This is a genomic window from Betaproteobacteria bacterium (genome assembly GCA_016709965.1).
Taxonomy (GTDB): Bacteria; Pseudomonadota; Gammaproteobacteria; order Burkholderiales; family Rhodocyclaceae; genus Azonexus; species Azonexus amarohabitans.
The window spans coordinates 115,344-173,014 of the sequence record JADJLT010000006.1 but is presented as its reverse complement, the minus strand read 5'-3'; the positions used below and the strand labels follow the sequence as shown (position 1 = coordinate 173,014).

Sequence of the window (57,671 nt, the reverse complement as noted above, 5' to 3'; positions counted from 1 at the left end):
TCTTCGCGTGTCCAGTTTCCGCCGGATCGGATCCAAATCTCTCCCTTCCAGCCTGCAGCGACCACGAGCTGCGGTTCGATCTCGCAGATGCCGGTGAAACCCGTGATGCCCTCCGTCTTCACGAGCCCACGCGGAGCGCTGACATTGACCCAGCGGCCGGTGCTTTCGCGTCGCCAGGCGACGCGCGCCATGCCGCAGGCCCAGATGCCGTCTGACAGGGCCGCCAGTCGCGTGACACCGCAATACCCGTTGGCCACGCGGCACAGTGTCTCCACCTTGGTCGTCGGGGTCATCTCCCAGGTGCGGCCATCGGCGGCGGCTGCGATGACGACGGCGTCCTGGATTTCGGCATCCTGGATGCCGGCCATGCCGCTGATCGCCCAGTGCGGCTGCTGCTGGAACCCGTACCAGTCGTTGCCCAGCAACACGTGAAAAGAAGTGTCACCCGATGCTTCGGCTTCCTGCACCGCGCAGTGGAGGATGTCCCGGCCCTTGCGCCGAACCACGCATCCCGCGTAGATAGTTTCGATCTTCATGTGATATCCGTGAGTGGCGCGTATCAGTAGTCGGGCGACGGCGTCGACGAACGTAGATTGGTCTGTTCCTTCTTGGTCAGGCAGCCATAACTTTCGCCGCCGGTCCGACTGGCATTGTGGTCGGCATTCTTCCCCATGTCGTCTTCGGTGAACTGCTTTTCTAACTGCTCCTGGATGCATGCGGCGGAGCACTCCGTCTGCTCCTCCGAAACCGCCGCGGCCACCTGGACGTGGTTGCCCAAGGGGCCTGAGTAGATGGTGTCGTCTGCGGCGTTGGTGCCGGCGGTGAATCCGGCGTCCGCTCCGCTTGACATCTCGCCGGCCATCAGGTTGATGCCGTGGTGATGCTTGCCGTGCGAGCCCATCGAGTGGTTGGTGCCCTCCATGCAGATGCACAGCGCCCTGCCTTGCGACACCTCGTTGTCCAGGTCGACCGTCTTGGTCGTGCTCCAGGGAGGGATGTGGTGCCCGGTCTGCCCGTCGCAGCATGAGTTCACGTCCTTCTTTGCGTCTTTGTCGTACCTCTTGTAAGGACGCAGGAAGCATTTAACCGCCTGGGCGCACGGGCTCTTCTCGGCAGCCGCGGTGGCCCGCTTTGCATAGTCCTCGTCTGACCCTTTGGGGCCAGACAAGGGCCCGGGACACGGATTCCCCTTCTTGTCCTTGCATTCGCGCTGTACCGCGGCCTGCTCGTCCTTGCAGTTGCTGAAGCCGCCCAGGCCGGCGATGGCTTCGTCGATGTACGCCATCGGCGGCGTGTTTGACGGGCAGGAACCATGGTTGTGGGTCGTCATGTCAAGCATGCGGACGACGTTCTCGCCCTCGACCTTGACGTCCATCGACCATGCAATGAAGTGACCTTTCCGGTATTCTTGTGCGTCACTACACCTTCATCGGTGCCGCCCCGGCCTCGTCGCCGGTGCTCTTCTTGAAGCAGCTCTTGTCCTTGAGCATGACTTCCTGACCGGAGACCTTCACGCTCGTTGAGCCATCCGAAGTGTCAGACGCCATGCCCGTGTTCAGGATACGGAATCGGCACTCCAGGTGGAGTTGCCGGAGTTTGTGGAGGCGTCATGCACACATCCGGAAACGCGCAGATCGACTTGCCCGCCGCCTGCTTGCAGCCAACTTCCATGTTATTCGCATAAACCTGGTTGCTCATGTTGCTACCCGGTATTGCAGCGACAGCACGGCGCGCTGGCCGGTGTCGTTGGCCATGTGGGCCAGGATGTTGGGGCCAAGGCTGAAGGCCTTGCGGCAGGCAGCGTGGGCCAGGGCGATCACCGCGGCGCCTGCGGCGGCGCCGGTCTCGCCAATGCACTCGGCCGGGTGCCAGATGTCGAAGGTCTCCTTGCGCTGGCGCAGCGTGCGGCTCAGGGCCAAGGCCGCTTCCTTGAAGTAATACTGTTCGCCTGAGACGTCGGTGATTCGGTAGTCCATGTCGTGCATCTGGCAACCGGCATCGGCCAGCGCGGACTTGATCGCTTGCACCAGGCCGTCGGCGCGCATTGGTACACCGCTGTCCAAGTGCGCTGACTCGCGGCCGAAGCCGATGCCCGAGCACACCAGTTCGCCGGCCTTGCCGGCCGCCGCTTCGACGAGCAGCGCACCGGCCGCCTCGCCGGGCATGAAGCCGTTGGAGTTGCGCGCGATCAGCAGCCGGTCCTCACGCTCATAATGGCTGAGCGTGGGCCAGCTCAACAGGCTGTCGGTGGCGGCGATCAGCACGCGCGGCACCTTGCCATCGTTGATGAGTTTGCGTGCCTGCCCGAGGGCAACCGCCACCCCCACCCGGCCATGGGCCACGATCGCCGATTGCTCGGCGAAACCGGCGTCGAGCGAGTCCTGGATGTCGAGGAACAACTGGTCGTCGAGGCCGTCAAGCCGGCCCGGACGCTCGCGCTCGGCCACGCACAGCAGCAAGGGAATGCCTGACCAATGCTTGCGCTCAATGCCATCGAGGCATTCTTCGATCACCATCGCGGCCATTTTCGCGAGCTTGGTACGCCCGCGCCACGGCTGCTCCAGCTGCACCTGGTGGGCCATGATCCACTCACCGCCCGAATCGATAAAGCGCGTCTCGCTGGGGTTGCCGATCTTGGCGCGAAATGCCGCGCATGACGCGGGCGCAGTCAGACCGACGCTGGTGACCAGACCGGTATTCGCGATGGCAATGGGCTGGGCAGGCATCGCGTTGCCTATTGAGCCGTCGCCGTTTCGGGGCGATCCATCGGCGCGGCGACCACAGGGATGGGGAAGGCCACCTCCTCGCGTTGCTGCCACCACTCCTTGCCCTTCTTGCCGACCAGCACCTGGGCGATCTCAAACATGTTCTTTTTCAATGGCCGCGCCACGCGCCAGGTCATGGTCAGCCGCTCCTCTTCTGGTTCGATGACGACGGTATCGAGATGCGCCGTCAGATCTTCGCGCTCGCCCTTCTTCGGGAAGACGTGGATAGGCGCTTCGAAGTGCGGCATGGCGAACGAACGGTGCCCATCGGCAGTTAGATTGACCAGCGTCACCTCCTGCTCGCCAAGCGGGATGGCCAGTTGCTGGTCGGCAGACGCGGCCTGGTAATAACGCTCGTCAAAATCTGCTGGCAGGAAAGGAAAGACTTCGTCCAGCCAATGCTGGTCGTAGGTACCGGCAAACTTGTAGCGCGGTTCCCAGTTGCGGCCGACGGAACCGAACGACATGGGCAGGTAATCGCCCTGCGGATCGGTCACCGGGCGATTCAACTCTTCGGTATTGGGTAGCGGGGCGCCATCCACCCACTCGCTCTTCAGGTGGTGATGGAAACCGCACCCGACGGGATTTCGCATATAGGCGGCGTGCTTTGCCGGATCCTCATGCCTGCTATCGACACCGCCGAAAGCATGGCCGTAGGAGATAGGCATGACCATGAAGGGCTGAGGGGGCGTGGCTCGCGCGCCGCTTGCTCCCGATTTCCACACCCGATCACCTACGACGGCAAAACCCTTGGACCATGCGCCGATGCGCACGCCCACCGCGACACGATCGGCCGGCCTACCGCCCGGCGTATAGGCCGAGGCATTCAGGATCACGTCGCAACGTTGCTTGCGCGGGGCGAAATCGACCTCATACTTGGGTGCGGAGAATCCGGGTTCGCCATGGAATACATCCGCCATCACTAGCGGAAGCTGTTCCTCATGTAGCCGCAAAGGGGCGCCGGCCTCCGCCGGAATGCGGAAAGTCCCCTTGATGACGACAACCAGCAATTCCCGTCCGCTGGGCTCGATGCCCATCGTGTATCCGGTGACCATGCGGGTGGCGTTGATAAGTTCCATTGACCAGTCAGTCGAAAAGTTGACCGAAAAATACACGCTTGACCCAGATGCGCCAGACCTGGCCAGAACCTGGCGCAGCCCGCGTCGCACCGGACCAATAAAGTTCGATCAAGGCCTCGCTGCGGTCAGGGCTTAAGTTCAAAACCTCTCCGGATGCTCCCCTGGGAGCAGAGACTGCCGCAGCGGCGCCTTGACTATCGTCAAAGCGAATCCCGATGTGATTGCGCGGTAACTGCGGGAGCGAGACCTTGACCTTCTGTCCGACCATCATAGTAAGACCTCCGAGGCAGTTAGTTGAGTTGCACCGAACCGCCCTTGACGCGGTTCACGCCTGACGAACGGCTTAACACATAGGTGCCGCGGATCAGAACCTTGCCGGCCTTGGTGAGGGTAATGCTGGCCGCGCCGCAGCGCAGAACGATCTCGTCTTTCGCGCTGACGACCAGCCGCTCTCCGTCTGTATCCACCTCGACCTGGGCCGGTTTGTCGTCTAGCGGCCAAGCGCTTTCAGCTTGCAGGCAACCCATGATGATGGGGCAAACGGGATCGGCGTTGTCGAACATCAGCACCACTTGACGGCCAATATGCACGCCACGCAGGTCGGGAACGCTTCGGGCCGGAATTGCCGCGGTACCCGGCTGACCGGGATAGATCACCAATGGCCGAGTACCGTTGTCGGTAATACCGACCAACTCACCGACGCGGACGCCTTCGATGCGAGGGAGCAAAGCCGACTGGGGTGTGGCCTCTACTTTGGGTTCCAAAAAGTCCCGTCCGCTCATTTTTCGCCTCCAGTTGCCATTTGAATCATAAATCCATGGGTCAAAACCCACTCTAGTAATGCCCTGCTCTAGTTCTGCAAAATCTTTGAACCCTTCATGACAATGTCGCTGCTCGCCTTGACATTGATTTTGCCCGATCCATCGATCGTGATGTCCTTGCCCTTGATGGTGATTGTGCCGTCTTTCTTCATGGTGATGCTGGCGCTGCCGGTCTTTAATCGTCACCGAGTCACCTGCATCGATAACGAGATTCTTGGCAACCGTGAGCGCATCGTCCTTGCCGACGGAGACGGTACGTCCGCCGCCGACGGTGACGCCTTCGTCCTTACTCACGTTCTCGGTTCGCCCACCGCTGATGGTGATGCTTTCGTCCTTGCTCACGCTCTCGGTTCGGCCGCCGCTGATGGTGATGCTCTCGTGGTGATGCTTTCGTCTTTGGCGACGTTCTCTGTCCGGCCACCGCCGATGGTGATGCTCTCGTCCTTGGAAACGTTTTCGGTCCGCCCGCCGCCGATGGTGATGCTCTCTTCCTTGTCCACCTTTTCGGTTCGCCCGCCGTGGATGGTGATGTTCTCTTCCTTATCGACCGTCTCCGTCCGGTTCATGTGGATGGTGATGGTCTCGTCCTTGTCCACCGTTTCGGTACGCATGCCGTGGATGGTGATGGTTTCATTGTTATCCACCGTTTCCGTGCGGTCGTGCTTGACGTGGGTGGTTTCATCGTTGTCGATGGTCTTGGTGCGATCATGGCCGACCCAGTGGGTTTCGTCGTTCTCGACCTCGATGTCCTGGTTTTTCTCGGCGTGAATCCAGAGTTGCTCGCTGCCCTTCTTGTCCTCGAAGCGGATCGCGTTGGCGTTGGCACCAGAACCGCCCTTGCTCGATCGCGTCAATACACCGGTCTGGGTCTTGTTCGCCGGCAGTTCCCACGGCGGCATCTGCTCGGCGTTATAGACCCGCCCCGTTATGATGGGCTGGTCCGGGTCGCCTTCAAGGAAATCGACAATCACTTCCTGGCCGATGCGTGGAATCGCCACCATGCCCCAGTTCTTGCCGGCCCAGGGATGGGCAACCCGCATCCAGCACGAACTGTTCTCATCGGACTTACCGTAACGGTCCCAATGAAACTGGACTTTCACCCGTCCGTACTTGTCGGTGTAGATTTCATCGCCAGCCGGACCAACGACGACGGCCGTCTGGGGGCCCTGCACATATGGACACGGCGTAAGGCGCCGGGGGCGGAATTGCTGTTTGCTGTCTAGCGAAGCGAAGCCACAGGCGTAGTGCGCACCTCGGCTCTCCATTGCTTCGTATTCGGTGTATTCGAGCTCGTAATCGGCAGACAGCACCAGATATTCACGGTTCTGGTCGTTGCGCGGCTGGCCGGTGAGCTTGAACAGGGAACCGACGCAGACCCCGCGGGCGTTGCTCTTGGCATTGGCAAGCTCGAACTGGTATTGCCGTTCGTCGAGGCGGATACGCACGTAGTGCTCACCGTCGCCATTTTTCAGGTATTCGCCCGGCGAGTCGAAGATTTCGTAATCGCACAACTCGTACTTGCGTTTGTTCGTCGTCTTGACCTTCAGGTCGGAACTGGGTTTTTCAAAATCGAAGTCGTCCAGGCAGTAGCGTCCCGGCTGAACCTCGCGGGCAAAATCCCAGTCCTTGACGCATTCCTGATCGATCCGCGTTGTGCGCTCCATCGGGATATAAGGGATTTGCTCGTAGCCGGCAAACGGGGCGTGAGCGGTGTAGGAATCGGCCAGCACCATGGTGTGGCGCCCTTCCTTGTGCCGGAAGAAGTAATAGATGCCCTCCTCTTCCATCAGCCGGCTAATGAAGTTGAAGTCGGTCTCGCGGTACTGCACGCAATAGACGCGCTTGGCGTAGGTCGCCGTCAGTTCTGCTTTGAAGTCAGCGATGGAATATTCCTCGAAGACTTTCTTGATGATCTCCGGTACCGTCAAATCCTGAAAAATGCGGCAGTTGGCGCTGCGGGTAAGAAACCACGGCCAGGCGCTGACCCGCGCCGAATAGAGATGGTAGCGACCGTGCATGCCGGTCTGGGCAAAACGGGTGACGAAGCCGTTGAAGTAGCGCGTATTGCGATCTGGCAGTTCGAGCTTGACGGTGACGTTCTTCGACAGAATGTCGTCCAGGTTAACGTCCGCTTTCTTGCTGAGCAGGGTCACATCAAATTCACTCAGGCGCCCGAGTTCTTCCCGCCCGTGCATGCTATGGAAGAGCAGTACGTCGTCCCCCAACGGCGTGACGATCTCCATGACCCGGCGCTGCGCCATCGTCATCTCCCCTTGCGAGCAGTGACCAGCAAGCCGGCCACCGGTTTGCCGCCTTCATTACGCAGGGCAGCACAATCAATCAACACGGTACCAAAGCCAGCACCCGCCAACGCAGAGCGCAGATAGTCTTCGCTGTGGCTGTACCGACCATGCGGATTGATCAGGTAGCCTGCAGCGTCACCATCAGGATTGGTCTTCTCCACCGTGAAAATCATGACTCCCTCCGGGCGCAGAGCGTGAAAGGCAGCACTTAACACTTCTTCCAGCGCCCCGAAATAGACCAGCGTGTCAGCCGATACGATTGTGTCATAGGCTGAACGATAGTCAAGTAGCCAGTGGGTCAATTCGTGCTGCACCAATTCGTCATAGCTGCCACGGTTTCGCGCCGCCGACAGCATGCCCGAGGAGAGATCAATCCCGGTCAGGTGCCGCATCCACGGACGGATCAACGGGCCGCACAAACCTGTGCCACAGCCAGCGTCAAGTCCATCGAGATTTTGTGCCGCTGGGCCGCAAGCCGCTGCCAAGGCGTCGGCGACCAGTTGGGGCGCGCGGTAAGAGAGACGTTCCAATTTGGCATCGAAGCTTTCGGCAAAGGCGTCGAAGGTCGCTGCAACGTAGGCATCGGATGCACGTGACGGCACGTTTTCGCCAGAGCATGCGGCAAGCATGTGCATGGCCACTGGGTTGTCTGGGTCGTCAGCGAGCCATTCCCGATAGACCGCGGCAGCTTGGTCAATCTTGCCAAGCGTGTAATAAGCCAAGCCAAGCAGCTTGTGGGATTGGGCATGCTTTGGTGAGACCGTGAGCGCCTTGCAGTAACAAGCAACCGCCTCGCTCACCCGGCCCTGAATAGACAGCAAGTTGCCGTAGTTGTTATAAGCGTCGGGATGCTCGGGATTGAGTTCGATAGCCTTCTCGTAGGCTAGCGCCGACTCAGTGAAGTTCTGTTGCGTGCGCAACACGGCACCGAGATTGTTCCAGGCGTTGGCATGAGCTTGCGTTTCGGCAGGTGCTCGGGCAATGGCCTCCCGATAAGCTGCGGCAGCTTCATCCAGTTTCCCCAATTCCGCCAACACAGTGCCCAGGTTGCTGTAGCGGTCGGGCATTGACGGGTCAATCTCGATCGAGCGCCGAATGAGTCCAAGCGCTGCATCAGTGTCGCCTCGCTGGTGGATGAGGACGCCGAGGAAATGCAGCGCATTCGATTCATCGGGCGCCACTTCCAGGATACGTAGGTAGACCGTTTGTGCCTGATCGAGATCGCCTGAACGGTGGAGGCGAATAGCAAGCGCCAGGGCATCGGCAAGGCTCAGTTCAGCCGCTGCCTCTTCGGTTTCAGTCTGGCAGATGGCTGTATGCACTGGCAATTAACCAAGGTGTCCCTATCATTCTAAAGTATCATAAGTCAATTTTCCCATTCAAAATCATCCCCGAAAATGAGCCTGCGCCATTGCTCCGTGTTGTTGGCTCGGTGTGAGCATCATGCAAAATTGTTTGCGTAATGCGTCCCCTTTTATTTTTGCTTCTCCGTGACGCCTGGCCGCCTGAAGGTGTATCTGCTGGAAAAAGGATTCAGCGCGTTCTGCTTGTGCGTGGTATCTGATCAGTGCTCCGCGACTCCTGTTATTTCAGACTTCCATGCTTTCCATCCATTGAAACAATCCCGATAAATTTGTTCGTTGATTGAGTCAGTTCAAAGAGTTAGAAAGAGCAGGGCCACCAAAATAATATATGAACTCAAAATTGTCATCTTGGACTTACATTAGGGCCACCTTCCTTTCCGATACAAGAGTTCGAAATTGTTTGGACCATCACGGCCCATGATCCACTTCTCTGCAAGAAGACTTTCCTAAGATACAAATATGTTTTTGGATGGGTTAGTTAATACTAGCGGGCGGCGTTTTCATTTTTCAATTGCGTTTTTAGAGCAGAAAATATCAGACAGCAATCTAAATCCTTAGGCTTATCGTTCCAATATCCACGTTCCGAACAATTGTTAAATAGATCATTTACTCTAATTGTTCGACCAGAATCAACATCCTTTCTTGGTATTTCCTGGAAAATCTTTAGACTTCAAATAACCGTCATTTTGTACCTGACCATCGAAATGACAATGTTTCTCGAGAAATCGGATGCATAATTGGGGTCTGTCCCCGATTAAGTTCGCACTTGGATATTTTAGGCAACGCAATATTTGCTCGATCCAACCAACTCACTCAAATCCATACCCAAACTCCCCGCCTTCCACACTCACATGCACGCGCTCGACTGGCTTGCCTTCCATCATCCGCTTCAGGAATTCCTCGCTGATCTTCGGCAACACGGTATTGGTGAGAATCGCATCGATCATCCGTCCCCCGCTTTCCAATTCGGTACAGCGGCTGGCAATGAGTTTTACCACCTCGTCGTCGTAGGTGAAGGGCACCTTGTGGTTGTCGCGGATACGCTTTTCGATGCGGCCGAGCTGTAGCCGGGCGATGGCGCCGATCATCGCGTCGTTAAGCGGGTAGTAGGGGATCACAACCAGCCGGCCCAGGAGCGCTGGCGGGAACACCTTCAATAGCGGCTCGCGCAGCGCCTTGGCGATGCCTTCGGCATCCGGCATCAGTTCAGGATCCTTGCACAGGCTGGTAATGAGATCGGTGCCGGCGTTGGTAGTGAGCAGGATCAGGGTGTTCTTGAAGTCGATTACCCTGCCCTCCCCGTCTTCCATCCAGCCCTTGTCGAAGACCTGGAAGAAGATCTCATGCACGTCCGGATGGGCTTTTTCCACCTCGTCCAGCAGCACCACGGAATAGGGCCGGCGCCGTACCGCTTCGGTCAACACACCGCCTTCGCCGTATCCGACATAACCCGGCGGCGCGCCCTTCAGCGTGGAAACGGTGTGCGCCTCCTGATACTCGCTCATGTTGATGGTAATGACATTCTGCTCGCCGCCGTAGAGCACTTCCGCCAGAGCAAGTGCAGTCTCGGTCTTGCCGACACCAGATGTACCGGCCAGCATGAACACGCCAATCGGTTTGCCGGGGTTGTCGAGCTTAGCCCGCGAGGTCTGGATTCGCCTGGCGATCATATCCAGTGCATGACGCTGGCCGATGATGCGCTGTTCCAGGGTATCGGCGAGCTTGAGGATGGCCTCGACCTCGTTTTTCACCATGCGCCCAACGGGGATTCCTGTCCAGCCCTCGACCACAGCGGCAACTGCCTGCTGATCCACGGAAGGCAGGATCAAGGGACGCTCTCCCTGCAACGCGTGGAGTTCGGCCTGTAGACCTTTGAGCTCCCCAAGCAGGTCTTCGCGCTCGGTATCGCCCGTGCGGGATACCGCTGTAGGAGGTGCGCCCGGCTCCTCGCTCGTCACGACGGCTTCCGGCGTAGCTTCTTCCGCTGCCACTTCCAGCGCGCTGGTGGCGCCTTCCACCTTGCCGGTACTGGCACGTAGCTTGCCGCGGATGTCCAGAATTTTGTCGACTAGCCATTTTTCCTTCTCCCAGCGCACTTCCAGCTCGGCGAGGCGAGCCTTTTCGGCGACGAGTTTCTCGTTGGCCGCCGATTCGCGCTCACCGGTGTCAATTCCGATGACATTCTCACGACCGATGATCTCAAGCTCAGTTTCCAATGCCTGGATACGCTTGCGGCTATCATCGACCTCGGGCGGCACGGCGTGGTGGCTAATGGCCACCCGGGCGCAAGCAGTGTCGAGTAGGCTCACCGACTTGTCGGGAAGCTGTCGCGCCGGAATGTAGCGGTGAGAGAGCCTGACTGCCGCCTCCAGCGCTTCGTCCAGCACCTGGACGCGATGATGCTTTTCCATAGTAGAAGCGACACCGCGCATCATGAGAATGGCTTTCTCTTCTGATGGCTCGGAAACCTGCACCACTTGGAAGCGGCGGGTCAGCGCGGGATCCTTCTCGATATGCTTCTTGTATTCCGCCCAAGTGGTGGCGGCGACAGTGCGCAGCGTGCCACGGGCGAGCGCCGGCTTGAGCAGGTTTGCGGCATCGCCTGTACCGGCAGCGCCGCCCGCGCCAACCAGGGTATGGGCTTCGTCGATGAACAGGATGATTGGTTTCGCCGAGGCTTGCACCTCCTCGATCACGGAACGCAGGCGCTGCTCGAATTCACCCTTCATGCTGGCTCCCGCCTGCAGCAGGCCTACATCCAGGGTGCGTAGGGTGACATCCTTGAGCGGAGGTGGTACGTCGCCACAAGCGATCTTCTGCGCGAAGCCTTCCACCACGGCGGTCTTGCCTACACCCGCTTCGCCGGTGAGAATTGGGTTGTTCTGCCGCCGCCGCATCAGGATATCGATAACCTGGCGAATTTCTTCGTCTCGGCCGACGATGGGGTCAAGCTTGCCGTTACGGGCCTGCTCGGTTAGATCCACCGTGAAGCGTTTCAGCGCCTCCTCCTTGCCCATCTGGGCTGGAGCAATTGCGCCGGTCGCTTCTCCCGGTGCTGCACCCAGACCCGAGCCATCGTTGGCACGCAGGGCATCCTCTGGCGAGCCGTCGACGATCTTGGCAAAGGCTTCGGCGAGATCATCAACCTTGATCCGCTCGAACTGGCGAGAGATATTGAAAAACGGATTGCGCAAGCTGCCAGTCTTGAGCAATGCGATGACGAGATGACCAGTGCGAACCTGCGTATCACCGAACATCAGGGTGGCATAGAGCCAGCCCCATTGCACGGAATTTGCGACATGCTCGGAGATGTCGGAAATGGAGGTCGCACCCCGCGGCAGCCGATCCAGCGCAGCGGTAATGTCCTTCGCCAATGTAGCGCTGTCGATTCCGAAATGCCGAACTATGCGGTGGAGATCGGAGTCCTGAGTCTGGATTATCTGCGACACCCAATGCTCCAACTCCACATAGGGGTTGCCCCGCAATTTGCAGAACACAGTGGCCCCCTCGACCGCCTTGTAGCCGAGGCTGTTCAACTTTCCGAAAAGCGCTACGCGACTGATTTCAGCCATATCTTCTCCTGCTGTCCTGTGGTTCCCATGTTTTGACGCCGTCCGTCCACTGCTCTGGCTCCAGTGTCAGGTCAGCCGCATCCTGCTTACGCATATAGTTTCCCATCCACGAGTTCCAGCCCAGTCTTCCGTCTCCAGATAGGCGCAAACGTGGGACCTCGGCCTGAGCCAAGACCAGGCGGACATCCCATTCCAGTTCCATGCTGAGATACTGCCGAACCAAGGCGACCAGCCTAGGCAAGGTCCGGCCGCAAGGAAGAAAATCCTCGTATTGCGCCAGCGTGACTGGGCCAAGGTGGATACGAAATTTGTGCTGGCGATCCCACACACTTTTTCCTACCACGAAACCGACGCCCAAGCTGCCGGCAGAACCTTCCGCGCCAAGACGAGAGCGCTCGGCTTTGGGAAGACGTAGCCAGTGGCCGACAAATTCCTCAACGCGCACTGGCAGGCGAAAATAGCCCGCCAGCAGCGACTCCAAACCGTCACGGTTGCGAATCTGGCGCGAAAACCACCCTGCATAGAAATACTTGACGTGATCGCCGACGGCGTCTCGGTGCTGCAGCCGTGGGCTACCCAGGCCCGCAAGTGCGCCTACATATATGGAAAATCTGTCATCCTGTGGTCTGTCCAGGCTCACGGTCGGCTGAGCCTGTGCCCACGCGCGGTAGAACATCAGCAAGAAGCGATGGTGAAAAAGGTCCAGGAAGCGCGCAAAAGTCCGATCACCGGCATGCAGCAACCGATCTCTGGCGTACTCTGTCAGGTAGAGCGGGAATGGGCCATTTGGGCCAAGTAGCCCAAAAAAACGCTGAAGCAGCCTGGGCGGATGACCATCGGCGGACTGCGCGAATGTCGATAGCGCTGCGGGCGCGAAGTCGAGGGCTGGCTCTTGCCCCAAACGCAGCGGCTCGTCCACGGGACGCTGCGCCATACCCAAGCGCGGCTTCAGTTGATGCAGGCACTCGACTCGACGCAATGTCTGGAAAAAGTCGTGCGACCACGGCTCAGTCTCCAAAGCGTGGTACAGCGCGCTAATTTCGTCCTCGGTTACCGTTGTTTGGCTTGGACTTTCATTGAGCGATGAATTCATGGGCGCCTCAAATTATTGCCTTGGCCCCGAGCCGGGGAGCCCAGCGCATAATTTCGCCGCGCGAACCTGAGCGCAACACCGTTTCGGTAAAGGAGTTCAGCGAAACATGCCGCGCCAGGAAGCGCTCCATAACTGCGCCAAAGAGAAACGCGCTACCTCCCTGAAAGGCAAGCTCATCTACCTCCAGGGTGATCTCAAGGCCGCGCCCAAACGCTATCGGCCCTGGCACCGGAAAACGGCGCACTGTCGGACGCACTCTGATGGAACGCACACCATCAATCTGCTTGTGCATACCCGCCTCGACCCCAGGGTCGTACAGCCCCAGCATCTCTCGTAGTGCCGCTGCACCATGGTCGAGGCCAGTGACTACCGAACGGTCCTCTAACGAGAGGTAATTCAGCGACAGGTGACTGACGGCAAGCCATGCCCGACCACCCTCCCGCTCCGGGGAAGCCGGCTTGGACGGCCCCTTCAGGCAGCGAATAGCCAGAACCGGTGCAGCAGACTCCAACGTAAAGTCAGTCTTGCCCCCACCCAAGGGCATCAACAACGGTAGGTCGCGATTCGTGCAGGTGGCACTGACGGCAACTTGGCGCAGGTCGCTGCGAAAAGGGGCCTCTTGCGGATCAACCAACGACAGGAATGCCTCAGAACCCACGTAGCTGGAGCGAAACCCCGTTCTCTTCTGCTGCGCTGAAAGCATTCTCGGCTGCCGCTGAATCATGTAATAGGCCGAATAGTCGGACTCCTCGGTATGGCTCGCTGCGTAGAAAGGCAGGAACGTCTGCTCACTTTCAGCGCCAACCCCATAACCACGAACCTCCGTCACTTCGTGGATTTCGAAGTCCATTGGGCGCGTCCGGTCAGCTACCACATGGTATTCATGTGCGCCGGGCGACAGGTGAATACGGTCTGCACGCCGAGGGAAAAGGTTAACTGCAGGTGCGCAATGCAGGGCAAAGTTGCTGGCATCTACCACGCCCTCCAGACGTGGTTCGCCCCGCCCAAAGAGAAGTACTATTTCCAATTCGTTACCGCTATGGCGCTGCAAGATGGGCTGCAGTCCACACAGGTCTATAAATAAGAAGCGCTGGGGAAAGGCAAAATATTCCTGAAGCAAACGATAGCCCTGAAACCCTCGAAGACTCACGGGCAAAAGTGCCTCTTCGTCCGAAAAACCGGCTGCCGTTACGTTTCGAGCGGGGAGAAACTCATGCCATGGCGATGGACGTTGCGGCGGACTAACAAGAACCCCCTGGAGCGAACCGAGGCACAATTCATAGAGTTTGTGGGCGGTCTCGTCGGATCCGCCCAAATAAAGCCGCAGCCGATCTAGCGAGATCTGGTTGAAGTTGAGTCCAGCCGTCGCTTTCAGCCGTAGACGTACGCCCCCCTTTACTTTGCTGCCCACCGTCAATGAGGCGAGAGGCAGGTCGGGAGCAGAGCTGAAATACTCTGCTGAAGCAATTTGCACCGGCCATAAAACTGTGTCATGGGCAATACGGAACTCGCAGGCGGTTTGCTCCCCCTTGCCAAGAAGACTTCGAATGGCAGCACCACGAGGCACGGTGACACCACGGGCGAGGTTAGCGTCGTTCAAGTCTGGATGGAACTGCGCAATAAGCATCGACGGCGTCGGTGCCAGAAAGTTCGGATAGACGATCTCCAGCAGTCGCTGGGTGAAGCGCGGAAATTCTGCGTCCAGTTTGAGTTGCACCCGCGCAGCCAGAAAGCCAACTCCTTCCAGGAGCCGTTCGACATAGGGATCGGTGACCTCTATGCCTTCCATGCCTAGGCGAGCGGCAATTTTTGGAAATTGCTGCGCGAATTCCGCACCCATTTCCCGTAAGTGCTGGAGTTCCTGGTTGTAGTAGCGAAGCAGGCGCGGGTCCATATCGCCCCTATCCGAAATCGCGAAGGGAGACTTCGCCGGTCTCCAGATCTACGTCTGTCTGTACCAGAAATTCAAGTGGCACTGGTTGGGCCCAAAGTTCGCCTTGGATGCGTACGCTGATTACGTTATGAGTACCAAGAGGATTGTCCGCAAGGAGCGCCTCCACATGGAGGGTGGTTGGCAGTATCCGCGGTTCAAAGTCGAGAATAGCTTGGCGCAAGGCGCCTTCGAGATCCAGGACATCCACTGTGGATGCGGTCAACCCGGAAAACGCAGGCAATCCGAAATTCAGGATCGAGTGTTGCGCCTCGGGGCAGCCATCCCAGTCGATACCAACCGGGGCGGTCGCGTTGAAAAGCCACGCCAAGTCCCGTAGCACTGCTCGTCGCAGCCGCGTTTTGGTGATGACACGCATTTCTCGCGACTCTTGTTTGTTTTGGGGCTCGTCGTCGGTGAGCCTGTCCAACAGTGCAGGCTGAAGTCTTTCCTGCGGAGCAAGTGTGGCCATGATCAGCTCGCCGGCTCTTGTTCCGCCACATCAAAAACAAGGTCACGCACATCCATCAGCGCAAATTCACCGGTGTCCGTACTCAGCATTCTTTGGCCCAAACCACAACACAAACCAGCAGTTGTTTCCAGCCATGTCGTCTTTCGTGCAAGCGCAATCAGGCCATCTTCGGAAGACTCCGATCCAGGGTAGCGTGTCGGAATGAGTGCCACTGCATCACCACCGTTGTCAAACTCGAGATGCGCTGGAATCCAAACCGCATCTCTGAGATCAACTGGCTTTTCAATCACCACGTGCACCAAACGGGAGAAAGGTACCCAGTAGTAGCGGCCATTGATCACTGACTCAAGTACCGGACCAAGACGCATATCGGAGTCGGCGATCCAATTAAAGCATTGCCCATCGACACTTCCTGCAGTTTCCGGCGCCTGATCGAAGGCCTCCTTTCGCAGATCCTCTGCGGCGCCGAACTCCCCCTGCCCCTCCCTGAGGCGGGACTCGATCAATAGCGCGAGCCAAGCGTCCGGCTGCCCGAGCACCATTGGCGACTTGCGTCCGTCAAAGACTTGGGTGCGAAGTAGCTCGCACCGGATTGCCTCGCGGTAAGTCTGGGTCATGGCTAATGCAGCAGGATCCAGGGTGGATGCCACCTCCAACTGACTGAGTGCCCTTTCCCATTGCCCTAGCACACAAAGCAATTGAAAGAGAAAGATGCGCAGTTTCGCGTCGTCCGGTCTGGCACGCACCTGCTTCTGCAGAATAGTCAGAGCCTCGCGTGGATCGCCGTCACGCAGATACTCCTCTGGAGTCAATGGATTTGACATAATCTGTCAGAGGTAAGCATTGTGGTCTCGGAATCTGGCACCAATCGACGGACCTCCCGATGAGGCTTAAGCCAAAGGCAAAATCGCAGAATCATGCTCATACGATCTCCGTTTCAAAGCTAGTGGATCCGCGGGGGTGTCCGTCTGTGCCTTGTGGCACATACTCGACGCTAATGCGCTGGAAGGCTAGGCTCATGTTTTCGATGAGTTCAGCTTCGTCCCCGAATGCACCCGACTCGACGTCAAACGCGGTAATGCGCGCGCTTTGTAGCGTGATCTTGAGGTATTCCAATGGGTTTTCGCCTGCCTTTCGCACCGTTAGCACCACCTTCTTGATCAGATCGTTGCTACGCATGGCTGACATGAGAGCGGTTGAGGCACAGTCTACGCGCTTGACAATGCTCAACTCGTGCACGGAAGTCTTGCCAGTAGGACCGGCTCCGCCCAACGCAGTCTGCGCGCGCATGCCCCAAGACCAGCGGATGATCTGAATCTCGTCCTTGTGGTCAGCATCCCGCGCCTCACCCTTGATGGCGCCCTGTCTAGCGCTCTCCACCTTCAAGAACATATCGCCGAGCGCCATGACGCACCCTTTCGGTATTGAGGCAATCAGCTTCGAATAACTAACACCATTGAAAACCGTGCATAGACGCAAACCAACTCACAATGGTGCTTGCAGTTATACGTCCTGGCAGTGACTAGACTTTGACATTTTTGGCGATGTTGTAACCGATCTCAACCACAGCATCTCCCGTACCATCTGGCTTTTGTGGGGTGTATTCAACCTTGAACTCAGCAAAATTGAGATTGATGTTCTCGGAAAGGCGGTCTTCGCCCCCACTACCGCCAGTGGAATAAGAAGTAATGAGCACATCCTTCATAGTGATCTTGAGATATTCCAACGGTTTTTCACCGGCTTTTCGTACGGTAAGCTTTGCCTCTGGATAGTGCTTGCCATTACAGCAAGCCAACATCAAGGGAGGCGTAGCCTTGTCGCAATGCTTCGTGACTGAAATATCGTGGACACTCACTTTACCGGCACCACCACCCGTACCGGTGTGTGTCGTACCGGACTGACTCATGCCCCAACTCCATGCGAGAACGTCAATTTCCCCCGCATGCTTGTCGTCTGCAGACTCGCCCTTGATATCACCTATCTTCAAAAACATATCCACTGCCATGATTTTCTCCTCTTACTGTTCACCTGCTGAAGTAACGAAGCGAAGCGATTGCAGGCACCGCGCCTCTCTAGATGCCACTCGATATCTATTCCTTCGCTGCACGTCACGCAGCCTTCGCGGAAGGCAACTTGGAAACCAACCGCAAGGAAACGGTCAGTCCTTCCAATTGATAGTGCGGTCGCAAGAAGAATTTTGAGGTGTAGTAGCCAGGGTTGCCCTCGACTTCTTCCACCACTACCTCGGCCGCGGCCAGCGGTTTACGCGCCTTGGTTTCTTCGGAAGAATGAGCCGGGTCACCATCCACATAATTCATGATCCAGTTCTGGAGCCAAACCTGCATATCATCCCGTTCCTTGAAGGATCCTAGCTTGTCGCGCACAATACATTTTAGATAGTGGGCAAAGCGACAACAGGCAAACAGATAAGGCAAGCGTGCTGACAAGTTGGCATTTGCGGTCGCGTCCGGATCATCGTATTCGAAAGGCTTCTGCAGTGACTGGGCACCAATGAAGGCGGCGAAGTCGGAATTTTTACGATGGATGAGCGGCATGAAACCGTTTTTCGCCAGTTCCGCCTCGCGCCGATCGCTGATTGCTATCTCTGTTGGGCACTTCATATCGACACCCCCATCGTCCGTTGGGAATGTATGGGCCGGCAAGCCCTCAACAGAGCCACCAGACTCAACGCCGCGAATACGCGAGCACCAACCGTATAGTTTGAAAGATCGGTTGATATTTACGGCCATAGCGTAGGCCGAATTTGCCCAAGTATACTTGCTATGATCGGCAGCACCGGTGTCCTCTTCGAAGTCGAAGTCCTCGACAGGACTGGTCTTGGCGCCATAAGGCAAACGAGACAGGAAGCGCGGCATGGCGAGACCGATATAGCGCGCATCGTCAGATTCGCGCAAGCTGCGCCACGCGGCGTATTCTGGTGTGGTGAATATTTTGGTCAGATCGCGAGGATTCGCCAGTTCCTGCCATGAACCCATCTGCATCACCGTTGGCGACGCGGCAGCGATGAAAGGTGTGTGCGCAGCCGCCGAGACCTTAGCCATTTCACCGAGCAACTCCACGTCCGGCGCGCTTTGGTCAAAAAAATAGTCGCCCACCAGACAGCCAAAAGGCTCACCGCCGAACTGACCATATTCCTCTTCATATACGCGCTTGAACAGCGGACTCTGGTCCCAGGCCGTACCTTTGTACTTCTTCAGCGTCTTGCCCACCTCCTTCTTGGTGATGTTCATGACACGAATCTTGAGCATCTCGTCCGTCTCGGTGTTGTTCACCAGATAGTGCAGGCCGCGCCACGCCCCTTCCAGTTGTTGAAAGTCCGGGTGGTGTAGAACAAGGTTAATTTGCTCAGTAAGTTTCTGGTCAATCTCAGCGATGATTGCCGAAATCGACTTGACTACATCATCGCTAACAAGCTGAGTCTGAGACAGCGCCTGTGCTGCCAGCGTGCGCACAGCCTGCTCGACGGCGCTCTTCGCTTCCTCAGTCTTGGGCTTAAACTCTTTTTGCAGCAGAGCTGCAAACTCAACACCCTCAGTCGCTAAACCCTCTGCTGGAACACTTTGTTGCTCAATTTCTGCCATTGTCTATCTCCTCAGCATCGAATCACGATGTGGTTTAACCCGCCGCGCCATCTTCAACAGCGGGCTTCGGCGCGGTGGACAGGGATTGCAACAGGGCAGGGTCCTTGAGCACCTTGGCAATCAAGTCTTCTGCGCCGCTCTTGCCGTCCATATAGGTAATCAGGTTGGAAAGTTGCTGGCGCGCTTCGAGCAGTTTATTCAGCGCATCTACCTTGCGTGCTACTGCGCCCGGAGAAAAATCGTCGATGCTTTCGAATGTAATTTCAAGGTTGAGGCTCCCCTCTCCGGTTAACGTATTAGGAACCTGGAATGCTACTCGCGGCTTCATCGACTTCATTCGGCTATCGAAATTATCCACATCGATATCGAGGAATTTCCGATCCGCCACTGGCGCAAGTGACTCTGCCGGTTTGCCGGAAAGGTCAGATAGCACTCCCATAACAAAGGGTAACTGAATCTTCTTCTCTGCTCCGTACAGCTCTACGTCATACTCGATCTGCACCCGGGGCGCACGGTTACGTGCGATGAACTTCTGACTGCTGTCTTTGGCCACTTCGAATCTCCTCGCTACTGACTCATCAGACCGAACCTCAATGGACCTTGCTCACAGGAACTTCGTCAAATAGTAGTCCAACGTCATTCTCTGTACAAGAGTAATTTCTTTCGATTTTCAAATTCTATTAACATGGATATTTCTATTGCTCTCCCTCTATCCCAGCAATTCGCGCGAATTGTGAAACACTATCGGGCGCAACATCGCGCAGAATGTCTACGAAACCTTTACTCATCAGGCGGAGAGCCCGTCTAATGAATAGCGGCGCAGGATTTGCGGGCTCGGTACGCTCCAAAAACTCGCAAACCCGTTCAAGGCTTTTGATCGCATCTTGCCGATTGCGAACCTCTATCGATATGGGGCTATTACTAGACGCCGTTGCTGTCTCGACTCCGACTATAGGATTGTCGGAAGGCGAATCAATGATTGACTGCGGAGAGGATGCCCCCAACCCAACTCGCTTGCATATATCGTCCAACGCCCCAATTACGGCCCTCAATGGCCCAAGATCAGGGGCGCGCGCCGCCCCAACGCGATCCGCCAAGAGCCCCGAAAGTGCTTGCACGGCATCGGCGGCATCGTTCACTCGCGCCACCAACCCCGCATCTTCGGCGGCGCAGGAAGTCAGTATCGCCTCCACGTGGAGCTCGCCTGGAACCGCGCTGTCGGCACGAACCGGCAATCGGCCTAACGCAATTTCCACGTCTCGAACCGTTAGGCGGCCCAACGCCCTGGAAGCAACAAAAGTGCAATTACGCAAGTCACGAAGCAAGGCGTCATTATTGGCTAGAGCGTGGAGGGTGTTAAGGCGAATGGTTGCGTCACCATCATCTTCATCAAGCCGTGGATGCACCACATCCCAATATCTTTCTAGCATCGCAACAATAAGACGCAACCCTGGCCCCAAACCACTAAACTGCTCAGTGTTCACCAGCGCACGTGTTAGCAGCACCGCGACCCGCAAGTCCTTGGTCCGCGAGAAGAGTGCTAATGCCCGGGTACGCACCTCGTTCCAGTCAGGCTCCTCGGCTCGGATCAGCGTTTCTCCGAATTGCTGCTCCGGCTTACCCCGCGCTGCAAGTTCCAACTCCTGAAACCCGGCCTCATAAGCCAAATCGGGCCCACAGGGTAAGTCGGGTGCAATTTCAGTCAGAAGAACTTCGAGATCGATCATATTTGTCCGGTCGCAGACGTACGGATTCGAAAGGGACAACTCGAACAAATCAACGCTCCGAGGTTGCGAGCCATTGACAATGGTGCTTTACCACGTTGCCATAGTAATTTCCGAGCGTCAACGATTATTCAATACGTTCGTTTGAACCGGAAAGTTTAGCGATAACAGTACGGGTCCGTCTGCACCATGTTGCGCAAGTTCAACTCATTCGATGCCCCCCCCAAGAGGTCAATCAGCATTGTCGAGGCACACCGTCAAAGTCTCAATCCAATGTTGGCAGCGCTCAATAAGTGATCGAATTTCCATTTTTCATAACGTTCAAATGACAATTTGCAAAGCAATAATTGGAGAGATACTATGCAAACGGAGAGTGGCTCTGGCATTTCAACTCTATGCCGCGCCCGGCTAGGACAGCCTGGCAACAGGCAAGGTTTATTGGTTGCAATATGTGTAATCAATAGATACGAATGGTTTGTTCGGCGTCAATTGGCTCCAATGGTTGGGGGATGAGCCGTGGCGTTTCAAAGGCGTGGGTGGGAATTGGGCAGAAGTAGGCGATTGCAATCATCGCTGGCATTAATCGGAAGCACTCTTTCTGGCATAGCCAATTCTGCAGGGTACCAAACCGGGAGTGACTGTTTCTTTGAACATTGACAAATTGAGTCCGTGACCACCGAGAAACGAAACATTCAGAGATGCTCCAGCTGAGTCAATCGATGCCACTTTCCTCCATAGGCTTCAATAACCAGGCGGGTGGTGTTTTCGTGGCATTTGCCTATGTACTACTCAGCGAATAACCGTGAAATCTTCGGTACGAATTAGCCAAGTTCGGCACCACACAAATGTGTTCAGATGGGGTTTAATTCCAATAAATCTGAATTTTGATCAGGAGGTCACCTTGCTTCACTCGTTTCGAGCATTTTCATTATTGTCTGCAATTTTGTCTTTGCTTTGTATGGCCGCCTGCTCTTCGACCCCCAAGCCACCTCCTCCAACAGTGCTGCAAATTACATTCCAGGCCACCGCAACGGTCAATCCGGATAGCCGTGGCCGCCCCTCACCGGTTGTCGTAAGACTGTTCGAGCTCAAATCGCTTGCGGCATTCGAAGCCGCCGATTTTTTCTCGCTCTACGAACGTGATAAGGAAACTCTCGGCAGTGAACTGCTTGCGCGCGAAGAAATTCAGTTGCACCCAAGCGAGCAACTGCGCGTTGACCGACAAACTCAGTCAGAAACTCGCTATGTAGCGGTCATTGCCGCTTTCCGTGGGCTAGAACGAGCGGTATGGCGCGGTTCGGTGGCGGTGAGCGAGCACAAGACCACGCCACTCATGATCCGTACAGATTCGAACAAGATATCGATATCAAGTAAATGATGTTCTATATAGATGTCTGATGCATGTTCCGCAGCTATACTCGCAACCGAACAATGACTGTATAGAAAACTGAACCGTCCCCGGGTTTCTTTGAGTCCGTACTAATTCGATCGGTTTGGAATCAAAAGTAAGGTAGCAGGAGAAGGCGACATGTCGTGGAACAGCAAAGTTATCTGGTCCGAGGGGATGTTTCTGGAGCCCCAGCACTTCCAACAGCATGATCGCTTCCTTGAGAAGTTGATCGATGCGCGGGTCCAAGCGAATACCCCCTATGGTTGGGGTTTCTTGACCTTGAGCGTTGATGAAACTGCACTGTCTCTTGGCAAGGTTGGCATCAGTTCAGCCCGAGGTGTTCTACCGGACGGGACCCCATTCGATTTCCCATTTGGCGATGCTTCCCCCGCCCCGATAGATATTCCTGCTGATGTTCGGGACGAACTTGTAGTATTAGCCCTTCCACTCCGCAGGAATAGCAGCGCCGAGGTGGATCTTGGCAGTCACGACGCCGATAACGAAAGTGCCCTGACGCGCTACATCGCTGGTGAGTCCGAGGTAACCGATACGATTGCCGGAATGAACCGCACGGCAGTCCTTCAACTTGGCCAGTTGCGCTTGCGCCTGATGCTGCAGCGCGACGCTACCGATGCCTATGCCTGCCTAGGTGTCGTCCGCGTTGTCGAACGGCGCAATGACAACCAATTGGTGCTGGACAAGCCTTACATTGCACCCTCAGTCAGCGTGCGTGGAAGTGCTTTACTAACGAGTTTCACGCGCGAAATTTACGGATTACTCCATCAACGTGGCGAAGCGCTCGCGGCGCGTTTGGCTCATCCGGGCCGTGGAGGTGTCGCCGAAGTCGCCGATTTCCTGCTGCTCCAAACTGTTAATCGTTATGAGCCCTTGTTTGCCCATTTGAACGAGGTCTCTTTGCTGCATCCCGAACGGCTCCATGCACTTTGCCTGCAGTTGGCGGGAGACCTGTCAACGTTCAGCCGAGAGAACCGACGGCCGCCGGACTACCTGCCTTATCACCATGACGATTCTGAAAAATCGTTCAAAGTGCTAATGAATGATCTACGGCGCTCGCTATCGATGGTTCTAGAGGCCAATGCAATTCCTATCGAATTGCAGGACCGAAAATATGGGGTGCGCGTCGCCACAATTCCCGATGCGGAACTATTGCGTAGTGCCAGCTTTGTCCTTGCTGTGAATGCACAAATGTCAGGTGAGACGCTGCGCTTACACTTCCCGCCTCAGATCAAAATTGGGCCCGTTGAGCGAATTCGCGATCTCGTCAATCTAGCACTCCCGGGAATCGCCCTGCGCCCATTACCGGTGGCACCACGCCAGATTCCATACCACTCCGGGTTCAACTACTTTGAACTCGAACGTGGCGGCGAACTTTGGAAGCAACTCGAGCAATCAGGTGGGCTAGCCATGCATATCGCTGGTGACTTCCCTGGACTGGAACTCGAGTTCTGGGCTATCCGTTCTTGAGAGGCCGCCGATGAGTCAGGAGGATCCCTTCGCCTTGCCCGATTCAGACCGCACATTCATGATGCCGTCACCGGGTGGACGCGCACCCCGCCGAATCGAAACTGTCGCCACTGCATCGCCAACCAGCACTGATGTCACTGGACTCGAAGCTTTGACGCCAAGCGGTGGGTTCGGTCCGCTGCTGGGGGCCGCCAGCCCGCTTCTCAACCTTGTGCCTCAATTGCGCGCGACTTTGCAGCATCCGAATCCCGCTGAATTACGGGAAGCCATGGCACAGGGGATTCGGAGTTTCGAATCGCGAGCCAAGGGCGCCGGAATCTCTCCGGAGAAGGTCATCGCTGCTCGATACGCATTGTGCACGCTTCTTGACGAGACCGCTGCCAGTACCCCATGGGGAGGCTCCGGCGCCTGGGCAAACAAGAGCCTCCTGGTGTTGTTCCACAACGAAACCTGGGGGGGGGAAAAGTTTTTCCAGTTGCTCGCCAAACTTGCGGAAAATGCTGCCGCCAATCGTGATCTTCTTGAGTTGATGTATATCTGTCTCGCCTTGGGATTCGAAGGCCGCTACCGCGTTATCGAAAATGGGCGGTCGCAACTAGAAGGGTTGCGCGAACGCCTCTTCCAGTTGCTGCGTGGTCAGCACCCCGAGTATGAGCGTGAATTGTCAGCACATTGGAAAGGTACCGTAGAAACTCGGGGCAAAATCCTTGCAAATCTCCCATTGTGGGTAATCGGCGCAGTAATTGGGGTGTTGCTCCTGACCCTCTATTTCGCTTTCAGCTTTAGCCTCAACCGTAGCTCAGATCCAGTATTTGCAGAGATTCAGGCGATCCGTATCAAAGACCTGAGTCCAGCCCGAATATCATTACCTTCCGTGGCCGCAAAGCCGCGGCTAGCCAGTTTCTTGGCGCCCGAAATTGAGGCCAGGCTGATCGCAGTAGCAGATGAGGGTGATCGCAGCATTATTACGATACGTGGCGACGGCCTTTTCGACGCCGGTAGCGCCACCATTTCTGAAAAGGTACAGCCGCTCCTTGCTCGAATAGCAGACGCTCTAAATTCGGTTCAGGGCAACGTTTTGGTTACTGGGCACACCGATAGCCAGCCGATTCGTTCTGCACGATTCCCTTCCAACTGGCACCTGTCTCAGGAACGTGCCAACTCGGTAGCACAACAGCTAGCGACCGCTGCGCACCCGTCCGATCGTATCAAGGCAGAAGGTCGGGCCGACGCAGAACCAATTGCCCCCAACACTACGCCGGCCGAGCGCGCACGCAATCGGCGTGTCGAGATAACTCTGTTCGTCGCCAACACCGTGGCATCTGGAGCATCACGATGAAGGCGCTGATCAAAGCAATAACTCACCCCCTGTTATTGGCAATCGTGGGGCTATCCGCAATAGCAGCCCTGATATGGTTTGCAGGGCCACTGATCGCTTTCGCCCAGTGGCGGCCACTTGAACCGGAGTGGGTCCGCTGGACATTGATTGCAGTGATAGTGACGATTTTCGTCGCCAAAAAATTTTGGGCCTGGTTCAAGGCAAAACGTACCAACGCCCAAATGATTGATGGCTTAGCCCGCGCCACTCACACCGCCCCCTCCCCTTCCGCCGCGGACGAGGAACTCACCAAACTCAACCAGCGATTCGATGATGCAATCGGCGTTCTCAGGGAAGTCCGGCTTGGCGCCAGCGGAAAAACGCCGGGAATTGGCGATCTGCTATCCCTCACCGGCCGCCAGTACCTTTACCAATTGCCGTGGTACGTTTTCATCGGCGCCCCCGGCTCCGGCAAGACAACCGCCCTTATCAACTCCGGGCTTCAATTTCCCTTGGCCGAGCGTTTCGGAACCGACGCAATCAGCGGTGTCGGTGGCACGCGAAATTGCGACTGGTGGTTCACAGATGAGGCTGTACTGCTTGATACGGCCGGACGTTACACCATGCAGGAAAGCGACCGCGAGGTCGACAGCGCTGCATGGAATGGATTCTTGCAACTACTAAAGAAATTCCGCCCGCGTAGACCGATCAACGGCATTATCTTGACCATCAGTATCGCTGAACTACTACAGCAGTCGCTGTCGGAGCGAGAAGCCCATGCAGCAACGCTACGCGCCAGAATCAAGGAATTGCACGACCAGTTCAGCATCCAATTTCCAATCTATGTGCTGGTGACCAAGTGCGATCTTCTCTCCGGCTTCATGGAATATCTTGGTGATCTAGGCAAAGACGAACGCACCCAAGTCTGGGGAATGACATTTCCACCACGCGATGAGAACGACAAGCGCCCTCCTTTAGCCGATTTCGAGACGGAGTACGTGCTTCTTGAGCAGCGCCTCTCTGACCGATTGCTCGATCGCTTGCAGCAAGAGCGCGATCCAAACAGGCGGGCCGCCCAATTCTCTTTTCCTCAGCAATTCAGCAGCATCAAGCCACTCTTGAGCACCTTCCTTGCGCAGGTATTTTCTGCCTCCAAGTACGAAGACACACCAATGGTTCGCGGTGTCTATTTTACCAGCGGCACGCAGGAAGGTAGTCCAATCGACCGCATCATGGGGACGTTATCCCGAACGTTTGGTGTTGAGAGAAAGATAATGCCTCCTCAACAGTCAAGTGGGCGCAGCTACTTCCTGACGCGCCTACTGCGCGAGGTAGTATTTACTGAGCAAAATCTCGCTGGCAGCAATCTGCGGTGGGAGCGACGGAGAACCTTTCTGCGCTGGGGCGCTTACGCTATCGCTTGCACTGTCACCATAATTGCAACCACGGCGTGGTTCATAAGTTACTCTCACAATCGGACCTATATTGAAGAAGTAGAAGCCAAGACTTCTGCCGTCAAGGCATTGGTTGAAGCGTTACCCGTTGCGACATCCACTGACGCAGTTAGCTTGCTCCCGGTATTGAAGTCGATTCGCGAACAAACTCAACCTTCTTTAGCAACACCTGACAGCGTTCCTTGGTCCATGGGATTTGGACTATTTCAAGGTATCAAGCTGGCATCTGCTTCAAATGCAGCATACCAACGCATATTGCATGATGCTTTTCTTCCCCGGCTAACCTATCGCATTGAGGAGCAATTGCGAGCTACTGGCCGAGACAATCTGGAATTGGCCTACGAGGCGCTCAAAGCCTACATTATGCTTTTCGATAGTGAACATCTCGATAGAGATGCGCTAAAGGCATGGATTCTGGCCGATTGGGAGCGTCAACTTCCGCGCTCGGTAACGGTTGAGCAGCGCGCCGAGCTGTTGGCCCATCTCGATGCTCTGGTCGGAAGCAACTCGCTTTCCTCGCCAGTCCCCCAGGACACCAGTCTTGTGCACCGTGTTCGTGAGATGCTTGCGGAATATCCATTGGAGCAACGAGTTTATAGCCGTCTCAAGCGGCAGGGTGTCGGCGCCGACATTCCGGAGTTCAAACTTAGTCAAGCCGCCGGACCTGGCGGGCCGCTAGTCTTTGAACGGGCTAGTGGAGAATCCTTGACCAAAGGTATCCCCGGATTATTCACATATGACGGCTACCATAAGGTGTTCATCAAAGAAGCTGACCATGTGACCCAACAACTGGCGGAGGAACAGAATTGGGTGCTAGGGATTAGCGACAATGCCTCCCCCCGTCGATTGAATGATTCTGGCGCCCTGATGAAGCTGTCAGTCCAAGTTCGGCGACTTTATCTTCAGGAATACGCAAAGATTTGGGAAAGTTTCCTGGCGGATGTGAAGCTCATACGTTCGACCAGCTTGCAACAAAGCATTCAACTTGCTCGCATCATGTCTGCTCCCGACTCCCCCCTGCCGCTATTCCTTCGCGCGGTGGCACATGAGACAACGCTGGGCAGCCGCTCGGAGGCAGAGAAATCGGCAGCGGAAAACATAGTCGCCAGAGCCACGAGCAAAGCAAAAGATACCCGCGAGCAATTGGCTAGAATTCTAGGAGGAAGCGATCCAAATACTATAGCCGGAGAGCAAATCGAGAACATTGTTGACAACAAATTCGACAACATTCGTCGCTTCGTTAACAACCCCGCTCCGGGACAACCTGCACCAATTGACGGCGCGATGGTGTTGATCAATGACATTTACGCCCAGCTAAGTGCCACCGAGACGGCAGTCAAGGCCGGCAACACGCCACCGCAGAGCGAGGTGCCAAGCAAAGTCAAGGCCGAAAGCGCACGGCTCCCCGAGCCCGTACGCTCCATGTTGCAAACTCTTGCCACTGCAGGTGCCAGTCAAGCGCTTGGTGCCACTCGCGCCAACCTAAGCGCGAGTATTTCTAGTTCAATCGGCGATTTCTGCAGGCAAGCCATCGTTGGCCGCTATCCCTTTGTACGCAGCAGCAATCGGGACGTTACGCAGGACGATTTCGCTCGGTTGTTTGCCCCGGGTGGCTTAATTGACGAGTTCTTTCAGAAAAACCTTGGGCCGTTTGTGGATACCTCTAGCAAGCCATGGAGTTTCAAGCGGGTCGGCGAAGTCTCCATGGGTGACAGTTCCGGAAGCCTACCGCAGTTCCAGCGTGCTGCAGTAATTCGCGACACTTACTTCCGCGGCGGCGGACGTGGCGTCGGAATGCGGCTCGAATTCAAGCCATTGGAAATGGACGGAACGATAAACCAGTTCACACTGGACGTTGACGGTCAGGTTATTAAGTATAGCCATGGGCCACAAGTGCCAACTACCGTCCAGTGGCCAGGCCCGAAGGGAAGTGCTCAAGTTCGATTGCAAATCACCCCTCCTTCTTCGGCGGGCGCTTCAGGTATGGTATTCGAAGGTCCGTGGGCACTTTTCCGCATGTTCGATCGTCTCCAGATTGATACCACCGAGCAACCCGAACGCTTCCGCGTCACCTTTAATATCGAGGGACGCAAAGCAACATTTGAAGTCATAGCCAGTAGCGTGCAAAACCCATTTCGATTGAGGGAACTGGAGTTGTTCCAGTGCCCTGGACAGTTGTAGACATTATGGCTGCCGAAGGAGCGCAGGTTCCTGGATGGTATGGAAAGATTCCGGCCTTGGGGGATTTCGCGTCACGGCGACTACCCACATTTTTCATAACGTTATGGGACGCATGGCTGCAGAGAGTATTGGAGGGCAGTCGCTCCACGCTCGGAAATACATGGCTAGACAGCTATCTCCACTGCCCTCTCTGGAGCTTCCTGTTGATGCCCGGCGTCTGTGGCAACAAAGCCTGGGCTGGAATATTGATGCCTAGCGTTGACAAGGTGGGGCGCTATTTTCCGCTAACAATCTGCTGCGAACTGCAGCGTCTACCTGCAAGCGCAGAGGAACTTGGCGCTCTACTTGGCTGGATCAATCAACTTGAGCAACCAGCGCTTGCAACACTCGAGCCCCAGCACACTGTTGAGCAATTGGAGGTCGAACTGCAACCCAGACTATTGGATCTGTTTCCAGAAATCGAAGAGAAGCGGCGCACAACCATTTTGCGACTTGCCCGCGCGGCGGACTCCGCCGTGAACGACATCATTCCAATAGCCTCCGCCACAACAACCAACATAGCGAACATAATGTCATTCAGCGCGGCACAAGCGCTCGCGGATGCCTATTTTGGGAAGACTCTATGGTGGTGCCATATAGATTCGACCACCCTCTTCAAGCGCTGCAGCGGTTTGCCCGACATTGATGAGTTTGTATGCATGCTGCGGGGTACCGAGCCTGCGGTAGAATGAAATTAGAATTATTCGCAGATCTAACGACGAACCAAATATGATTCACCATGCCAACGAACCCGGACGACGATAGAACTATCCTCCAGCCAGTCAATGTGACCAGCTCACTTATTGCTAAGGCAACTCCGCTCGAGAGTAACAACAGCCTCGCTATTGGGACCAAGCTTGGCGAATTCGAGATCACTGGTCTTATTGGCGAAGGCGGTTTTGGCATTGTCTATCTTGCGCTAGACCATTCTCTCGGCCGCACTGTGGCGCTCAAGGAATATATGCCATCCGCCCTGGCAGCACGAAGCGAAAGTGTAACCGTTTCAGTAAAATCTGAGCGGCACACGGAAACCTTTCAAGCTGGCTTGCGAAGTTTTGTGAATGAGGCAAGACTGCTTGCTCAATTCGACCACCCTTCCCTAGTAAAGGTATATCGCTTTTGGGAAGCGAATGGCACCGCCTACATGGTCATGCCCTATTACAAAGGGATGACCCTGAAACAATCGCTCAAACAGCTGCCAACAGCACCTGATGAGAAATGGCTAAAAGAGCTGCTAGCTCCCCTGCTCGACGCCCTCGAATCCATCCACCGCGAACAGTGCTTTCATCGTGACATCGCACCTGACAACATACTCTTGCTCCCGGAAGGCCGGCCTTTGTTACTAGACTTCGGCGCTGCTAGGCGTGTCGTAGGCGATATGACGCAGGCATTGACTGTAATTCTAAAACCGGGTTATGCCCCCATTGAGCAGTACGCAGATGTCCAGCATATGAAACAGGGGGCATGGACCGACATATATGCGCTCGGTGCAGTAGTTTACTTCGCAATTATGGCCAAGACCCCCCCTCCAGCAGTAGGGCGCATGATAAAGGATGATCTTGTTCCACTAGCTAGTGCAGCAGCTGGTCGTTACAGCGATGAATTCCTGCGTGGCATTGACCGCGCGCTCGCTGTCAAGCCGGCGGACCGCCCGCAGAACATTGCCGAACTTCGCGATTTGTTGCATATCGATTCCTCGATCGCGACGTCAGGTTATGACAAGACGCAATTCCCAGTGCAGCCAGCAAGAAATACCCGTAGACGTAGCCCATTCATACTTGCGGGGTTAGTAGTAACGGGACTCGTTCTTGCCGGCACTGGTTTGTATGTCATGTTTATTCAAAGCCCTGAAATAGTTCGGCAAACTGCTCCGGCCACGCAACCAGTCACTACCGCCCCCCTCTCTCTTCCCCCGGTGGCGGAAGCTGTGCCGATACCAATAAAACCATTCAACCCAGTGGACGCGCTCGATCAGATGTTCGACGGGCGGGATCGAACACACAGCGTCACTGTCGAACTGGACTTGGCAACCGTAAAGATCGGCAAGGATCGCTTACGCTTCCGCCTATATTCATCTCGCTCCGGTTATCTCTATGTGTTTTTAGTTGGCACTGAGCGCGACCGTTTCAATTTGTTGTTTCCCAACGCATTGGACGCAAAGAACCGAGTCGAATCTGGCAAGCCGATCTATTTGCCGAGACCAGGTTGGACTCTTGAGGCTGCCGGCCCACCGGGGATCAATCACTTTCTGGCAGTAGTATCTGACAGCCCTCGAGACTTTTCATCTGCAGGTCTTAAAAAGGTTGATCCGTTTGCTGAGTTCCCGCTGGACACAGCAGCAGAACTTGTCCGCACCAATACTTTAGGTGGAGTACCATTTCTAGGCAAAGTGGCATGCGCAAGTTCCGCAACCGAGTGTTCTGAATCATATGGAGCTGCCACGTTCACCATCGAGGAAACTCGCTAGCAATATCAGCTGCTCCAAAATTCCAGCGGAACCACGTCCGAGTATCGCCTGTCGTATATCCAATATTCTGCATTGTTTCGAGGTTCGCTACTGGACATCCGAATATGGCCTAACTGGGTAAGGGTCAAAACTGCAATCGCCAATTTTCGAGCCGCACTAAACTTGACAAAGAATATATATTCAGTGGAAAAGCTTAAGACGCTCATCTTGTCATATCCTCAGGCTATCTAAAAAATACAGACCAATATCACCGTACATTTCTAGTTCCTGACTTAGGTCTTAAACCCTTAAACTATGCGATTTCAATTTTTTGTCTGACATAACTGATTATCCCTAAGCGCCCTATGGAGAATTCAAAATGCCGCAAAATAATCGCCATTTTAGAAACATTTTCATTCTGCTAGGCGTGCTCGCTTCAGGATGCTCAAGCACCAATGACAAGACCACCGTGGCTGCACCTCCTCAGCCCACAAGCGTTCCTGTCGCAATCACGGCTGTTCCCTATCAAGAAGCGGTGCGCAAAGCAGCTCAAGACCTTCTTGCTAACGCAAAACTGCCAGCCGATCAAAAATTTAATCTCGTTATTGATCCGCTGGTCGATGGCAACTCGGGAATGCGCACCGTCGCCACCGATGCGATGGAAAAATCTGTGATCGAGATCGTGCAAAGCAACTTCAAACAGCTGGACGTAAAACCATTCAACAACGAAGTTGTGTCGAAATTACCTTTGATCATGGTTGGCACATTTACACCGATCAATCTCCAGGGCAAACCCGATGGCGAACGAGATGCCTACCGTATTTGCTTTGCGCTGGCGGACTTAAGGACAGGGAAGATTATCAGCAAGGGATTGGCTCGTTCTTTGCCAGAGGGTTTTGATCCAACTCCGTTGCCATTTTTCCGTGATATGCCGGTGTGGTCAAAAGACAACGCTGTAGATGGATATATCAAGACCTGCCAAGGCACCAAGGCCGGTGATCCGATCAATTCGGCCTACATTGATGCAGTACTTGCTGCGTCGACAATCAACGAAGCTACGGAAGCATATCAGCAGAAGCGGTATAAGGACTCACTTGCGCTATTTGAGTCGGTACTAAAAAATCCAGCCGGAAATCAAGCGCGGGTTTATGCCGGTATCTACTTGGATAACCAGAAGCTGGGGCACAAGCCTAGCGCCATGAAGTCATTTGGCCATCTGGTAAATATGGGGTTGAACGCAGATCGTTTGTCAATTCGCTTCGATTTTAAGCCAGGCGCAACAGCATTCACCACGACCCAATATCCATATAACAAATGGTTGAGCGTTATTGCCGCACAAGCTGAGCGCCAGACTTCCTGCCTAGAAGTAGCCGGTCACACTCGCAAAGGATCTTCCGAACAACTCGATGATCGACTCTCGCTGCAACGTGCGGAATTTGTCCGCCAGAAGCTGATTGCCGTAAAACCTGCCTTGGCATCACGCTCCTCCGCGCAAGGTTATGGTTCGAAACGAGCAATCGTCGGCACCAAGAAGGGCGATGACTCTGACGCATTGGACCAACGCATCGATTTCAAGAAAACCTCCTGCTGATCGCAGCATTATTGACTAACGATGGCCAAAGGACAGTTCGAGAGGCTGCGTCGATGCCGGGCAAACTGGAGGTGGCGCGGCATCGCCTTGTTGTATGGTTTACTTCTCGTAACCTCAACGTTTGCGGGAGATATCAATACATCGCCGCAACTGCGCCTAGAAACAGGCAGTCATACCGCTGCAATTCGGGCGGCAAGCATCGACTCTAGTGGGCGCTTCGTAGTCACAGCCTCTGAAGATAAGACTGCTCGAGTTTGGGATGCCGTGAGTGGCGCCCTCCTTTCTATCTTTCGCCCCCCGTCCGATGCTGGTAACAACGGAAAACTATTTGCTGTCACCATGCTGCCTGACGGGACGGCATATGCAACGGCTGGATGGTCTGCAAGCAACGATATTTATCTGGTCAGCCGTAGCGACGGCACTGTTATTCACCGGATAGCTGGTCTGCCAAATACTATTACCCACCTAGCGTTTTCTCCGGATGGCAGGTTGTTGGTGGTTGGTCTTTGGGGCAGACATGGTGTACGGGTGTTTTCTAGCGGCGATCGATGGCAGAGTGTGCGAGAACTTCAGGGGGACGCCAACTTTGCTGGCGAAGTCAATTCCAGCGTATGGTCGCCCGATGGCCAGCGCTTGGTAGTCAGTGCCGCCGACGGCTACCTTCGAACATACAAATTCGGAGCTTCGGGCCTGCGCTTGCTCACGAGCGACATTCTGGCGGGAGTAGGTACACCGCACGGCATGGCATTTTCACCGGATGGGAAACGTCTTGCGGTTGGCGCCACGGACCAGGCAACCATCGCTCTGATCGACCCCGTTACGCTCAAGTTAGAACGTATTCTGTCGCCACCGGCGAGCAATTCGACCCGCGGATTCAACGCGGTTGCTTGGTCCGTTGATGGGAAACGACTATTTGCTGGTGGCAGTTGGACAGACCAACAAGGTCATTTCGCGGTTTGCATCTGGCCTGATGAAAGAAATGCAGTCGCTGAGTGCATCCCAATAACCGGCAATACGATTACGGGCCTTCAGGCGACCACCGGTGGTCGGCTTCTCTACGTTGCAGCCGACCCCGGCATGGGAATGCTTGCTCCAACTGGCAAGCCGCTGTTCCAGATCGCCAGAGTAGGGTTGGACTTTCGCAACCAGCGTAGTCGGTTCCAGCTATCGACCGACGCTAGTGCATTGATGTTTGGCAGCATGCCATCCGGACCTATCGATGCTGCCTACGATATCCGCCAAATGGGCTGGACAAAGCCAGGGAAGGAATGGACGGCACCTCGGACAAAGGCGGGGAAAACGGTCGTCGAAAACTGGTTTGAGCGCCAGCTTCCCCAAATCAGCGGCAAGACAGTCAATCTTGACGCCGGTGAATTATCACTTTCGGCCGCAGTTTCCCGTAACGGAGACACAATCGCAATTGCCACAAGTCAAAACCTTGTTCTGCTCGATCAGGCGGCTCGGGAACGCTGGAGGGTTCCAGCGCGAAGCACCCCTTGGCAGATCAATCTGAGCAATGATGGACGCTGGGTCGTTGCCGCTTTTAGCGATGGTACCCTGCGCTGGTACAAGGTACAGGATGGCAGTGAGCAATTGGCCCTTTTCCCCCACCCAGATGGGCGCCGTTGGGTCGCTTGGACACCAACCGGATATTTCGCCGCCAGCGCGGGAGGAGAAGATCTCATTGGGTGGCAGCTTGATCGTGGCGAGAGCCAGGCGGCTGATTTCTATCCAATATCGCGCTTTCGGGCCGAATATTACCGACCTGATCTGATCCCTGAGATTATTGCCAAAGGCAGTGCCGAATCTGCGCTTGCAGCCATTTCCCGTGAAGGTGGTCGCCCAGGTGCGACAACAACGCTCGAGAATCGCCTGCCACCTAAACTACGCATCCTAGCCCCAGATGAGGTGAATACGGCATCCGGCAGTCGAGTCACCACCCTGCGCCTTGCAGTACGCACAACCGCCGAGGCACCGATCACACGCCTGATTGCGCGGATTAACGGGCAACTCGTCCAACTTCCGGGGCTTGCCTCCCTCAAAAGATCTCTCGGTTCGACGGATGAGAACATCTATGAGGTGCCGATTCCGTTAGTCGGCGGGGACTCAACGATCCTTGCTCTTGCGGAAAATAAATATGGTTTTTCGCCGGAAGCTATCCTCACGCTCAAAGCTACCCCTGCCGCAAAAAACGCGCAGTCTCCACTCGAAAAAATTTCTCCAACCGGACCAGATCTGCGTCCTGTCCTCTATGTCATGGCGATCGGCATCAGCAATTATGGCGACCCTTCGATCCGACTGGAATTCGCAGCAAAGGATTCCAAGGATCTCTCGTCATTCTTAAAGACACAGGAAGGAGGGCTCTACCGCAAGGTTGTCGTGCGTTTGCTGACGGACGGCAATGCCAAGCGGGACGATATCCTCGATGGGCTTGAGTGGATACGCCACGAACTCACCGCACGCGATGTAGCTGTCATTTTTCTGGCAGGGCATGGAGTCAATGATGCAGATGGCGTCTACTATTTTCTGCCTCAGGATGTTGATATCAAACGGCTCAAGCGCACAGCTGTGATTTTTACCGAAATTCGTAACACATTGGCTTCACTGCCGGGTAAAGTACTTTTCTTCATTGACACCTGCCATGCGGGAAATGTCCTGGGCACGGGACTACGTTCGATCAGAAGCGACACAACCGCTGTCGTCAACGAATTGTCGAGTGCTGACAATGGGGTAATCGTCTTTGCGGCTGCAACTGGCAGGCAATTCGCTCAGGAGTCATCGAACTGGGGAAATGGCGCATTCACTAAAGCTATCCTCGAAGGTCTGGGTGGGAAGGCGGACTTCAACAATTCCGGACGGATAACCCACAAAATGCTTGATCTTTACATTTCGGAGCGCGTCAAACGGCTGACTGAGGGTGCCCAATCCCCGGTCACCATTGTTCCCAACGGTGTACCGGACTTCCCACTCGCATTCAGAACGCATCTGTCGGCTTCGTTGCGCGACAGTGTTGCACCCCATGCACAACCGTAAATGCATCTGAATAGATCTGCGTGGTCCTATTTCCACCAGTTGACTGGACATAGGTTACAACGGGCAGTTTTCAGTTCTGACATCACTCGCATGTAGGTGCTTCATCGGGCACGGGTCAGTTCTTTTACCGCGACAGCCACCATCGACCGATGGCAGAAATGCTCTACGTCGTAGCAGAGCAACGCGCGGTTAGATGTTGTTGCAAGGGTCGCCAACTCGGCGACCGCATCGTCCTGCGTGCCCAGATAATTCGTCGGCCCTGCAAAATTCACCCGAGCGCTCCAGCCAAGCGGAAATTCTGATTGATCGAGATGGATCGCCGTTGAGGAGCATCAACAGCTTCAGTAAAACGGGGCGCAAAAATGCGTAAGCCCCCGGCGAACCCAGGTTGTTTTCTGAGTCAGGCGATAGTTTGAGGCTGCCAGCGATGCGGCAGTAGTTCGCCGACACGGCTTGCCGGTTGGGTTGGCAGGCGAGCCAGGACATCTTTCAGATAGACCAATGGGTCATGGCCATTGAGTTTGGCCGACTGGACCAAACTCATGATCGCGGCGGCGCGTTTGCCGGCGCGCAGACTTCCGGCAAATAGCCAGTTCTTGCGACCGAGCGCGATGGGCCGAATCTGATTCTCGATCCAGTTATTGTCGATTGGCACCTGGCCATCAGACAGGTAATGCGTCAGCGCCACCCAGCGTTTCAGGCTGTAGTCGATTGCCTTGGCGGTCCCTGAACCATTGGGCACCACCTGCCGTTGCCGGGTCAGCCAGGCATGCAGCTCATCAGCAATCGGTCGGGCTTTCGCCTCCCGGATTCGTCGTCGCTCATCGGCATCGAATTCAACGACTTCCCGCTCAACCCCGTAGAGTTTGCCGAAATACGCCAGTGCCTCGCCAGCGATCAGGCTCTGCTTCTGGCTGTGCAGATCGAAGAATTTGCGCCGGGCATGCGCCATGCAGCCCGCTTCGGTGAGGCCATTGGCCAGCAGCGCCTTGTAACCGGAGTAATCATCGCAAATCAGTGTGCCGCGCCAGTCACGCAGGAATTCCTGAGCGTGCCGGCCGGCGCGACTTTCAGCAAAGTCATAGATCACCGCTTTGGTCGGCTCGAAGGCACCGATGCTGTAGGACCAGAGATATGTAAAACAGCGTGCAAAACTTTCCAGATTTCCGGGGTGATCAGCGTCCAAAAGTTGCCACCCTGGGTTGTGTAACCTTCCGGCGTTTTTGCCGGGGAATCTGGGGTGTTAAACATGGAACGGTGCGCAAGCACCTGGCTACCGAGGTCGAACCGGTCACGTTCGTCAGCAACAAGCAGCCCCGAAACTGGGTGCATTCCAATCGGTACTGGAAAGCTGGCTGGTCACCGAGCGCCACCTTCCGAAGGGGCAACGGCGCACCGCCCAGCGACTCTTTGAAGGCTTGCAGACCGAGGGGTATCGCGGCGCCTACGACAGCGTTCAGCGCTTCGTAAAGCAGTGGAAGTCGGCACAAACGAGGCCGACGATCAAGGAAGCCTTCGTCCCGCTGGTCTTTGCCCCGGTGACGCCTGCCAGTTTGACTGGAGCCAGGAACACGTCGAGGATCGGCGGCGCTGCGCTGACCAGCAAGGTCGCGCACTTCCGGCTCGCCTACAGCCGACAGATGTTTGTTGCCGCCTATCCCTGCGAAACACAGGAAATGGTCCTTGATGCCCACAACCGCGCCTTTGCCTTCTTCGGTGGCGTGCCCAATCGCCTGATTTACGACAATCTGAAGACGGTGGTCGACACCATTCTGGTCGGCAAGGATAGGCACTTCAATCGCCGCTTCATGGCGCTGGCCAACCACTACCTGTTCGAACCGGTGGCCTGCACGCCAGCCTCCGGCTGGGAGAAAGGACAAATCGAGAACCAGGTCGGCAACGTGCGTGAATGGCTATTCACGCCGAAAGCCCGCTTCGAGAGCTTTGCAGCGCTGAACGACTGGCTGGCCACCCGCTGCCGGGAATTGGCGGAACGCAAGCATCCGGTCGAAACGACCCGCACCATTGCTGACTGCTTTCTTCAGGAAGGCCCCAGCCTGCGGGCTATCACCAGCACCTTCGATGGCTACGTCGAACAGATGATGCGCGTTTCCAGCACCTGCCTGGTCCGCGTTGAGCGAAATCGCTACAGCGTGCCGGCCGACTTTGCTGGCAAGGTAGTCTCGGTGCGTTTATACGCCGACAAGGTACGGATCGTTGCGGAGAGCAAAGTCATTGCCGACCATGAACGGCGATTCGGGCGTGATCAACTGATCTGCGACCCCTGGCATTACCTGCCGGTACTTGAGAAGAAGCCGGGGTCGCTGCGTAATGGTGCCCCATTTATCGGCTGGGATTTGCCGGTGCCGATTCAGTTGGTGCGAGATCGTGTGCTGAAGCAGCCGAAAGGTGATCGGGCCTTTGTAGAACTGCTACTGGCTGCTCGCGAAGTCGGGCTGGAAGCCCTGCAAGTGGCGTGCGAATTGACACTGGATGGCGGCGTGATTACCGCGGCCGTCGTCATGAATGAACTGAGGCGGCTGACCGCGCCACCGCAGCCCAAGGCGATCAGTTTGCCGGAACAACTGCGTTTGCAGGTCGAACCGCAGGCTGATTGCAGTCGTTATGACCGTCTGCGCGGAGGCCAGTATGTCCATTGACCGACTGGCCCAACTGAAATCCCTGCACCTCTACGGCATGGCAGCCGCGTGGTCCGAGTTGCTGGCAGAAGGCACACGCCGGCCGATGCAGCCGGAAGCCTGGCTGGATCGCTTGATTGACGCTGAACAGGCGGATCGGCAAGTACGCAGCCTGCGCTACCAGATGAAAGCAGCACGCTTCCCGATTCATCGCGATCTCACGGGCATCGACTGGACAGAGACGCCACTGCCGCAGGCGCAGATTGAGCAACTGGCGACTGCCACCTTCATGGAGAGCGCCCACAACCTGATTCTGGTCGGTGGCACAGGGACGGGGAAGACCCACCTGGCAACTGCGCTCGGTGTTGCAGCCATCCATCAGCGAAAACGGGTGCGTTTCTTCAATGCGGTGGATCTGGTAAAACCAACTCGAGCGGGAAAAACTACTGGGAAAGAGCGGCACCTTGGCCAAACAGTTGGTGCTGTTTGATGCGGTCATTCTCGATGAGCTTGGCTATTTGCCGTTCCGGTGTCGGGTGGGGCGCTGCTGTTTCATCTGATCAGCCAGCTCTATGAGAAGACCTCGCTGATCATCACAACCAACCTGTCATTCGGTGAATGGGTGACCGTGTTCGGCGATCCAAAAATGACCACGGCCTTGCTCGACCGCATCACGCATCACTGCGAAATCCTCGAAACCGGCAACGATTCCTACCGCTTCAAACAGCGGAAAAAATCAGTCAAATCAGACTGAGCAACTGGGAAAATTTGGACGCTGACAACTGGAAACTATTGGACGCTGATTGACACCAGAGATAGGCCCGATGTGTCTTGCCGGCCCCCGGATCGAGCATTGCGACCGGTGTTTCATCGGCGTGAAGCACCCGATGCCCGAGCATCTCGCCCTTCAGCGCATCGACCAGGGGCTGGAGGGCCACCCCGCATTTCCCCACCCATTGCGCCAGGGTCGATTGCGGGATCGCCAGTCCGGCTCGACCGAACATCGCTTCCTGCCGATAGAGCGGCAGATGATCGAGGTACTTGGCAATCAGTACCTGCGCGAGCAGTCCGCTGGTCGGAATTCCCTTGTCGATGACGTGTGCCGGGACCGGCGCCTGGATCAGCGTTTCGCACTGCCCACAGACCCACTTGCCGCGAATGTGGCGCTCAACGCTGAAGACGCCGGGCGTGTAATCGAGCTTCTCCAAGACATCTTCGCCGATCCGTTTCATCGTGCAGCCACAAGGGCAGACAGAAGTGGCTCCGCGAATCAGGACATCCGGTTGAGTGAAAACTCTGCTTCAATGGGCGATGGAAATCGCCTGCCAAGGAGCAGAAGTAATGAGAAGACCCCGCCGTAACCACACAGCCGCGTTCAAGGCCAAAGTGGCGATTGCCGCCCTCAAGGGTGACGAGACGCTGGCCGCGTTAGCGGAGAAATTTGATATTCATCCGAATCAAATCACGCAGTGGAAGACGCAACTGCTGGAGAACGCCTCCGGTGTGTTCGCCACGGCGGCCGAGAAGCAGTCGGCAACACCGGACTTGAAGGATTTGCATGCAAAGATCGGCCAGCAGGCGCTGGAGATTGATTTTTTGGCCGTCGCGCTCGGTCGCATCGGCGATGCGAGCGCAAAACGATGATCGACAAGACCCACGATCTACCTGTCGTCAGGCAAGTCCAGTTGCTTGAACTTTCCCGCTCCTCCGTCTATTACCAGGCGCAGCCAATCCCCGAAGCCGATCTTCGGCTGATGCGACGGATTGATGAACTGCACCTGGAACATCCCTTTGCCGGGGCGCGGATGCTTTGCGACATGCTCAAGCTGGAAGGCCATGAAATCGGCCGCAAGCATGTCAGCACGCTGATGAAGCAGCTCGACATCCAAGCCATCTACCGCAAGGCCAACACCAGTCGGCGCAACCAGGCGCATCGCATCTATCCCTACTTGCTGCGCGATCTCAGCATTGACCGTCCGAACCAGGTCTGGGCCATGGATACGACCTACATCCCGATGCGCCGGGGCTTCGTCTATCTGAGTGCCGTTCTCGACTGGGCCACCAGCCGGGTGCTGGCTTGGCGCCTGTCGAACAGCCTGACGGCCGATCCCTGCGTCGACGCTCTGGAAGAGGCCGTCATGAAATATGGCAAGCCGGAAATCATGAATACTGACCAGGGTAGCCAATTTACCAGCTTGGCCTTCATCGGCCTGCTTCAGGAGCACAGCATCCAAGTCAGCATGGATGGCAAGGGCTGTTGGCATGATAACGTCTTCGTCGAGCGCCTCTGGAAATCGGTCAAGTACGAGGAGATTTATCTGCACGGCTACGAGACGGTTTCCGAGGTCCGGCAGGCGCTGGCTCGCTACTTCGATTTCTACAATCGCCGTCGCCCACACTCGACGCTTGACGGGCAAACCCCGGATACGGCTTACTTCAACCAGCCGCTGCTCGCCGCAGCGGCTTAACCCGCAGAGATATCACTTAAGAAAACCGGATTGCTGTCCAACTGCGCGGGGCCACCTCTGACCATCGATTCCGGCTCATGCTGAATGTCGGTACGCGGCAGGCTTGCCGGCAACGGCTGGCGCTTGGCTTGGCCTTTTGCCTTCGGTGGTGTTGTGGAGAGTTGCGCCAGTTCTTCTTCCATCGCGGCCAAATCGTCATCAATGGTTTCCTCGAACAGTTGCCGCTGCTCAACCGGCCAGTGCTCGGTCTTGACCCCGAAGCGCCAGCGCTTGTGCACGGCCAATTCATGCGTCAATTTGTCGATCTTGCCCTGCCGCCAGTTCAGTTCACGATCACTCTCGGCCAGCAAGCCTGCCTGACGAATCACCAATTGGCGAAGTTCGTCAGCACTGAGTTGATCAAGGTTGGCGGGCAAGGACATGACCGGCATGATGCCGGCCACCACAGCCTTTGGCTATCGTGGACTTCCCTACTGGTGGACCGTCAAACGATCCGGATTACACCGCCGTCTGCCAGGCGCTCCCAGGGCAGACCGAGGACGAGTGCATCAAACTGCGACCGGGACAGTTCAACACTCGTATTGCCATGTCGCCAGCAGAATCGTCCCTGATTGAGCCGACGGTTCGCCAGCCAGATGCCGTAGCCATCATGGACCAGCACCTTGAGCCGGTTAGCTCGGCGATTGGCAAACAGATAGGCGTGGTGCGGCCGGGCTTCGCCAAACATCGAGACGACCCTGGCCAGGATCGTCTCGGTCCCTGCCCGCATGTCGAGCGGTGTGGTCGATAGCCACAAGGCATCGACCCGAATCACCGGAGCCAATCTCGCAACCAGGCGGCACAATCACTCGCTGCCTGTCCGGGCCATTCAATCTTCACCGCCGTGTTGCCTCGCCGGACTTCGATTCGGATGTCGGGGACGCTCGAGACGATGGGGGAATCGCTACCGCCACAAATGCCGGTTCGGCAATGCACTTCGATGAAATCGACCGTGCCGGCAGGCTGCGGCTCGGTGGCTCAATGCCTCTTTCCCGCATCCAGCGACGGACCTGATTTGCATTCACCTCGTTGGCGAGTGCAATGCCGGCGACTGATGCCCCGGTCTCACAACAGGCCGCGATCATTGCCTGCTTGAACTCTTCGGTATGGTTCCGCCTGCGGCGGCTTGGCTTCTCAATTTCCATAGTGTCCACCATCGTTCTTAGTGGACACTATCTTCACGGTCTAAGCCTTCAATTCACAGATGACTTTGCCGGGGGCTTACAAAAATGCGGCCTTCAAGCCCAGACGGACCATGGCCCGCAGCAACCAAGACAAGTTGTAACCGGCGGCACACAGCAGTGTATCGCCCAGTGGCCCTTGGAGCCGGTAACGATCCATCGGGTGATCTGACTTGAGATATCCAATCGTCGGCTCCACAGCATGTCGTCGCTTGAGCTATCGGGACTGTTGCTTGGTCATTGACGTGTACTTGCCGCGATGAATGATCTCCACTTGGGGATTGTCACTGTCGCCAACAACCACTTGTGGCGGATGTTGTCGAAGCATCCACGGATAGCCTCTGCCCGGCCCCAACCGGTTCCACTCCCTTCCCTGTACATCAGCCAGCGCAGGAATTCGGCGTCGCGGGACACCCCCCGCACTTGGGCGCGATGCCGCTGCATCAACGCTTTCAACTCGGCGAATGACACGATGTCGCCGGGGTCGCGCTCGATGAGCAGCATCAGCCGGAAGCGATCGCGCGAGGCCAGCCTCACTTGATTGCCAAAGCGGATGGTCATTGCAGCGTCCGCACAGATCGGCTCGTCCGGAGCGCCTCCGCATCGATAGCCCGGTCCACCTGGGCAGCCCGCCGGGTCCGCGCCATAGCCCGCCCGAAGGCGGCCGTCGTCAAGTAAGCCACCGCCGCCGGAACGAACAGCACCATGCCGATATCTCCGTAAAGGATAGCCGCGGCCAGGAACGCTGCCGGCAACACCACGAAGTCCCGAGCGCGGACCAGTGACAGCGCATCGGTGCGGGCGTAGTTGACGCCATCGATGGTGGACCAGTTGGCCAGTCCCAGTACCTGCGGCACCTTGTGCGCGGTGACGATCAGACTCACCTCGTGCCCCCGCCGCGCCGGCATGATTCGCGTGTTGATGGTGAACTTGCGCTCGGCGCCATGGGGCGGCTTGAGCCACAGTTCGTAACGGTCGGTTGGGCCGAGTGGGCGACGGCCAATGTAGAGATGGACGTTGGTAAAACGGCGCACCTCGACCAGGCGCCCGTAAATAGCTTGCAGCGTTGGCATGACAGTTCTCCCATGGAAAGACCTGTCCAGCGTCTCGCACTACATGCCCATTTCAACCCGGTAATTCGGGTGGGCGGTCCGTCAACGCGCCGCACTCGATCTCCAGTGGCACTGTGCTGTGATCGGAGTGACAGTGCAGTACCAAGGCCCGGAGCGGGCATCGCTTCCGGAGCCCTGCCACACACTCCATTTGAACTGGGGTGACACGGCAATAGGCCCGTGCTGCCACCATGCTCATCGCTTCGGAACCAGAGGTAGAACGATGCCATGTCAAGGCCACGGCAAATCCGGGCGCTTGCGGCTCGCGGCACGCTAATCGGCAATTTTCGGGATTGCAAGGGCGCGTTTCCATCGCCACAATGAAACTGCATCAGCCCGGTCCAGCTAGCGGCCCGGCGTGCATCGCGCACGGAAACGCAAGCCTTTTGAGTGGTGATCTTTACCTTGGCGCCTTGAGCGCCTGTCGTTCCGGACGCTTGGCGTCCCAGGTGTTTTGTTGTTGATAGTGGCGCGGCCCATGGCTTGACCATGGCGCCCGTTCTTTCCTTCGCCCCCGATGCAAGGAAACGAGGATGCGCCTTGGGCATCGTCCGCCCCGAGCGGCGATGCCATAGACGGTGGCCCGACCACCGATGCCTTGAGCACCTTCCTGCCGGCGATCGCACTTTGCTGCGACCGCCTTGTCCATTTCCCTCTCTCGCGCCTGTTCCAGGCCGCGAATGACGCCAGCCCTGCGGGGCCGGCGTTCGAGTTCCTTCCCCTCGAACTCACGCCCTGACCTCGGTCAGCCGTGGGCTGCCGCACTTGGGTGCGGCGCCACGGCCCGCGTGAACGGCATTGCGCGTCCGTCGCGGAACGGACGTTGCCAGTCAAGCCGGCGATGGGGAACGAGTTCGCGGTGCCGCTCAGGCACCGTACCGGAGGTTACGCCTCCGGGATTGCCTCGGGTTCCTTGAGAACCTGGTTCGCTACAGCGAACGCCACATTGCGCCCGACGCATGCTGGCCGGCGATCACTTTTATGCAGCTCCGTGCCGCCATTGCTTTAGCGATGGCGGCAAACACTGGCTTGGCATCGGCGCCCGGAACCCGCCGATGTACGAACACCCGGGTTCCGCCAACTCAACGAATGGGAAAACACGCCATGGACAAGCCATGCAACAAACGAAATGACCGCGCCATCCCACGACACGGCAAACGCCGTGAGCGGTCGCGCACCTACGAACAGCCTGCACTGGACGACATTCCCTTGAGCCCCAAGCGCAGTGGCTACGTACTGCAGTTGATCCTGCAGCAGCACAACTGGCAGCACAGCAGCAAGCCTAAGGGCGTGAGCCACAAGACGATGGCGGAGCGCACGCGCTTCTGCATCTGGCTGTTCGATTTTCTGCGCGGGCATCCGAAGCACTTCAAGCTGGACCCGCGCTCCTTCAGCGGTCGCCATGTCGAAGCCGTCACTCGCTACTGGCTGGAGGAAGCGCGTGCCGGACAGCTGAGCCCGGCGACGATCCAGACCTACTTCAGCTTCATGAAAACCTTCGCCGGCTGGATCGGCAAGCCGAAGCTGCTGAAACCAATCCAATGCTACTTCGATGATCCGAAGCTGTATCAACGCCGCTTGGCGGCCGGCGTCGACAAGTCATGGCGCGCCCAGGGCGTCGACGTGGACACCGTCATCAAGGAAGTCGAGGCCTACGACGTGCATGCCGCCGCCTCCCTGAAACTGATGCAGGCATTCCAGTTGCGCTTCAAGGAGAGCGTCATGTTCCGCCCGCATACCGACGTGATCAGCGCCGCGCAGGCGGGTAAACAGGATGGCGATGTGGCCTTTTACCTGGACACACACCGAGGCACCAAGGGCGGGCGGGAACGCCTCTTCCCCATCAATAACGCACAACGTCTGGCAGCGATCGACTATGCGCGCCGGGTCACGGTTGGCGTTCATGAAAGCGTCAGCGATCCGCGATTGAGCTTGCAGCAGGCCATGCGCCGGCTGCGCTATGTGATGGAGCGGTTCGGCGTCACTCGTGCAGGTTTGGGGGTGGTGCCCCACGGCTTGCGCCACCAGGGCGCCGCCGACGACTACGAGGGCATGACGGGAATGCCGCCACCAGTCGCTGGCGGTTCAAACGTCGCCCCGACGCTCGATCTGCAGGCACGACGGGAAATTGCAGCCCGCCTCGGCCACGGGCGAGTGCAAATCACAGACGCCTATTGTGGAAAAACGAAGGTGGTTTAGGCCGGCCTGGCTTGATCGCGCGGCGAATTTAATGCCCAGAGCCCTTGTCCGCACCCGCTATTCCATCCAGCCAATCTGCCCAGGCTTGCACCATCTGCCGCCGCTCGGGTAAGTAGTCCGCATGATTGTAGGCGGCTTTCACCCGGTTCCGCTCAACGTGTGCCAGCTGCAATTCGATGAATTCCGACCGGAACCCCATCTCGTGCAGGCGAGTAGACGCGGTGGCGCGAAAATCATGCCCGGTGACAGCGCCCGAGGCATAGCCCATGTGCTCCAGCGCCCGATTGACCGTGGTGGCGCTCATCACATCACGCGGGCGGCGATTGTTCGGGAAAAGCCATCGCCCGGCGCCGGTGATCTGCTGGAGTTCCCGCAACAGATCAACAGTGTTTCGGGCCAGTGGCACGATGTGCGTGCGCCGCATCTTCATTTTTTCAGCGGGGATGCGCCATTCGGATTCATCGAGATTGAAGTCGGTCCACTCAGCCTTGCGCATCTCGACGGTGCGGACGAACGTCAGCAGCAGAAGCCGCAGGGCGATCGCCGTCGTGCGATTGCCGCCATACGCGTCGAGTCGCTTCAGGAAGTCGGCGATGTCCTCACGGGACAAAGGCTTGCTGTGGTTGACAGGGGGTCGAATGATCGCGCCGCGTAGTGCGGCGGCTGGATCGTTGTCCGCCCGCAGCGTTACCACCGCGTATCGAAAAACTGCGGAGCACCATTGACGCAAATTGATAGCCACTGTCTCAGCGCCACGCCTGGATGCACGGTCAAGGATGGCGAGAATATCTGCCGATGTCACGGCCCGGATGGGCAAGCGTCCAATGCGCGGGTAGATGTCGGCCTTCATGCCGCGCTCGATCTGCTGCAGATAGTAGGGCGCCCAGCCACTGCGCTTCTTCTCTTTCCACTCCTCGGCGATAGCCTTGAATGTGTCGTTGTTGGCGGCAATCTTCAGGAGCCGTTCGTTCTGACGGGCATGGGCGGGATGCAGCCCTTTCTTGATCAGTTCACGTGCTTCATCGCGGGCCTTCCGCGCCTCAGCCAAAGTGATTGTCGGGTAATCGCCAATGGCATAGAGATTCTCCTTGCCGGCGATGCGATACCGATAACGCCAGAGTTTCGCGCCGCTGGGTTTTACCTCCAGGTACAGACCATTCGCGTCAGCGAGCTTCAGCGGCTTCTCGATGGCCTTGGCCTGACGAATTTTGATGTCGGTGAGTGACATGGCTGCTCCTCGGAATTCACAGGCGCGCACAGGCGGGCCGAACTGAAATCCATCTTCGCAGTCATTTTTGGTACATCAAGGCCCCGGCCCGAGATGCGATCCGGAATATGAGTGCATACAGGGTCATTGCAGGTGGAAACCAACCCGGCGTACTCACCTTCGCCCTCCTGCATCGCAGCCGACATGATGAACACCTGAGTTGTTTTGGCGCCACTGAGCCGCGTCAAAGCGGGTATCGGCAACGTGCTCCCTGATACCCGCTTTCATACCCGCATTTTTTAGGGATGAGGGGGTCCCTCATGAAACGTCAAGAGCCACGAACCCCATGACGGGCAAGGATTCGTGGGACGTTACGCGATGCCATGAACCCCGGATGACGCTGCTCGATCATCAGCAGCATGCTGTTGATTCCTGATTGGTTCGCAAGCCCACGATTTTACATTAAACGTCGAAGCTGGCTTTTCGATTAAAATGCTTTCTTTCCCGCCGGATTCGCCCATGAGCACCGAACTCACCATCCCCCCGCACAGCCTCTCCATCGTCGTCCCCTTTTATAACGAGGAAGACAATATCGCGCCGCTGGTCAAGCGGGTGCATGAAGCGCTGGTCGGCTACGATTACCCATGGGAACTGGTGCTGGTTGATGACGGCAGCAGCGATGCGACGGTGGATCGCGCCATCCAGTGCTCGCGGGAATACGGGCCGCACGTCCGCGTGGTCGAACTGACACGCAATTTCAAGCAGACCGCTGCCATGCAGGCCGGCATCGACGCGGCGCGTGGCGACGTGATCGTGACCATGGACGGTGATTTGCAGAATGATCCGATCGACATTCCGCGCATGGTTGCCCGCCTGATCAACGAAGATCTCGACCTGGTCGCCGGCTGGCGGCAGAACCGTCAGGACGGCCTGTTCCTGCGCAAGATTCCGTCGAAAATCGCTAACAAGCTGATCGCCCGGATGACAGGCGTGCATCTGCGCGACTACGGTTGCAGCCTGAAGGCTTTCCGCGGCAGCGTGATCAAGAGTGTGCGCCTGTATGGCGAAATGCACCGCTTCATTCCCGCCTGGCTGGCCACGGTCACCACGCCGCGCCGCATTGCGCAGGAGCCGACGACACACCACGCACGCACGGCAGGCGTGTCGAAGTACGGCATTTCGCGCACCTTCCGCGTCATTCTCGATTTGATCGCGGTGTATTTCTTCATGCGCTTTCGCGCCCGCCCCGGCCACTTCTTCGGCGGCATTGGCCTTGGCCTGACGGCGCTGTCCGGCCTGATCATGACCTGGCTGGCCTGGGTGAAATTTGGTCTCGGTGAAAACATCGGTGGTCGTCCGCTGTTGATCGTCGGCATCGGTACGCTGATCGCCGGCATTCACTTCATCACCACCGGCGTGTTGTCCGAACTGCTGGCGCGCATCTATTTCGAGTCCGGCACCATCCGCTCCTACTCGGCACGGCCCGAGCGCGTACTGACCGCCGACGAAGGTTGGCACAAATCGGCGTGAGCGCCGCGGTCAACGGCAAAAACGGCCTTAAATGGCTGTTTGGCCTGACGGCCGCCCTGCTCGCCTGGCGCTTCTGGCTGCTCCCCAATCTCGGCATCACGCTTTACGTCGATGAGGCGCAGTACTGGACCTGGGCACAACATCTTGACTGGGGCTATTTTTCCAAGCCGCCCGGTGTTACAGCACTGATCTGGTTATCCACGGCCTTGTTCGGCGATGGCATGGTCGGCGTCAAGGCATTGTCCATGCTGTGTTACCCGCTAGCCGCTGCCGCGTGCTGGGCAATTGCCCGCCGCCTATACGACGAGCGCACGGCTTTCTGGTCGGCAGTTGCGGTTCTCACCCTGCCCATATTTTCCTGGCTGGGTCTGTTCGTTTCCACCGATGCCCTGCTGACCCTGTTCTGGGCGCTGGCGTTGTGGGCTTATCTGCGGGCGCTGGACACCGACGCCTGGCGCGACTGGCTGTTGCTCGGCGCCATCTGCGGCCTGGGTCTGCTGTCCAAATACACGATGGCCGCCTGGCTGGGCGCTGCCTTACTCCACCTGCTGGTCTTTCAGCGGGCCCGCCTAGTCTCGGCCAAGCCTTGGCTAGCGGCGGGTCTGGCGCTGCTGATGCTGTCCCCCAACATCGTCTGGAATTTCATCCATGATTTTCCGACGCTGAAGCACACCGCCGACATTACCTTGAACCGGACATCCGGCGGCGGTCTGGCGTCGCTCGGCGAATTCTGGGCAGCCCAGTGGATTGCCTTTGGTCCGGTGCTGGGTAGCGTCTTCGCACTGCTACTCGTTCGCGCACGTGAAAGCTGGCGCGATGACCGCACCCGCCTGCTGCTCTGGTTTGCCTTGCCGCTGTGGGCCGTTGTTTCCATGCAGGCCATGAAGAGCAGCGCCAACGCCAACTGGGCGGCGCCGGCTTTTGCACCGGCGGTGATTGCCGTGGTCGCCTGGCTGCTGCAGCGCGCGAAGAAAAAGCTGCTGATCACCGGCTTGGCCATCAATCTGGCCATCGTCGGACTGGTTTATCACTGGCCGCAGGTCATTGCTGCGGTCAACCCGGAAAAACAGGCAAAATTGAATCCTTTCAAGCGCGCCATGGGCTGGGACGATCTTGGCCGCCACCTAAAACCGATTTTGCTGGCACACAGCGACAGCGTCCTGATCGCCGATAACCGCACCTTGCTCGCCCATATGCTCTACGAGCTACGTGACATCAAGCCGACGGCGGCGAGCTGGAATCCATCCGGGGTGGCCAGCGACCATTACAAGCTGACGACCGACTTGCGCCCCTATATTGGCAAGGATGCCCTGCTGATTACCCAGGAAGTTCCTGGCGAAGCATTTACGACACGCTTTGCCGGCATGGAGAAAATAGCCACGCTGAAGGCGACACTGGATGCCCACACCTCCCGCGACATGGATGTTTATCTGCTGCATGAATTCAAGGGCTACTGAGTTCCGCATTGCCGGCATCGCCTTTGTGCTGCTGGCCTTACTGTTCATTGCCTTGCCGCAAATCGATCTGGCGGCCAGCGGCGCATTTTTTCAGGCGACCGGGCAATGGCAGCCGCCCGAAGAGGGCTTGATACGTGGTCTGGCCTACCGTGGCTTACCACGGCTTGGTCAACTCCTGCTCGGCGTGCTGACGCTGCTGCTCTTGCTCGGCCTGAGCGATCGCCTGCCCCGATTGAAGACCCGCCGCGTTGTCTTCGGCTTTCTGCTGGCCAGCGCCCTGCTCGGCCCTGTTCTATTGGTGGATTATTCGTTGAAAGGCCATTTTGGTCGGGCACGGCCGGCTCAGGTTCAGGAATTTGGCGGCGACCGGCAATTCACCCCGGCCTTCGTGCCATCCGAGCAGTGCAAGGGCAATTGTTCCTTCGTCAGCGGCCATGTCTCGACAGCGGCATTCATCATGGCCTTTGGCTGGCTGGGCGCGCCGAAAATTCGTCGCCGCTGGCTGATTGCCAGCCTGGCCTTTGCCGGCTACTTCGCCTGGGCCCGCATGTCGGCCGGCGGGCACTTTCTGTCCGATACGATCTTCGCCTGGTTTGCGACCTATTACTGCCTGTGGCTGACTGAATGGATTTTCCGCCGCATGGGATGGCTGCCAAAGCCGGATCGCAGCCAGATTACCTGAGGCGATAACCGCCTCGGGCATCCATCAATCCCGCTCACCAGGGATTGCAGGCCAAACATTCGGCTTGACGCTGCACGCACTGCCAGTCGATCCCGAGAAAGCCCAACACATCGGAAAGCCGACCACCATTACCGGCCAAACGTCGGCACGCCGTCAAAGGCGCACCTGCAGTCAACAATAACCCCAATAAAATCAGCCAGATAAAAACTCCGGTATCGCCAGAAACTCTGGCACGCCACGTGCCTAGTAGACATGGCGAAACCGACACCGGTTTCATAGATACCCAGACAAGGAGAAACCATGAAACGTCTTATTTCCCGCTGCCTGCTGCTGACTGTCTGCTTTTTTGCGACGTTGCCAGCTTTCGCCGACAAGCCCCACGTGGTTGTCCTCGCTACCGGTGGCACGATTGCCGGCGCCGGCGCAGACGCCGCCAAGAGTGCAACCTACCAGGCCGCCAAGGTGCCAGTGGACAAGCTGATCGCCGGGCTTCCCGCCTTGGGCGATATCGCGGAGGTACGCGGTGAGCAAGTATTCCAGATTGCATCGGAAAGCTTTACCAACGAACACCTGGTCACCCTCGGCAAGCGTGTCGCTGCACTGGCCAAACAAGCTGACGTGGACGGTATCGTCATCACCCACGGCACCGATACGCTGGAAGAAACCGCCTATTTCCTGAATCTGGTTATCCATACCGACAAGCCTGTCGTCGTCGTGGGATCGATGCGCCCGGGCACAGCGCTCTCGGCGGATGGCATGCTCAACCTGTCGAACGCAGTCAGCGTTGCCGCCAGCCAGGATGCACGCGGCAAGGGCGTACTGGTCACGATGAACGACGAGCTGAACAGCGGTCGCGACGTCTCCAAGATGATCAACATCAAGACCGAAGCCTTCAAGAGCCCGTGGGGCGCGCTGGGCATGGTGGTCGAAGGCAAGAACTACTGGTTCCGCCTGCCGGCCAAGCGCCACACCACGAATTCTGAATTCGACATCGACAAAATCAACGTGCTGGCCCCGGTTGAAATTGCCTATGGCTACGGCAACGTGACCGACACGGCCGCCAAGGCGCTGGCTGACAAGGGCGCCAAGGCCATCGTCTATGCCGGCACCGGCAACGGCTCGGTCGCCGCCCGCGTCGTCCCGGCCCTGCGCGAACTGCGCGCCAAGGGCATCCAGATCATCCGTTCCTCGCACGTCAATGCCGGCGGTTTCGTGCTGCGCAATGCCGAGCAGCCGGACGACCAGTACGACTGGGTCGTCGCCCACGACCTGAACCCGCAGAAGGCCCGCATCCTGGCCGCCGTCGCCCTGACCAAGACCAGCGACAGCAAGGAACTCCAGCGCATCTTCTGGGAATACTGAGCCAGCCTAGCTTGACTCGCTAAACCAGCGGCGGGCATTGCGCCCGCCCAGCCTCCCCCGTTTCAGACAAGACACCGATGCCGCATCGCCGATGCCGGCAGGGACCCACTTATCCTCGAATCCAGGATTGCACCATGAAAAAACTCGTACTCGCCATGACCGCTGCCGGCCTCTGCTCGGCCTTCGCCCCCGCCCAGGCCGGCGAACTCGACGACATGAAAGCCGCCATGCAAAAAATGCAGGAGCGCATCGCCCAGCTTGAGGCCCAGGCCAAGGCTGCGCCGCGCGCCGCACCGGACAGCAAGGCACCGGTCCTCTCCAACTCGTCGCTGGGCGCCAACGCCAACGTCACGGTCTACGGCAAAATCGACCTGTTTACCGAATACAACAGCGGCGGCGGCAAGGGCGACCGCCTGTCGCTCGAATCCGGCGGCCTCAACGGCACCCGCCTCGGCGTCAAGGGCGGCGCCGACATCACGGACGGCGTCCGTGGTGTCTTTCAACTGGAAAGCGGCATCTTCCTCAACAAGGGCACGCTGGCCCAGGGCGGGCGGCTGCTCGGCCGCCAGGCGTTCGCCGGCATCGAAGGCAAATACGGCCGCCTGACCGCCGGCCGCCAGTATTCGCCGCTCTACAATGCCGTCATCAATTACGACGCCTACGAGCAGGGTTACGGTTCGCCGACCACCGACGGCAACGTCAGTACCGGCTCCACCCGTTTCGACAACTCGCTGGTCTATGCCAGCCCGAAATTCAGGGGGCTGAGCGCCAACCTCATGCTGGCGCTGGGCGGCGAAACCGGCAGGTCATCGGACGCCATTGCCCTCGCCGTCAATTACGAAAACGGCCCCTTCGACATGAGCGTCGCCTACCAGGATGATGACCATGCGAGCAGCGCGACAGCAAAAACCGAAAACGCCTTCATCGGCGTCGGCTACCAGATCATGAAAACCAAGCTGCTCGCCGGCTATGGCCATGCCGTCACGACGCCGGACGCTGGCCTCAAGACGACGCGCAATGAATGGATGGTCGGCAGCCGCACAGCCGTGACCGGCACCGGCAAACTGCTGCTCTCCTACGGCGAAGGCAAGACCGAGAACAGCAACCCCGACAACAAGGGCAGCGTCGCCACCATCGGCTGGGTAGAAAACATCGGCGCCCAATCCGCCATCTACGCCATCTTCTCCGCCCACAAGAACAGCGCCGGCTCAGCCCTGGTCCCGATGGGCACCAGCTCGGCCGGCAACTACACGGTCAATCCGGGCGATTCAGCTTACGGGCTGGCGTTGGGGTATCAGTACTGGTTTTAAACAGGGTACCCGGGACGGCAATCGCTGTCCCGGGGCATCGTCTGTGTTCGGAGGGAAACGCCGTCATGGTTTCCAACAGAAATTCGCCATTTAAAGTCGAATAAGGTCGGGACTGATGTTTGCTGAAGGGCGTCGGCTCGATCAACTGGCTTGGCATGCGCCGCAAATTGACGAGCTACCGATAGCGGGCACTACAACTCCGTCAAGGTCACAACACACAACGGAGTGTCTGCTCGAGTTACGACTAGCGTGCAATCTTCACACCAGTGGTCCGCAGGATCCCACTTTACGAACTGTTGATACTCGTATATCACTCGGCGCTTCCCAAGAATTGGATTTGGAGGCGAACAAAGTCGCTTTTCAATTTCCGCCTGACTCCATTTGCAATGCGCTGATAGCCGCTGGATAGCTAGTTGAGATGGGGCTGCATCAAAATGCATTGACGAGATAATTCCGTCGAGAAGTTTCTTCAAAACACCAGCAACGTTGGTGATGGCCTCCACAACTCTTAACTCAATATGAATGGCGAATCGACCAATAATAGGTTGGTGTGGCACTGCTGCGGCTTCCGTAGCTCGCCACCAGACATGATGCACACTGGTGGATGAATTGATTGCGAGCAAGGGAAACGCGAATGTGAAGCTGTCTTTTCCGGAAGGCTGGCTTGGCGCGTTGATGAACGAGTATTGGTGATGATGGCTGTATCGGCTACCGTTCGGAGCACACATTGGTTCTGAGCGGATGCGTTTGAACAAAATCCCCCCAACAGTTGCTTCCTTGAAGGCCCCGGTTCCAACGTTATATATCAATACGTTTTCGGCATCACAGAACGTATTATCAAGCGAGGAATATGTAGCGCAGAGTAATGCCCCCTGAGGCACATGCATTTCGCGAATGGCTGCGCGAAGCTTCACTCTTGCCGCCAACATTGGTCCTTTTGGTTCATAAGGGAGGCGTCGGTCGAGCCAGAGGTCAATGGTATTTTTTGAAGTTGCGAGATAGTACTCAGCCATCGTTTACGCTTAACCTGAAATAGAAAACCAGGGTCACCACGGTTACATTTTTTCTGTAGCCGAACACTCCCGGTCAAGCACCGAAAAACCTGCGAGCCAGTGCCGACTGCATGTCGCGACGGCCGTCGATGATCAGGTAGATGACGACCTGGCTGTCAACAACGCGGTAGATGACCCAGTACGGTTTGAAAGCGGTCTGGCGGTACTCCTTGATGCCCAGCGCCGCCAACTCCTTGGGATAGCTACCGCGCTCAGGAAAATGCGTCAGGCCATCGACGACCTCCATTAACTGGTCAAGAACGTAGTTGGCGTTGGCTACGCAGTCGAACTCGGCGATGTAGTCATGGATGGATTCCAGGTCCTGCTCCGCCGCCCGAGTGAGCAGAACCTCGTAGCGATGCGGTTTGCCTGACATCAGGCTAGCGTCCGCTTGTTGCGCAGGCGCGCCACTACGTCGGCGACCGACTTTAACCGGCCGGCTTCGACGTCCTGGTTGCCCAGCGCCAGAATCTTGAGCAGGGCAAGGGTTTCCTGGGTTTCTTCGTAGGACGCGACATCCTGCAGCACCGCCTTGGCTTCGCCGTTTTGCGTGATGACCAAAGGCTCACGCTGTTCGGACAAATGCGCCAGAACCTCGGCGGCGTTGGCCTTGAGGTAGCTGATCGGCCTGACTTGAGATGAGTAGCGCATGGGTTTTACCTTGGGTGACAGAGGACTTAATATAGTCTTTTTACAGTCCTTTAACAACATTCCGATCAATCCAAAATGCCACGGTCAACCGGAAAAAACAGCCAAAATTGAAATCCTGTCGCGGCATTTAGCCCCGACTCACCGCTGCGCTTCAACCGAACCCGCCGATCAAATCAACCCGTATTTCTTCAGCTTGTCGTGCAGCGTCGTGCGGGCGATTTTGAGGGCTTCGCTGGTGCGGGCGATGTTGCCTTCCTGGCGGGTGAATTCGTCGGCGACGAGGCCGCGTTCGTAATTCTCCACGGCTTCGGTCAGCGATTGGGCGGCGCCGCTGCCGGTGGCCATGGCGTCGCGGCCGATGCCCAGCGCGTGGCAGTCGGCGGCGTTGCGCAGTTCGCGGATGTTGCCCGGCCAGTCTTGCGCCATGAGGCGGCGCAGGTATTCGGAGGTTAGCGGTGGCGGCGGGCGGTTGTAGCGTTTGGCGGCGTGGAGCAGGAATTCGTCGTAGAGGGCCGGGATGTCTTCGCGCCGTTCGCGCAGCGGGGGCAGTTCGATGCGCACGACGTTGAGGCGGTAGTAGAGGTCGGCGCGGAATTTTCCCTGGTCGGAAAGCAGCTTGAGGTCATCCTTGCTGGCGGCGACGACGCGGCAGGAAACGGGGATTTGCTGGTTGGAGCCGAGCCGTTCGATGACCCGTTCCTGCAGGACGCGGAGCAGCTTGATCTGCATGTTGACCGGCATCGATTCGACTTCGTCGAGGAAGAGCGTGCCGCCGCTGGCGTACTCGATCTTGCCGATGCGCCGTTTCTGGGCGCCGGTGAAGGCACCCGGCTCGTGGCCGAAGAGTTCGCTGTCGAGCAGGTTGTCGGACATGCCGCCGCAATTGAGCGCGACGTAATTCTGCTGGCCGGGATGGCTGAGGTCGTGCAGGCAGCGGGCGACCATTTCCTTGCCGGTGCCGGTTTCGCCGAAGATCAGCACGTCGACGGCCGCCCCGGCGACGTCGAGGATCAACTGGCGGACCTTGGCCATCTGCGGCGAGCGGCCGATCAGGCGGGATTCGAGGTTGTCGCGATGGTCGAGCCGGCGGCGCAGGGCGTCGACTTCGAGAACCAGCTCGCGCTTTTCCAGCGCCCGGCGCACGACGTCGACCAGATCGCTGGTCGAGAACGGTTTCTGCATGAAATCGTAGGCGCCGCTGCGCATGGCCTCGACGGCCAGCGTAACGTCGCCGTGGCCGGTGATGATGATCACCGGCAGGTCGGCGTCGAGCTCGACGACCCAGCGCAGCAGCGTCATGCCGTCGATGCCCGGCAGGCGCATGTCGGTAACCACGATGCCGGGGTAGCCGGCGCGCAGGCGGCGCTGCGCTTCTTCGGCCGAGCCGACGGCATCAACCGTAATGCCGGCCAGTTGCATGGCCTGTTCGCAGCCGAGGCGAACGTTGGGGTCGTCTTCGACCAGCAGAACGGAAAGCGTAGACTTCATGGCATTACCTTTTTAAGCGCTGATGCAGGGGCCGGAACGGCCGGCAGCAGGATGACAAAGCGTGCGCCGCCACCCGGCGCCGGGCCGGCCAGCAGGTCGCCGCCAAAGTCACGCAGGATATCGCGTGAAATGGTCAGACCAAGACCCAGCCCTTCGCCGGGTTGCTTGGTGGTGAAGAACGGTTCGAACAGGTGCTTCAACGCCTCTTCGGTGAAGCCGAAGCCGCTGTCGCTGACGGCCAGGGCCAGCTGGCCGGAACTGGCGGACTCGACGCTGAAGCTCAGGCTGCGGTGCGGCTCGTCGGCCATGGCGTCAATGGCGTTGCCGATCAGGTTGACCAGCACCTGTTGCAGCCGGTTCTGGTCACACCAGGCAATTGTTGATTTTGGCCCGAAATTCCGGTTGACCGTGACATTGAGCTTTTTCAGCCGGGCGTCGAACAGGAAGAGCGCCGCATCGACCGCCTGCGCCACATCGACCGCCACCGAGACGGCCGGCGACTTGCGGGCAAAGGTTTTGAGCGGGGTGATGATGCCGCCCGCCTGCTCGGCCAGCTGGCCGACAATACCGAGATTCTTTTCCGCCGTGGCGAGGTCGCCGCGATGCATGAATTCAACAGCATTGGCCGACAGTGTACGGATGGCGCCGAGCGGCTGACTGAGTTCGTGGGTGATGCCGGTCGCCATCTGGCCGAGCACGGCGAGCTTGGCGGCCTGGACCAGTTCATCCTGGGCGGCGCGCAGGGTCTGCTCGGCGCGCTGGCGCTCGGCGACTTCGCGCTGCAGGCCGGTGACGGCTTCGGAAAGGTCGGCGGTGCGTGCGGCGACCTTGCGTTCGAGTTCCTCGTTGGCCCGTTCAAGCATGGCGCGCGCCTCCTCCCTCCCCTTGGCCAAGCGCCGACGCTGACTCAGAAAGAGCAGCCAGAGCAGCAGGAAACCGATCGCCGCCCCGGCCAGCGCAGCATGGGTGGTGGCTTGCACGGTGACCGGCCGCAGATCGGAAAAGACGATGATGCGCCAGGCCGTTCCCGGCAAATGGCGACTCAGGGCCAGATAGGACTTGGTCGCCTGGAGCGGCCCCGTATCGCTTTTCAGCTGCCGCGACAGGCGCACCACGTTGCCTTCCTGCGCGGCATCGATGGCGATATCGAGTGAGGTGGTGCCGAGCGGTTGATCGGCAAACTGCTCGCGGCTGATACGCGCCAGTACGTCGGGGCTTTGCGGTTGCAGCGTGGCATAGCGCCACTCGGGCGGCGAGGCGAGCAACACGATACCGTTGGCATCGACAATCAAGGCCGGCGCCTCCTGGCCGAGCCAACGCCGCTCCACTTCGTGCAGGCTGGATTTGACCACGGCGACGCCGATCACCTTCCAGTCCTGATGTTCATCACGAATCGGCAGCGCGAAAAAATACCCCGGCTCCTTGCGCACCTTATCCACCGCATAGTGCCGCCCCGGTACGCCGGCCATTGCGCCCCGAAACAGGGGCATGTAGGACAAGTCGGCACCGAGCAGGTTGTCGGAGAAAATCCAGTCACTCGATGCAACCACCCGGCCAGTGGTGTCGAGGACAAAAATCACCGGCCCGCCCAGGCTATCGTTCAGCTTTTGCAGGAACTGGTTGGCTGATGCC

Annotated in this window: 44 protein-coding genes and 5 pseudogenes (2 of these 49 cut by a window edge); 17 read left to right on the top strand and 32 right to left on the bottom strand. The window is 57.5% G+C overall.

Annotated features, from left to right (window positions below):
• The 18 genes and pseudogenes from IPJ12_15310 to tssA form a co-directional block, all read right to left on the bottom strand.
• Positions 1–536, bottom strand: partial view of a hypothetical protein gene (locus IPJ12_15310; GenBank protein ID MBK7648471.1) — the 5' portion only. 355 nt of this gene lie to the left of the window's left edge; only the first 536 of its 891 coding nucleotides appear in the window; it begins with the start codon at positions 534–536; its stop codon lies beyond the left edge, outside the window.
• Between the two features lie 23 nt (positions 537–559).
• A pseudogene (locus tag IPJ12_15305) lies at positions 560–1,698 on the bottom strand (DUF4150 domain-containing protein).
• Positions 1,695–2,726 carry a hypothetical protein gene (locus IPJ12_15300; protein ID MBK7648470.1) on the bottom strand — a complete coding sequence of 344 codons (1,032 nt, stop codon included), beginning with the start codon at positions 2,724–2,726 and terminating at the stop codon, positions 1,695–1,697. The pseudogene IPJ12_15305 and the gene IPJ12_15300 overlap by 4 nt, the downstream one beginning before the upstream one ends.
• Before the next feature lie 8 nt (positions 2,727–2,734).
• Complete coding sequence (locus tag IPJ12_15295) at positions 2,735–3,844, bottom strand: DUF2169 domain-containing protein (GenBank protein ID MBK7648469.1); 1,110 nt, start codon at positions 3,842–3,844, stop codon at positions 2,735–2,737.
• A 7-nt stretch (positions 3,845–3,851) separates the two neighbouring features.
• Positions 3,852–4,115, bottom strand: coding sequence for a hypothetical protein (locus IPJ12_15290; GenBank protein MBK7648468.1), 264 nt, complete (start codon positions 4,113–4,115; stop codon positions 3,852–3,854).
• A gap of 19 nt (positions 4,116–4,134) precedes the next feature.
• Positions 4,135–4,626 carry a hypothetical protein gene (locus IPJ12_15285; protein ID MBK7648467.1) on the bottom strand — a complete coding sequence of 164 codons (492 nt, stop codon included), beginning with the start codon at positions 4,624–4,626 and terminating at the stop codon, positions 4,135–4,137.
• A gap of 68 nt (positions 4,627–4,694) precedes the next feature.
• A pseudogene (gene tssI, locus IPJ12_15280) lies at positions 4,695–6,932 on the bottom strand (type VI secretion system tip protein VgrG).
• Entirely contained in the window at positions 6,929–8,296 is a 1,368-nt protein-coding gene (locus IPJ12_15275) for a tetratricopeptide repeat protein (GenBank protein ID MBK7648466.1), read from the bottom strand. Before IPJ12_15275 ends, tssI begins: the two are co-directional and overlap by 4 nt.
• Before the next feature lie 845 nt (positions 8,297–9,141).
• Entirely contained in the window at positions 9,142–11,904 is a 2,763-nt protein-coding gene (tssH, locus tag IPJ12_15270) for a type VI secretion system ATPase TssH (protein MBK7648465.1), read from the bottom strand.
• Positions 11,897–12,997 (bottom strand): type VI secretion system baseplate subunit TssG, encoded by a 1,101-nt coding sequence (gene tssG, locus IPJ12_15265; GenBank protein ID MBK7648464.1) that lies wholly within the window; start codon positions 12,995–12,997, stop codon positions 11,897–11,899. The genes tssH and tssG overlap by 8 nt, the downstream gene beginning before the upstream one ends.
• Positions 12,998–13,004: 7 nt before the next feature.
• Complete coding sequence (tssF, locus tag IPJ12_15260) at positions 13,005–14,891, bottom strand: type VI secretion system baseplate subunit TssF (GenBank protein ID MBK7648463.1); 1,887 nt, start codon at positions 14,889–14,891, stop codon at positions 13,005–13,007.
• 7 nt (positions 14,892–14,898) lie between these two features.
• Complete coding sequence (gene tssE, locus IPJ12_15255) at positions 14,899–15,399, bottom strand: type VI secretion system baseplate subunit TssE (protein ID MBK7648462.1); 501 nt, start codon at positions 15,397–15,399, stop codon at positions 14,899–14,901.
• A 2-nt stretch (positions 15,400–15,401) separates the two neighbouring features.
• Positions 15,402–16,223 (bottom strand): tetratricopeptide repeat protein, encoded by an 822-nt coding sequence (locus IPJ12_15250; GenBank protein MBK7648461.1) that lies wholly within the window; start codon positions 16,221–16,223, stop codon positions 15,402–15,404.
• A gap of 97 nt (positions 16,224–16,320) precedes the next feature.
• Complete coding sequence (locus IPJ12_15245) at positions 16,321–16,806, bottom strand: type VI secretion system tube protein Hcp (GenBank protein MBK7648460.1); 486 nt, start codon at positions 16,804–16,806, stop codon at positions 16,321–16,323.
• A 115-nt stretch (positions 16,807–16,921) separates the two neighbouring features.
• Positions 16,922–17,404: a type VI secretion system tube protein Hcp gene (locus tag IPJ12_15240; protein MBK7648459.1), complete on the bottom strand. Its 483-nt coding sequence runs from the start codon at positions 17,402–17,404 to the stop codon at positions 16,922–16,924.
• A gap of 103 nt (positions 17,405–17,507) precedes the next feature.
• Entirely contained in the window at positions 17,508–19,001 is a 1,494-nt protein-coding gene (tssC, locus tag IPJ12_15235; GenBank protein MBK7648458.1) for a type VI secretion system contractile sheath large subunit, read from the bottom strand.
• A gap of 34 nt (positions 19,002–19,035) precedes the next feature.
• Positions 19,036–19,554, bottom strand: coding sequence for a type VI secretion system contractile sheath small subunit (gene tssB / locus IPJ12_15230; GenBank protein ID MBK7648457.1), 519 nt, complete (start codon positions 19,552–19,554; stop codon positions 19,036–19,038).
• Between the two features lie 142 nt (positions 19,555–19,696).
• Positions 19,697–20,728: a type VI secretion system protein TssA gene (tssA, locus tag IPJ12_15225; protein MBK7648456.1), complete on the bottom strand. Its 1,032-nt coding sequence runs from the start codon at positions 20,726–20,728 to the stop codon at positions 19,697–19,699.
• An 898-nt stretch (positions 20,729–21,626) separates the two neighbouring features.
• Between tssA and tssJ the strand changes: the two genes are divergently transcribed.
• The 8 genes from tssJ to IPJ12_15185 all read left to right on the top strand — a co-directional run bounded on the left by tssJ (position 21,627) and on the right by IPJ12_15185 (position 35,662).
• Complete coding sequence (gene tssJ / locus IPJ12_15220; GenBank protein MBK7648455.1) at positions 21,627–22,103, top strand: type VI secretion system lipoprotein TssJ; 477 nt, start codon at positions 21,627–21,629, stop codon at positions 22,101–22,103.
• A 150-nt stretch (positions 22,104–22,253) separates the two neighbouring features.
• Positions 22,254–23,600 (top strand): type VI secretion system baseplate subunit TssK, encoded by a 1,347-nt coding sequence (tssK, locus tag IPJ12_15215; protein MBK7648454.1) that lies wholly within the window; start codon positions 22,254–22,256, stop codon positions 23,598–23,600.
• 10 nt (positions 23,601–23,610) lie between these two features.
• Entirely contained in the window at positions 23,611–24,939 is a 1,329-nt protein-coding gene (locus IPJ12_15210) for a DotU family type VI secretion system protein (GenBank protein MBK7648453.1), read from the top strand.
• On the top strand, positions 24,936–28,553 hold the full coding sequence (gene tssM / locus IPJ12_15205; GenBank protein ID MBK7648452.1) for a type VI secretion system membrane subunit TssM: 3,618 nt from the start codon (positions 24,936–24,938) through the stop codon (positions 28,551–28,553). The genes IPJ12_15210 and tssM overlap by 4 nt, the downstream gene beginning before the upstream one ends.
• A 5-nt stretch (positions 28,554–28,558) precedes the next feature.
• The gene (tagF, locus tag IPJ12_15200; GenBank protein ID MBK7648451.1) at positions 28,559–29,284 is read left to right on the top strand and encodes a type VI secretion system-associated protein TagF; all 726 of its coding nucleotides are present in this window, start codon (positions 28,559–28,561) and stop codon (positions 29,282–29,284) included.
• A 47-nt stretch (positions 29,285–29,331) separates the two neighbouring features.
• On the top strand, positions 29,332–31,059 hold the full coding sequence (locus IPJ12_15195; protein ID MBK7648450.1) for a protein kinase: 1,728 nt from the start codon (positions 29,332–29,334) through the stop codon (positions 31,057–31,059).
• 358 nt (positions 31,060–31,417) lie between these two features.
• The gene (locus tag IPJ12_15190) at positions 31,418–32,629 is read left to right on the top strand and encodes an OmpA family protein (protein MBK7648449.1); all 1,212 of its coding nucleotides are present in this window, start codon (positions 31,418–31,420) and stop codon (positions 32,627–32,629) included.
• 21 nt (positions 32,630–32,650) lie between these two features.
• Positions 32,651–35,662: a caspase family protein gene (locus IPJ12_15185; protein MBK7648448.1), complete on the top strand. Its 3,012-nt coding sequence runs from the start codon at positions 32,651–32,653 to the stop codon at positions 35,660–35,662.
• Between the two features lie 400 nt (positions 35,663–36,062).
• Here the strand turns inward: IPJ12_15185 and IPJ12_15180 are convergent, their stop codons facing one another.
• Complete coding sequence (locus tag IPJ12_15180; protein MBK7648447.1) at positions 36,063–36,848, bottom strand: IS66 family transposase; 786 nt, start codon at positions 36,846–36,848, stop codon at positions 36,063–36,065.
• Between the two features lie 47 nt (positions 36,849–36,895).
• Here IPJ12_15180 and IPJ12_15175 point away from each other — a divergent pair.
• Both IPJ12_15175 and IPJ12_15170 read left to right on the top strand, forming a co-directional pair.
• Positions 36,896–38,322, top strand: a pseudogene (locus tag IPJ12_15175) (IS21 family transposase).
• Positions 38,312–39,055 (top strand): annotated as a pseudogene (locus IPJ12_15170) (ATP-binding protein). Before IPJ12_15175 ends, IPJ12_15170 begins: the two co-directional pseudogenes overlap by 11 nt.
• A gap of 19 nt (positions 39,056–39,074) precedes the next feature.
• Here IPJ12_15170 and IPJ12_15165 read toward each other — a convergent pair.
• Positions 39,075–39,551: pseudogene (locus tag IPJ12_15165) on the bottom strand (transposase).
• 91 nt (positions 39,552–39,642) lie between these two features.
• Here IPJ12_15165 and IPJ12_15160 point away from each other — a divergent pair.
• A protein-coding gene (locus tag IPJ12_15160; protein ID MBK7648446.1) for an IS3 family transposase occupies positions 39,643–40,769 on the top strand; the annotation gives its coding sequence in 2 pieces (ribosomal slippage) (positions 39,643–39,892 and positions 39,892–40,769; 1,128 coding nt in all).
• Here the strand turns inward: IPJ12_15160 and IPJ12_15155 are convergent.
• The 6 genes from IPJ12_15155 to IPJ12_15130 form a co-directional block, all read right to left on the bottom strand.
• Positions 40,766–41,200, bottom strand: coding sequence for a transposase (locus IPJ12_15155; protein MBK7648445.1), 435 nt, complete (start codon positions 41,198–41,200; stop codon positions 40,766–40,768). The genes IPJ12_15160 and IPJ12_15155 overlap by 4 nt on opposite strands.
• A gap of 53 nt (positions 41,201–41,253) precedes the next feature.
• Positions 41,254–41,592: an IS66 family insertion sequence element accessory protein TnpB gene (gene tnpB, locus IPJ12_15150; protein ID MBK7648444.1), complete on the bottom strand. Its 339-nt coding sequence runs from the start codon at positions 41,590–41,592 to the stop codon at positions 41,254–41,256.
• Between the two features lie 52 nt (positions 41,593–41,644).
• The gene (locus tag IPJ12_15145; GenBank protein ID MBK7648443.1) at positions 41,645–41,953 is read right to left on the bottom strand and encodes a transposase; all 309 of its coding nucleotides are present in this window, start codon (positions 41,951–41,953) and stop codon (positions 41,645–41,647) included.
• A 273-nt stretch (positions 41,954–42,226) separates the two neighbouring features.
• Positions 42,227–42,550, bottom strand: coding sequence for a hypothetical protein (locus tag IPJ12_15140; protein MBK7648442.1), 324 nt, complete (start codon positions 42,548–42,550; stop codon positions 42,227–42,229).
• Positions 42,547–43,062, bottom strand: coding sequence for a hypothetical protein (locus IPJ12_15135; GenBank protein MBK7648441.1), 516 nt, complete (start codon positions 43,060–43,062; stop codon positions 42,547–42,549). The genes IPJ12_15140 and IPJ12_15135 overlap by 4 nt, the downstream gene beginning before the upstream one ends.
• 439 nt (positions 43,063–43,501) lie before the next feature.
• The gene (locus IPJ12_15130) at positions 43,502–43,750 is read right to left on the bottom strand and encodes a hypothetical protein (protein ID MBK7648440.1); all 249 of its coding nucleotides are present in this window, start codon (positions 43,748–43,750) and stop codon (positions 43,502–43,504) included.
• Positions 43,751–44,205: 455 nt separating this feature from the next.
• Here IPJ12_15130 and IPJ12_15125 point away from each other — a divergent pair, with 455 nt between their 5' ends.
• Positions 44,206–45,300: an integrase domain-containing protein gene (locus IPJ12_15125; protein MBK7648439.1), complete on the top strand. Its 1,095-nt coding sequence runs from the start codon at positions 44,206–44,208 to the stop codon at positions 45,298–45,300.
• A gap of 28 nt (positions 45,301–45,328) precedes the next feature.
• Here IPJ12_15125 and IPJ12_15120 read toward each other — a convergent pair whose 3' ends face one another.
• Complete coding sequence (locus IPJ12_15120) at positions 45,329–46,528, bottom strand: tyrosine-type recombinase/integrase (GenBank protein ID MBK7648438.1); 1,200 nt, start codon at positions 46,526–46,528, stop codon at positions 45,329–45,331.
• A gap of 498 nt (positions 46,529–47,026) precedes the next feature.
• On the opposite strand from IPJ12_15120, the gene IPJ12_15115 reads away from it, so the two are divergent.
• The 5 genes from IPJ12_15115 to IPJ12_15095 all read left to right on the top strand — a co-directional run bounded on the left by IPJ12_15115 (position 47,027) and on the right by IPJ12_15095 (position 52,848).
• Positions 47,027–48,037: a glycosyltransferase gene (locus tag IPJ12_15115; protein ID MBK7648437.1), complete on the top strand. Its 1,011-nt coding sequence runs from the start codon at positions 47,027–47,029 to the stop codon at positions 48,035–48,037.
• A complete protein-coding gene (locus IPJ12_15110; protein MBK7648436.1) occupies positions 48,034–49,494 on the top strand; it encodes a glycosyltransferase family 39 protein in 1,461 nt (486 codons plus the stop codon). The genes IPJ12_15115 and IPJ12_15110 overlap by 4 nt, the downstream gene beginning before the upstream one ends.
• Positions 49,436–50,176: a phosphatase PAP2 family protein gene (locus tag IPJ12_15105; GenBank protein MBK7648435.1), complete on the top strand. Its 741-nt coding sequence runs from the start codon at positions 49,436–49,438 to the stop codon at positions 50,174–50,176. The genes IPJ12_15110 and IPJ12_15105 overlap by 59 nt, the downstream gene beginning before the upstream one ends.
• A 300-nt stretch (positions 50,177–50,476) precedes the next feature.
• Complete coding sequence (locus IPJ12_15100; protein MBK7648434.1) at positions 50,477–51,538, top strand: asparaginase; 1,062 nt, start codon at positions 50,477–50,479, stop codon at positions 51,536–51,538.
• Between the two features lie 134 nt (positions 51,539–51,672).
• A complete protein-coding gene (locus IPJ12_15095; GenBank protein MBK7648433.1) occupies positions 51,673–52,848 on the top strand; it encodes a porin in 1,176 nt (391 codons plus the stop codon).
• A gap of 191 nt (positions 52,849–53,039) precedes the next feature.
• Here the strand turns inward: IPJ12_15095 and IPJ12_15090 are convergent, their stop codons facing one another.
• The 5 genes from IPJ12_15090 to IPJ12_15070 form a co-directional block, all read right to left on the bottom strand.
• Positions 53,040–53,861 carry a hypothetical protein gene (locus tag IPJ12_15090; protein MBK7648432.1) on the bottom strand — a complete coding sequence of 274 codons (822 nt, stop codon included), beginning with the start codon at positions 53,859–53,861 and terminating at the stop codon, positions 53,040–53,042.
• Between the two features lie 73 nt (positions 53,862–53,934).
• Positions 53,935–54,276, bottom strand: a complete 342-nt coding sequence (locus tag IPJ12_15085) for a type II toxin-antitoxin system RelE/ParE family toxin (GenBank protein MBK7648431.1) — start codon at positions 54,274–54,276, stop codon at positions 53,935–53,937.
• Positions 54,276–54,551, bottom strand: a complete 276-nt coding sequence (locus IPJ12_15080) for a type II toxin-antitoxin system Phd/YefM family antitoxin (protein ID MBK7648430.1) — start codon at positions 54,549–54,551, stop codon at positions 54,276–54,278. The genes IPJ12_15085 and IPJ12_15080 overlap by 1 nt, the downstream gene beginning before the upstream one ends.
• A gap of 168 nt (positions 54,552–54,719) precedes the next feature.
• Entirely contained in the window at positions 54,720–56,039 is a 1,320-nt protein-coding gene (locus tag IPJ12_15075; protein ID MBK7648429.1) for a sigma-54-dependent Fis family transcriptional regulator, read from the bottom strand.
• Positions 56,036–57,671: the 3' portion of a sensor histidine kinase gene (locus tag IPJ12_15070; GenBank protein ID MBK7648428.1), read on the bottom strand. It continues 230 nt past the right edge of the window; 1,636 of the gene's 1,866 nt are visible here — the last part of the coding sequence; its start codon lies off the right edge, out of view; its stop codon occupies positions 56,036–56,038. The genes IPJ12_15075 and IPJ12_15070 overlap by 4 nt, the downstream gene beginning before the upstream one ends.

Bases quoted from the DNA above. Each gene is read 5' to 3' on its own strand.
- IPJ12_15300 (MBK7648470.1), bottom strand. From the start codon at position 2,726: ATGCCTGCCCAGCCCATTGCCATCGCGAATACCGGTCTGGTCACCAGC.
- IPJ12_15295 (MBK7648469.1), bottom strand. From the start codon at position 3,844: ATGGAACTTATCAACGCCACCCGCATGGTCACCGGATACACGATGGGC.
- IPJ12_15290 (MBK7648468.1), bottom strand. From the start codon at position 4,115: ATGATGGTCGGACAGAAGGTCAAGGTCTCGCTCCCGCAGTTACCGCGC.
- IPJ12_15285 (MBK7648467.1), bottom strand. From the start codon at position 4,626: ATGAGCGGACGGGACTTTTTGGAACCCAAAGTAGAGGCCACACCCCAG.
- tssH (MBK7648465.1), bottom strand. From the start codon at position 11,904: ATGGCTGAAATCAGTCGCGTAGCGCTTTTCGGAAAGTTGAACAGCCTC.
- tssG (MBK7648464.1), bottom strand. From the start codon at position 12,997: ATGAATTCATCGCTCAATGAAAGTCCAAGCCAAACAACGGTAACCGAG.
- tssF (MBK7648463.1), bottom strand. From the start codon at position 14,891: ATGGACCCGCGCCTGCTTCGCTACTACAACCAGGAACTCCAGCACTTA.
- tssE (MBK7648462.1), bottom strand. From the start codon at position 15,399: ATGGCCACACTTGCTCCGCAGGAAAGACTTCAGCCTGCACTGTTGGAC.
- IPJ12_15250 (MBK7648461.1), bottom strand. From the start codon at position 16,223: ATGTCAAATCCATTGACTCCAGAGGAGTATCTGCGTGACGGCGATCCA.
- IPJ12_15245 (MBK7648460.1), bottom strand. From the start codon at position 16,806: ATGGCGCTCGGCGATATGTTCTTGAAGGTGGAGAGCGCTAGACAGGGC.
- IPJ12_15240 (MBK7648459.1), bottom strand. From the start codon at position 17,404: ATGGCAGTGGATATGTTTTTGAAGATAGGTGATATCAAGGGCGAGTCT.
- tssC (MBK7648458.1), bottom strand. From the start codon at position 19,001: ATGGCAGAAATTGAGCAACAAAGTGTTCCAGCAGAGGGTTTAGCGACT.
- tssA (MBK7648456.1), bottom strand. From the start codon at position 20,728: ATGATCGATCTCGAAGTTCTTCTGACTGAAATTGCACCCGACTTACCC.
- tssK (MBK7648454.1), top strand. From the start codon at position 22,254: ATGTCGTGGAACAGCAAAGTTATCTGGTCCGAGGGGATGTTTCTGGAG.
- IPJ12_15210 (MBK7648453.1), top strand. From the start codon at position 23,611: ATGAGTCAGGAGGATCCCTTCGCCTTGCCCGATTCAGACCGCACATTC.
- tssM (MBK7648452.1), top strand. From the start codon at position 24,936: ATGAAGGCGCTGATCAAAGCAATAACTCACCCCCTGTTATTGGCAATC.
- tagF (MBK7648451.1), top strand. From the start codon at position 28,559: ATGGCTGCCGAAGGAGCGCAGGTTCCTGGATGGTATGGAAAGATTCCG.
- IPJ12_15195 (MBK7648450.1), top strand. From the start codon at position 29,332: ATGCCAACGAACCCGGACGACGATAGAACTATCCTCCAGCCAGTCAAT.
- IPJ12_15190 (MBK7648449.1), top strand. From the start codon at position 31,418: ATGCCGCAAAATAATCGCCATTTTAGAAACATTTTCATTCTGCTAGGC.
- IPJ12_15185 (MBK7648448.1), top strand. From the start codon at position 32,651: ATGGCCAAAGGACAGTTCGAGAGGCTGCGTCGATGCCGGGCAAACTGG.
- IPJ12_15155 (MBK7648445.1), bottom strand. From the start codon at position 41,200: ATGCCGGTCATGTCCTTGCCCGCCAACCTTGATCAACTCAGTGCTGAC.
- IPJ12_15145 (MBK7648443.1), bottom strand. From the start codon at position 41,953: ATGGAAATTGAGAAGCCAAGCCGCCGCAGGCGGAACCATACCGAAGAG.
- IPJ12_15140 (MBK7648442.1), bottom strand. From the start codon at position 42,550: ATGACCATCCGCTTTGGCAATCAAGTGAGGCTGGCCTCGCGCGATCGC.
- IPJ12_15135 (MBK7648441.1), bottom strand. From the start codon at position 43,062: ATGCCAACGCTGCAAGCTATTTACGGGCGCCTGGTCGAGGTGCGCCGT.
- IPJ12_15130 (MBK7648440.1), bottom strand. From the start codon at position 43,750: ATGGACAAGGCGGTCGCAGCAAAGTGCGATCGCCGGCAGGAAGGTGCT.
- IPJ12_15125 (MBK7648439.1), top strand. From the start codon at position 44,206: ATGGACAAGCCATGCAACAAACGAAATGACCGCGCCATCCCACGACAC.
- IPJ12_15120 (MBK7648438.1), bottom strand. From the start codon at position 46,528: ATGTCACTCACCGACATCAAAATTCGTCAGGCCAAGGCCATCGAGAAG.
- IPJ12_15115 (MBK7648437.1), top strand. From the start codon at position 47,027: ATGAGCACCGAACTCACCATCCCCCCGCACAGCCTCTCCATCGTCGTC.
- IPJ12_15105 (MBK7648435.1), top strand. From the start codon at position 49,436: ATGCCCACACCTCCCGCGACATGGATGTTTATCTGCTGCATGAATTCA.
- IPJ12_15100 (MBK7648434.1), top strand. From the start codon at position 50,477: ATGAAACGTCTTATTTCCCGCTGCCTGCTGCTGACTGTCTGCTTTTTT.
- IPJ12_15095 (MBK7648433.1), top strand. From the start codon at position 51,673: ATGAAAAAACTCGTACTCGCCATGACCGCTGCCGGCCTCTGCTCGGCC.
- IPJ12_15090 (MBK7648432.1), bottom strand. From the start codon at position 53,861: ATGGCTGAGTACTATCTCGCAACTTCAAAAAATACCATTGACCTCTGG.
- IPJ12_15085 (MBK7648431.1), bottom strand. From the start codon at position 54,276: ATGTCAGGCAAACCGCATCGCTACGAGGTTCTGCTCACTCGGGCGGCG.
- IPJ12_15080 (MBK7648430.1), bottom strand. From the start codon at position 54,551: ATGCGCTACTCATCTCAAGTCAGGCCGATCAGCTACCTCAAGGCCAAC.
- IPJ12_15075 (MBK7648429.1), bottom strand. From the start codon at position 56,039: ATGAAGTCTACGCTTTCCGTTCTGCTGGTCGAAGACGACCCCAACGTT.